We start from the raw sequence: 57,671 nt of genomic DNA on the forward strand, positions 1-57,671 counted from the left end.
GCGTGACAACGAAGTCAAAAAGCAACTTCTGTCGCGCTCCCTTTTACTTGCTTAAATTTTTAGCCTTCGAATGTCTGCCAATCGGCAGCCCAAATCATGCCCATCACTTTTTCACCGGTATGAACACCGACAACCGGTCCGATGTGACTGGTTTCGATTCGTACGTTGGGATGTTCGGTTTGAATCGTATCGACCCACGTCTTGCTCTCAATCGGATTGTAACCGTCCACAATCGTTGCTTGAACCGGATAGGACACATTAGCAATGTCGTCGCTGAAATGCGTCTGAATGTATTTAAACGCCCTTTTCATGGTGCGTTCTTTGCCAATGGCAACGATTTTGCCGTCCGCATCGAAAGTCAGCAGCGGTTTAATTCGGAGCAGGTTGCCGACAAAGGCCGCACTATTGGAGATACGGCCCGTCCGCAGCAAATGACGGATATCATCCACCACGAAGTAAACACCGAGTGTCTTCTGAAATTCAGCCAGAATCGGCATGATTTCAGCGGCCGTTTTGCCTGCTTGTACTAACCGAGCGGCCAATAAGGCCAAATCGGCTTCCCCAGCACTCGCCATTTTGGAATCAAACGGATAAACATGGATATTTTTAACGCTCGGCACAAACGCCTGTAAATTTTCGAAGAAAGTCGTAATGCCAGATGATAAATGGATCGAAATGACTTCATCATAGCCTTCAGCGGCCAAACGATCGTAAACATCTTTCATCTGCGTCATTGTAATTTGTGAAGTCGTCGGTAACGTCACTGTATTTTTCAGCTTATCGTAAAATTCGTCCGAAGTGATATCGACACCTTCCAGATAAGTCTTGCTTCCGAAAATAACGGTGATTGGAACAATCGTGATATGGTACTTTTGAGCGAGATCAGGTGCGAGATACGCCGCACTGTCCGTGACAACTGCCGTTTTCATTCTCATAGCTCCCTTGGTATATTCAAATCAATTATGTTAAGTATATTTTTAAACTGAAAAGCGGTCAAATGTTTTCTGGTCAAATGATGTTTATCATCAAAAAAGCCGGAACAAAAATTTTGTTCCGACTTTTGTTTTAAGCAGCTTTGTTGGCGATTGCTTCCGCTTTCTTGCGGGCATCATGGCGCCGCACAAAGTACTTCCGGAGTTCTTCGATGAGAACCAGCGGAATCGGAATGCAGATCAAGAAGAGCCATTCATTCCACTGCAATGGTGCTGTATTGAAGATTCCTTGCAAAAATGGAATGTAAATCAAAGCAATAATCAAGCAGATTTCGAAGATGATTCCTTCCCAGACCCGTTTGTTGCTGAACAAACCAATCTTGAAGACGGAAATCTTCTTAGTCCGGCAGTTGATTGCTGCGGCAATCTGACAGAAAACGATCGCTGCTAATGTCATGGTTGTTGCTTCCCGATAGATTGGGGTACCGGAAGCGGCCAAAGCAACGTTCGGCCAGCCGCCGCGTACATGGTTGACGAAGAAGTAGGCTCCCAGTGAAATCAACGATGCGACTAAACCGTACCAGCCGAATGCCTTCGCAACCAACCCTTTCGAAATCAAATGATCCTTTTGCGAACGGGGCGGCTTCTGCATGGTCCCAGGTTCTGTTTGTTCGGTCCCCAAGCCTAAAGCCGGCAGCATATCGGTCCCTAAATCGACGGACAAAATCTGCATAACCGTCAATGGCAATGGAATCAAACCATTTGAGAACAAGAAGGCAATCGATGGTGCGGCTTCAGGAGCGTTACTATTCAAGATGTACAGCAAGAACTTCTGAATGTTGCTGTAAACTGTCCGACCTTCTTCAATGGCAGACACAATCGAAGCGAAGTTGTCATCGGTCAGAATCATATTGGCAGCTTCCTTCGCCACATCAGTCCCGTTTTTACCCATAGCAATCCCGATATCGGCTTTCTTCAAAGCCGGTGCATCGTTGACCCCATCACCGGTAACGGCAACAATATTGCCCATTTCCTGCAAGGCGTTCACAATGCGATACTTCTGTTCTGGTGCCATCCGGGCAAAGATGATTGGGCCCCGTAAAGCGTCCTTCAATTCTTTGTCGTTCATTTTGGCCAATTGCGGTCCGGTAACAACTTCACAGTCTTCATCTGGTCCGATAATGCCGATTTTTCGTGAAATGCTTTCAGCAGTCAAACCATAATCACCAGTAACCATGATGACTTTGATGCTGGCCTCATGGCATTCTTTGATGGCTTGTGCCACTTCTGGACGGGGCGGATCACTCATGGCAATCAGCCCGACAAAGACCATCTGTTGTTCGACATTGTCAATCGAATAATCATCTAATGAATCCGGCAAATCGGTTTTGCCTTTGACAATATCACGGTAGCCGACCCCAAGGACACGCAGTCCTTCTTTGGCAAAGGAATCATTTTGCGCCATAATCTTGTTCTTCAGCTCGTCCGACAACGGCTGCACTTGCCCATCTTTCAAATAAGCAGTGCTGACGGCCAGCACTTCACTTGGTGCCCCTTTAATATAGGCCACTCGTTCGGTGTCGCTGACCTTCTGAATCGTGGTCATCCGTTTCCGATCGGAATCAAATGGAATTTCTTTGACACGTGGCAATTGTTTGTGCAAATCATCTAAATTGATTCCGGATTTTTGCGCAGCGACGCCTAAGCAAGCTTCGGTTGGATCGCCCAAAACGGTGTACTTCGGGTTTTTCTCCGTTGGGGCAACAACACGGGCATTGCTATCCAATGCGGCACCCGTCAGCAGCGTATTCAAATCCGAATCATTTTTAGCTTCAACCTGCTTGCCATCCGCCTGCACTTGCCCATCCGGTGAATAGCCCAAACCAGTAACAGTCAGACTTTCTTTTGGCAGCCATAATTGCTGCACAGTCATCTGATTTTGCGTCAAAGTCCCGGTCTTATCGGAACAAATGACATTGGTTGACCCTAATGTTTCAACACTCGATAATTGTTTGACTAAAGCGTGTTTCTTAGCCATCCGATTGGTGGCCGCAGCCAATGACAGCGTTACGGTTGGCAGTAGACCTTCTGGAATGAAGGCAACAACCATGCCGAGCGCAAAAATAAAGGCTTGGGCCCATGGATAATGCACAATAAAGATGGCGGCAACAAAGAATAAAACGCCCATCGTGATTGCCAGCAATGAAATCTGCCGTGTCAGCACGTCGAGCTCTTTTTCCAATGGACTTGGTTTCGGTTTGACCGATTGCGTCAATTGCGCAATGTGACCGAATTCGGTGTTCATCCCAGTTGAGAGAACCACACCAGTGCCGCTCCCAGTTGAAATACTGGTCCCCGCATAGAGAATGTTGTTCTCGTCGTAACGGCCCTTTGTATTCGCATCGACTTTCAAACTCTTGGCGATCGGATTGGATTCACCTGTTAAAGCGGCTTGATCAGCCTTTAAATCGGTGGAAGAAATCAGCCGCATATCTGCGGCGACATTGTCACCTTCTTCAAAGGCAATCACATCGCCCGGCACGACGTCTTGGGCTAAGATCTGCTGCTGCTTGCCATCCCGCATTGCACGGACATAAGACGGCAGCATTTTACTCAAGGCATCGGTTGCCTTGGTCGCCTGAAATTCTTGCCAGAAACTAAAGATCCCATTGATAATATTCACTAACCAGATTGCGATCCCCATCGTCATCATGCCGGCAAACATCGCTACGGCACCACCGACCCAGAGTAAGATCGCCATCAGGCTGGTGAAATTTTTCAAAAAGCGAAGAATGAGGGGTTCTTGTTTTTTCTTCTGAATGACATTTTCCCCATATTTTTCTTCACGCTTTTTTGCTTCTGCACTCGTTAAACCTTGTGCACTCGTTCCAAGCTGCTGATAAACCTCTTGAATATCAGCCTGGGAGAAGGCCTTGATTTGCTGCGCCTCATCCCCTGAAGATTTCTGCATATTGATCCGTCCCTTATCTCTAAATTAAAAAAATCCTGAAAACGTTTGCTACGCGTCCTCATAGGCAACGTAATTATAACACATGCCCCGATTTCATGACGCACTCGAAATAATGGGGCCTTGCTGGGTCGTAAAAACCTTGTCTACCAACTCACAACGAGCACTGTAACACAAAAAGACGAATGAGAAAACAGACAATTCTGTCTCATTCGTCCGATTTAAATCGTTTTATGAAAGACGTAGGTCAGGAAAAAGCTGTAGAGCCCGATCGAAAAGGGCTTGAGCAGGATGATCGTCACCAGATATTCCCGAAACGGGAGTTTGCTCAGTCCCGAAACGAGGCAGACGATGTCATCGGGTGCAAAAGGAATCAGCAACGTTCCAATCAGCACTTTTTCCATATTCTGCGATTGATTTTCGGCGATTCGTTCATACTTGGCAAAACTTTTTTCCGAAAACAAGTAAGCCAATAAACGAACGCCGACATGACGGACCAGCAAAAAGCCGACAATTTCACCGGCCACGATTCCTAAGTAACTGTATAAAATGCCGCCCCAGAATCCGAACAACAAGGAACCAAGCAGCACTGACAAGCCGCCGGGCAGAATCGGTACTAACACTTGTACCGCCTGAAACAGCATAAAGCCGATTGGCGCATACGCACCCCAAGTCTGCAAAGTGGCTTGTAATTTAGCGACTGCAGATTGCGAACCGGCCGCATGGAGCCGCCAGATAAAATAAATAAAAACGGCCAGCCCCGCAATTGGAATCAAGGTTACGATGGTGCGCACAATCCGCTTCATCATTATACTTCAGCTAGATGCGGTTCTTTTGCTTCAGCATCCTTGACCCGCTGATTGATTTGATCGACCATGGTAATCAGCTGATGAATCTCATCATACGAATACCCCATATTGTCCAAGCAAGAAGATACTTCCGCCATGATTTGTGGTTTCAGCTTTTTGGCCTTGGGCGTTAATGAAACGATCACCTTGCGCTCATCGACACGTGACCGCTCCCGTGTCAGCCAGCCCCGTTTTTCCAGCAATTTCAGTAATGGTGTCAATGTCCCGCTATCGAGCTCCAAAACCTTTCCCAAGTCATTGACGGTCGAATGGTCATGTTCCCATAGCGCCAATAATGTAATGTACTGTACGTAGGTCAAGTAATACTTTTTGAGCGGTACCGCATAAAACCGATTGTACTCTTTTGCCGTTTTATAAATGGCAAAACACAGCTGATCTTTTAATAACAGATCTTCATCTGCCATGAAAGTCCCCTCCAATAAATGGCATACCGCTCATTACAGAAAATCCATTTGCAATTAGACTTGTGCCAATGCCCTCAACTTAGGCGTTTCGCGATTGATTATGATAAAATTTATATTCCGATCAACTTTATTATACAAAATTTACTTTTAGCAAGCAAAGCCCGTCGCTTCAAAAACAGCCTATTGCAACTGCCGCCATTCTTTTTCTGAGGACCAGCTTTGCTTTCGGCCGGCTTAAAAAAAGTGTCACAAAATCTGTGCAAACCTGCATCAATCTATTTTAACATGACCAATAAAAAAGGAGCTGCGCATTGATTTACATGTGCAGCTCCTGTTCATAAAATTTAATTGATTAACGTCGGCGGCCCATCAAAGAAAAGAGCCACAAGACCAATCCGACGACAAGGGCAATGGCCCCGCCGAGCATGTAAGTCTGACTGACGCCAGTTATGAGCTGCTGGGCAATATTGGCAACATCGGTATTTTCAATCGTACCGACAACAATATTCTGAGCTACAGCAGTCGTGCCCATAAACCCTAAGAGGACCCAGAGTAATCCAGCCCAGAAAGCAGCTCCACCGAAGTAACGGCAGAAACTGCTCAAATGGGCCATGATAAAGAGCCATAACCCAAGTGCCAGCGAAACGACTAGCCCGCCCCAGAATAAGGCGGCTGTATAAAATTCAGCATCATGCAAAACGGCAACGACTTTCTTCAAGGAATACTGGTCACTGATTTTCGTCTGCACTTTTTGAGCAGCGGAATTGATAAACGGCTGAATCAGCGCTTGAACTGTACTGCTTAGGGTCAGGCTGTTTTCAGCGGCAACATTATTCAGATTCGTTGTCAACTGCGTTGAAATTGTGCTCGTCGATAACGGTGTCGTATCGCCATGATAAAGATTGGTTACAGTTGTCGTCAGATCCGTCTTGATGTCAGCCTTGGTCACTAAATCTTTCGTCAGTTCAGATGGCAGCCCATTTTCTGTGGCCACTGTCTGAATTTGTTTATCCGTGGCTTTGGTAATTGCAGATAAATTTTGGGACGAAGTTAACGTATTCGTCACATAATTGACGTTTAAAACGGTTTGCCGTGTTAAGAATGCACCGACCGTCACAAATAAGGAGATCGTCAGGAGAAAACCAAGAAACCGGCTCAAACCACGATGAGTAGGCTTGGCCGTCTTTTGTTGATGATGAGCTGCTTCACGCATATTCCCATTCCCTTCTATTTTGTTCCATAGAATTGCTTTGGTCTAATTCTAGCATATTTCAAAAGATTCTAGAAATTGAGCCGCCCTAACTAAAGAAGTGTGATACATTAAAACCAATGCTATAAAGGTTGGTGAAAAAATGACAGCTCCTATTTATATTTTATATATTTCCATCTCCGGCAACACCCATGCCTTCATCGAAGAACTCAGCGATTATGCACAGCAGCAGCATGCTTTGAACGATAATCAGCCGGTCATCCATGCCAAAGAAATTTCAGATGCGGATGCACCTGAACGTGAATCACATGCCTATTTTGCCTTTGTGCCCACTTACTTAGATGGCGGCAACGGAATCGATAATGGCGTCAAAGAGTTGATGACCAACTCACTGGGCGAATACATTGCCTATGATGACAATCGGACGCGCTGTCTTGGGATTGTCGGCAGCGGCAATAAAAACTTCAATTTGCAGTACTGTCTGACTGCCAAACGATATGCCCATGATTACGGCTTCCCATTTTTGGATGATTACGAATTACGGGGCACCCAAAGCGATGTCGAACGAATCTATGCCACGCTCGTCAACACCCAAAATGCACATCAGGAAGCTTAACTAAAAGGGAGCGGGACAGAAGTCGCTTTTTGACTTCGTTGTCACGCCCCCGCGAGGACAGCTAGGTATTTACTTAGCTGGTTACTGCGCAATGTAAATACCAGATGGCTACCGCGTTTCGCAAATTTATACAATTAAAACAAAAATGACTCTTTAAATGCAAAAATTGCATTTTAAAGAGTCATTTTTCGTGAAAGAGACACTTAGGTCACAGCCTCTTTTTTGCACCTATTATTTCTTGTAATCGACTGGGAAGTCCTTCGCATCCGGCCACTGATCGACTTCATCGTGATAAGCATTCTGCTTATGCGGGGTGTGCCAGTCAAAGTCCTGATACCATAAACTGCGCTTGTTCTGATTGAGCAGCGAAATGGCGCCCATATCATCATCGCTCAATTCAAAGTCGTAAATATCTGCATTCTGTTCAATCCGCTGTGCATGAACGGACTTAGGAATGGTGATGATGTTGCTCTGCAGGTCCCAACGTAAAATGACCTGCGCAACCGACTTGCCGTATTGATCGGCAATCTTCTTCAGCTTAGGATCATTCAAGGCTTGGCCGCCACCTAATGGCGACCATGCTTCAATCTTCATGTCGATTTTCTTGGCATAATCGCGCATCTCTTCTTGCTGCAGCAATGGGTTGAATTCGATCTGATCGACAGCTGGTGTTACCGTTGCATCCTGCAAAAGGTCGTCCATATGTTCCTGATCGAAATTAGAAACACCAATCGACTTCACTTTGCCTTCTGAATACAGTTTTTCCAGTGCCTGCCAGGTTTCCTTGTACAACCCATCAACAGGCCAATGAATCAGATACAGGTCCAAGTAGTCCAGCCCTAATCGATCCAAACTGCCCTGGAAATTATCCAATGTCTTCTGGTAGCCTTGGTCGCCATTGAACACTTTAGTAGTAATAAAGAGATCTTCCCGTTTCTTGCCAGTGGCGGCTAATCCTTTGCGAATCCCGTCGCCGACACCGGCTTCATTCCCGTACTGCTTTGCTGTATCAATCAGCAGGTACCCGTCTTTGATCGCCGTTTCAACGGCAAAAGATGCTTCATGCAAAGTTGCTTTCCAGACGCCTAAACCTTCAACCGGCATTTTTTGACCGTTATTCAAGGTAACTTTGGACGACAAACTTAATTCATCACTCATATCTGGACCTCCCTTTTTTAATCGCTTCCACCGTACAACACTTTGAAGCCAACTGTCAAAATAAAACGTACGTGAATTTAAAAGGGCGGCCGTGACTTGTGCCACGACCGCTTGCTTCTTACTGATCCATTTTAGCAACAATGCCAGGAATGTCCTTTGGCAGCGCCGCTAATGCCTGCGCACCGGATTCCAAAAGCTCGGTTTTGGTCCCGAACCCATATAAGACACCGATCCGCCGCATTTGTTTCTGCTGCGCCCCCAGCATGTCTGTCTGCCGATCGCCGATCATAATGCTTTCCTGCGGAACAATTTTTGTTTGTTCAAACGCATTGCCCAGCACATCAAAACTGCGATCCCAGATGGCGCCCCGTTCGGAACCATAAACGCCTTTCAAATACTGAAGCATGTCAAAGTGATCCAGCATTTGTTCGGCAATTTTTTCCGGCTTCGAAGTGGCGACATAGATCGGATACTTGTCATGCAGCTCGTTCAGAACTTGCGTAATGCCGTTATAAACATGTGCCTCATACATGCCATGTTTATAATAGTACGAATTAAAGATCTGAATGGCCTCGTTGATCGTCTCCTGATCCGAAATTTGATAAAATCTTTGAATCGACTCTCCTAGCGGCGGTCCGATCCAAAAGTGGTAGTCCGCATCGCTCAGCGGTGCCCATCCCATTTCATCAACTGTGTGCCGCAGCGCCTGCATGATCCCATGGTTGGAGTCAACAATGGTCCCATCCAAATCAAAAAATAGCGCAGTTACTTTCATAAAATTACCCCCCATAGATGATTGCTTACGAAAGCCACACCTGATTTTTAACAAAACACAAACAAAATGTCACATTTTCTTCACATTTAGCCTGTATCCTGTTCATTGTAGTCAAGGAGTTGACTACAACTCAAACAACCCAATAAGAACCCAACTTTTTTCATTTTACTCCTCCAAAGTAAATAGAAAATTCGTTGCTATGTCTCTCCCAAGCATAGCAACACCCTTACTCCTTTTAGCCACCGGCCCTCCCAAGCCGGTGGTTTTTGTTTTAGGCGTGTTTATTTGATTGCGGCCGCCGGTACAAGGACAGTCCCCAGATTAGGATGCCCAATGCAGCGAGTTCGCTGAGGAAAATGAACCCATCCATCGGCACTTGGCTGTGATCGCCAGCGATTCCGATCAGCGGCGACAGACAGCCGCCGATGCCGTTCATGACGACTCCTAAGATGGCCGAAGCACTGCCGGCCCGGTCGCCGACTGATTGCATGGCCAGCGAGGTAGCGGTGGTATTGACCATCCCGACCAAGCTGATCACGATAAATAATCCGATGACGAGCGGCCAAAAATTATTCGGCAGCGCCAAGCTGATCAAAATCAGGAAGCTGACGAACGTGCCGACCCACAAGCTGCGGACCAGGATGGTCTGGTCAGAATGAAAATGAACTAATTCACCCGTCAGACGAGTCGCCACCACAATGCCGAGCCCATTGATCGCATAGAGAACGGAGAACATCTGGGCCGACATATGGAAAATGTCTTGGAAGACGAAGCTTGCCCCCGAAATGTAGCTGAACAAGGCTGCATAGACAAAACCTTGGGTCAGCACATATGTCATAAAATTGCGATCATGCAGCAACGCATGGATATCGGCGAGAATATTCCGCCAGGAGGCCACACGTTTGTCTTTGGGCAGCGTTTCCGGCAGACCGAACCAAACGGCCACAATCAGGATGACCCCCACAACTGTCAGCAGCCAGAAAATACCTTTCCAAGTCGTAAAACTGAGAATAAAGCCGCCTAGGATTGGGGCCAAGATTGGAAAAATGCCATTGATTGCCATCAGAATCGCAAAGAACTGCGTCAGCTGGGGGCCGACAAACAAATCACGTGTGATCGAACGTGATAACACTTGACCGGCCGATCCAGCAATGCCCTGCAAAAAACGCAACCCAATCAGAACAAATACATTGGTGGTCAGTGCGGCGCCAAACGCCGTCACAGTAAACAGGGCCAGTCCAAATAGCAACGGCCCTCTGCGGCCCCAGCGGTCGCTCATCGGACCGATGATCAGTTGCCCAGCAGCAAGGCCGAAAATGCAGGCCGTGATCGTCAGCTGTGCTAATGAGGTGGTTGTGTGCAGCTGCCGTTCCAATTCTGGCAGTGCCGGCAGATACATATCCATCGACAAAGGTCCAAAGGCACTCAAAGTTCCCAATAAAAAAATAACAAAAATGCGGTGTGTCTTGGTCATTTCCAGCCTCCTTTCGTTTTCTTTCAGTGTAACGGAAATTACGCAAACTGCGCAAATTAAATTACTAATATTAAAAAGCAAAAGACTGGAACAACAACCATGTCCCAGCCTCCCAACGCTTTATGGATTTAAACACTCAATCTTTTTTCGAATCGATGCGTAACGTATCGACCACATGTTTCTGATAATAATTCTTCACATCGAGCGCCAATTGAATCAAGCTCTGATCGTCGCCCACTTGGAAGAAGAAGCAGTTGCCTTGCGCCGCATTTTTGCGATAGAACACCGCCGACGTAGTAATCAGCATGTCATATTGCTGACCAAGCGTATACGGTTCGACCTCCAATTCCGGCATCGCATTGAATAAGAAGGAATACGCTTGAAATGACGACACATTCGTCTGCATCATCAAACCAACTGTCTGCCGATACTGCGGTGCTTTGATCGTATAAGTCGGCAGCAGCAAGTTATAATACTGTTCCAAGAGTGCCCCGCGCACCGGCACAAAGTCGGCATATTTCGCCGGCAAATGATCTAAGTAGAATTTCAGACGTTCGTATAACGACGTCTTCCCAAACTCAAAAATACCCCCAACGGCCACATTCGACGACAACAACGGCAGATCGATCTGCAGGAAGTAATAGCCGACCGTCATGATCAGCGCATTGCCGACCAGCACCGGATCTGAATGCAGATTCAATTCCTTGTTATCGGCTTTGCGTTCGACATAATGGAACATATCCATCACAAAATGCCAAATAATATTTTGCGAAGACTTGTAGTACGCTAAGATTTTCTGCAGATGCGTATCGTTTTGATTGCGATAAGTGATTGGAAAATTCATCAAAAAGAAACCGAAATGCATTTCCGCCTGCTGGACATCTTCCGGCAAAACGCTGACAAATTCTTCCAATTCATTCATCTTATAGCTCGGATTGCTTTCAATCAGCAAATCATAACGGGGGTCATCCTTTACAAAATGACCGCTTTGAATGCGTAGAAATTCAATTGTCAGCACAATATTGAAATAATGCGCATCTTCGATCTTTTCAAAATCCTCAGAGTTGTCCAAGACCACTTTGCGAACGGCCTGCACTTGTTTTTCGATCTGCGGCGAAACCGGCCAATCGATGTTATGCGTTGACAGCGAAAAAATCTGGCACAGCAGCAGCCGAATATAACGTTCATCGCCGACAATCTGCAGGTGCTTATACTGCAGCCGCAGATTGCAGCGGCTCAAAACTGAATTCAGATGGTTCATACGCCGGAAAATCGTCGAACGGCTCTTGCCGCTGTAATCGCAAAATTCCGTTAAAGAGGATTGCGGGTGTTTCAGCATAAAGAAAAGCAGCTGATACGGAATATTCCGACGAATCAATTCATACCGGAATCGATCCAGCGAAACCCGCAAATGATGTGTATCCACGCCCCCATACGGCACAAGGATCGATTCCTGTTGTGGATCGATTTTTTGGATCATCATGTTGATCTCTTGCAGCGTATTGTATGTTTTTTGGTAAGTCTGGTCAGCACGCTGCGCAAAGTAATGAATCGTGTACCTGTCAGGGCGTGAGGTTTCTACCAACTTATAAAACTGATAATAACTATAGCTCGTGTTATCGAGCATGATCCGTTCAAAATCCATCTATCCTACTCCAGTTCTTCATTTTTCATCTTTATCATATCATTTTATAATCTTAAAAATACCGTTTTTCCCATTTTTGTTACAAAAAAACACGCAAAAAACGCCCTTATAGCAACAATCAATCCTATTTTTTGACAAATCTTAAGGAATGCGCTCCAAAGACTGATAAATCGCACTTTGGAGCTGCTTTTTCACTGAAGCTCATTTCTGATTCGTGATACACTTGGTTTAAAAAGGAGGCCAGGAAATGACCACAGCACATTTGACCGATCTGAATACTGGCCTATCCGCACCGGAAGTCAGCCAGCGGATCGCAAACGGACAGAAAAATACTGCCCAGAAACCGTTAACGCGCAGTGTCCGGCAGATTTGGCGGGACAACTTGCTGACATGGTTTAATTTGATCAACCTGATTATCGCTGCTTTCATTATTTACACCGGCAGTTATAAAAATCTATTGTTCCTTGGCGTCGCAATCGCCAATACCGCAATCGGTATCTTTCAAGAGGTCCGTTCGAAACGGCAGATCGACAAGATGGCGTTACTCGCAAATACGCCATCAACTGTTCTCCGGGACGGCACCCTCCAAAAAATCGATCAAGGCGAATTAGTGCAGGATGACCTTCTGCTTTTAAAACGAGGCGACCAAATCCCCACTGATGGCTTGGTCCGCCAAACACAGGGACTCGAAGTCGATGAATCGCAATTAACCGGTGAAGCACTGCCGATTGTCAAGGTTGCTGGCGACAGCTTATTTTCCGGCAGTTTTCTGACCAGCGGCCAAGCGTATGTCCAAGTTACTGCAGTCGGATCCGCCAATACGACTTCACGGCTGGCCGATGCAGCTAAACAGGAAAAACCAAGTACCAGTGTGCTGCTAACAATCATCAACCGCATCATCAAAGTACTGACCATCATCATCCTGCCGTTAGGTGCTTTGCTGATGGCCGCCCGTCTGCTGCACCATGCGTCGCTTGACCGGGCCATTCTAGGCACAGCGGCCGCCATGGTCGGCATGATTCCAGAAGGACTGGTTCTGCTGACTTCAGTTGCACTGGCTGTTGGTGCGCTTAACTTGGCTCGCCAGCGGGTCTTGGTCCGCACCTTGCCGTCCATTGAAACACTGGCTCGTGTCGATGTCCTCTGCTTAGACAAAACCGGCACTTTGACTAGCGGCAAACTAAAACTGGAACGATTCATTCCGATCGGCCAGCAGGCAGCCGGCAAATTGCAGGCTGCTGCCAGTGCTGTCGTTTTCACCTTGAACGACGACAACGAAACTGCTCTGGCCATCAAAGCGGCCTATCCTGAGCATCCTGATTGGGTCCCGACGGCACAAGTCCCCTTCTCATCGGCACGTAAATGGAGCGGAGTTTCCTTCCAAGGGCAAGGCAGCTGGATTATGGGGGCACCAGAATTTGTGCTGGCGCATCTTAGCAACGAACAGCAGCATAAGATTTCTGCCGCCACACAAGAAGGATTACGCGTTTTAGCGTTAGTGCATTCAAATGAAACGCAATTAACGACCACTTTGCCGGCCGACCGGCAATTAAGTGCCATTCTGCTCATCAGTGATGAATTGCGTCCAACCGCTAAACATACGTTGGAATATTTCAAAATGCAGTCGGTTGCCGTCAAAATTATTTCCGGCGATGATCCCGAAACGGTCGGCAAAATTGCTGCTCGAGCCGGTGTCGATCAATGCGATGCAGTTGTCGATATGCGCCAAATCGATGACCATGCTGATTATCAAAAATTAGTTCGGACCCACACCATTTTTGGACGGGTCACCCCGACCCAGAAAAAGAAATTGATTGCTGCTTTCCAAGCAAACGGCCATACCGTTGCAATGACGGGCGATGGGGTCAATGATATCCTCGCCTTGCGGCAGTCTGACTGCGGAATAGCGATGGCATCCGGCAGTGAAGCAACTAAAAGCATCGCCGACTTTGTGCTGCTCGACTCCAACTTCGATGCTATGATTGGCGTCTTGAATGAAGGGCGCCGGGTCATCAACAACATCGAACGAGTTGCTTCCCTATACTTGATTAAAACGGCCTATTCAATCATTCTCAGCCTGATTTACATTTTCATGGCGGGCGATTATCCTTTCCAGCCGATCCAATTAACGCCGATTTCAGCGCTGACTGTTGGCATTCCCTCTTTCTTCCTAGCACTCTATCCGGATTATGATCCGCCACGTGGTAAATTTATGAAGAACATTATGGAAACGGCTCTGCCCGCCGCCTTATGTGTCGTCGGCTACTTGCTTGTTATTCAGTGGCTCGGCAGCGTAATCGGTTTAAACTATGCAACGACCTCAACCTTGAGTGTGCTAGTAACAGGAGCAATCTGTTTCAGCGCCTTAATTGAGGTATCCCGTCCGTTCAACCTGCGCAAAGTCCTGCTAGTCGGTGTTTTGATGTTATGCTTTGTCGCCGTCTTTGCTTGGGGCCAGCAGATTTTTTCACTCGTCAATCTGTTTACTTGGCGGCTGAGCCTGTTTGCAGTCCTATTGCTAATCAGCGCTTACCCTGTCTTCCAGTTTGCCCAGCAAACATTAGGCAAGCATGTCTTCACTAAAATTCATTGGAAAAGCAATTAAAAAAGTTCTGGTCATCACGACCAGAACTTTTTTAATAATCAGCTTTGCTGTAACGGTGTCTTAACGACGATTACATCGCATGGGGCTTGCCGGACGACATAAGCGGCGACGGAACCGGCCCGCCGTCCGCCGATATTATTGGCCCCGACCGCACCCATGACAATTAAATCAGATTGATAATCCTTTGGTGCATCGACACCGACCACTGATTTGGCATTGCCAAAGCGGACGTGGACCCGCACATCGGGACAGCCCAGCCGCTCGACTTCTTTTTTGATATCTTCCAACTGCACTTGGGTGGTCTTGGTCAAATTCACGATCAGATCATCGGTCGGCTGCGGCAAACGCAAGAAACTGACATGATACTGTGTCGATTCAATTACTCGCAGGATATCGAGCCGGCTGTGATTGATCAATGCAATCTGAATGGCCTTGTCGAGCGCCTCATTGGCTTGATGCGAACCGTCGAACGGCACTAAAATATTTTGATAATGTGTGCTCATGAATCTGACCTCCGTTTCTATTGCTGCCGAGCTTTATAGGAACGTGTTTTCTCACGTTCGAGCTTGATTGCCCGCCGTGTCTTTTCACGTTCGATCTGCAATTTTTCATGGTAGATCATGGTCTTGAACAAACCATGAAAAGCAATGGCGGCCGGAATTGCATGGGCCAGTGCAATCGGAATGATCAGCCATTGGTGCTGGTCCAAAACATCCAGCATTTGTTCAAAATCAGATGACACTTCTTCCGTCACCGGTTTAGCGTCCGTTTCAACCGGCTGTTCCTTCGTTTGTTTTTTCCCGAACATGATGATTCCTCCTCAATTTAAAAGACTAAATGAACTTCATTTAAAAAGGATGCTTGAAAATCAGCTGTCGTCCTGACACTTTTTTCGAAGTTATCAATCAGGGCATGGAAATTTTGATAACCGGCTAAGTCCAGCTGCAACTGGGCTTCAGCTTTCTTTTGAAAAGCAGCATAACTATTTGGATACGTTGCACCCAGCTGGGTGAATAACCGCTGCGCATACTTATCCGCCATAAAATGCGGCACATCTAACACATACATCAAAATGTAATCGGCCGTTTCAGGACCGATGCCTCGCAGCGCCAGCAGTTCCGTCCGCAATTGTTTGCCAGACGTCTGTCGCATTTTGGTTAAATCAAAATCGTAACGCTGAGTCCAGCTCGCCACTGCCAATAACGTCGCCGCTTTGCGTGTATAAAAACCACTCGAATGAATCATTTCAGCCACTTTAGCTTCTGACAGCGTTAAAACACGCTGCGGCTCAAACGCCGTCTTGGCTTCTAAATTCTGTAGTGCTGGGATGACATTGCGCCAATTCGTATTCTGAATTAAGATGGCACCCCACATCACTTCCCAAGGGGTCTGCGCAAACGTTGTGCCGGGCTGCAGCCATTCCTGCGGCCCCATGGTTTGATTCATGTGCTGATACAGCTGCTGCAACGAGAGTGCCGTCACTATTTGCCGCCGTTAAAGTCGCCCGTAACGACAACCTTGCCGACCATGCGGTTCGATTCGACTAATTGATGGGCCCGCCGAATGTTTTCCGCATTGATACCAGAATCAATATTTTCCATCAAGGTCGATTGCAGCAAACCTGCATCGAATAATCGTGCTAAGAATTGAAGTGCTTCTCCCTGCGTCGCCATCTGAAAATGATATTTCGACTTAGTAAACATGAATTCCCAATCAAAGCTGGCGGCCTTATCCTTCAGCTTAGTCAATGGCAAGGCGTTGGGCGTGCCGACGATTCCCGCCACGTGCCCGAACGGACGGATCAGATCGGCGGCTAAGTCGAAATAATCAGCCGTCGAATGCAAGATTACAATTGCGTCAACTTGTTTATAACCCAAACCGGCTAATTGCTGTTTGAGGTCCTGATGATAGTCGAGTGTGTAGTCGGCCCCCATCTTCTTGACCCAGCCGTCATTTTTCGGGCTGCAGGTCGCCAGAACAGTCAAACCGGCCCACTTCGCCAACTGGATCAAAATGGAACCAACTCCGCCGGCCCCATTGATGACTAACAAACTTTGTCCTACGTTTTGTTTCCGATCCCGTTGAAAATGCAATTTGTCGAATAATAGTTCATAGGCCGTTAATGACGTCAATGGCATTGCAGCGGCTTGAGCGACACTGAGTTTATCAGGCGCCAAGCTGACTAAACGGGCATCTACTAATTGATACTGTTCGTCACTGCCAGGGCGCTGATTGCTGCCGGCATAATAAACCCGATCACCGACTTCAAACTGTTCGACTGCAGCGCCTTTTTCAGCCACAACCCCAACGGCATCAAAACCGAGAATCTGCGGTGTCGTTGTCTGAGGGGCATCCTGCCGCATTTTGGTATCGACCGGATTGACCGAAACCCCTAACACTTTAATTAACAAATCATGCCCTTCCGCCTTTGGCTTGGGAAGCTCAAGGTCCAACATTGCCTCAGGCTGATCAATGGGCAGTCCTTGATAAAAACCGATTGCTTTCATAAATAACGTTCCTTCTTTCGCACACTTTTCCACCTCTAGTATAGCGCAGTGCGGCTTGGAAAACCCATTCAAAGTTGTTCGAAGCACGCTTTTCCCGCTTGCCGTTCAATTGGGTTTAGAATGAAGCAAAGAGGTGATTTTAATGCAGCAGCAAAGTACGCATGGCTTTTTTTGGTGGGTCTTTACGCTCGTCTGTGCCATCATTGTCGTTGGGGTTATTTTGCGGTTCAGCGGTCTGATCATCGGCAGCCTATTTTCAATCATCATTGGTGTGATTGGAGTCGTTGTATTGATTGCACTCGCCGCCATCATCGGCCCGATTCTACTGGCTTTGCTCGGCGTCGGAGCCGTGATTGCCCTCATTTTTCTGCTTTTTGCACTCTTTTAAAATGGTATAATAGAGCAAATCTGCTTTGGAAAGGAGTCAACCGATGACCCATTCATTACGAAAATGGCCGTTTTGGGGGCGCCTTCTTTTGTTTGGTGTACTCTACCTAATCTTCACACTCCCCAGTGTCGTGCCCAGCTATTTGCTGAATCACCATTTGACGACACCGCTGGATATCGGTATCGGCTATGTTGCCTTCTTCGGACTGGCCGCTGCGATGATTTACGTGCTTGTCCAGATTTTCAAACAAGCCGGCGGTCGCAAACCATGGCGGCTGTCGCAGGCTGAATGGCTGAAAACACTTCTGATCTTTGCACTGGCCCGGATTACCGCCGCCGTTTTATCAGTTGTGAACCAATTGCTATCCCACGAAACGACGACCCAAAATGATGCAGCCTGGACTTCGCTGCTGACCAGCGGCAAAGCCCACCCTAGTATCCTGATCCTGTTGATGGTGTATCTAATCATCATTGCGCCGATTCTAGAAGAGCTGCTCTTTCGCGGCATCCTGATGAATCTTTTTTGGCCCGACTCGTTCTGGGTCCCCATTCTCATCAGTGCAACGGTCTTCGGCTTGGCCCATCAAAGCAATACATTTTCCAGTTTTTTAATTTATTTCTCGATGGGTGCCTTTTTCGCCTACTTGTATCGGTCGACCGGCAATTTGTATACCGACATCATTGCCCATATGACCAACAATCTCCTGGCGGCGGTGACACTCATCATGATGATTTTACATTAGGAGGCTTTTTGGAATGACTGAACCATTAAAAACATTGGCGATTGCTGGTCATGATACCAGTGCCGCTGGTGGCATGGATGCTGATTTGAAAACTTTTGAAGAATTTGGAACGTATGGCATGCTGGCACTAACCTGTGTCGTCACCATGGATCCCGACCATAATTGGGCGCACACTGTCCATCAAGTGCCGCTCGATATCCTTAAGGCCCAGCTCAAGACAGTGTTTGCCGGCCAACCCTTCGCAGCCATGAAAACTGGGATGCTGGGCGATGAACCAACCGTTCAAGTTGCCGCTGAGGCCATCGAACGTCATCAGATGCAGAACGTCGTCATCGACCCTGTGATGATTTGCAAAGGCGAAACGGAAGTCTTGAATCCTGACGCTGCCGATGCCATTCGCAATCTGCTTTTGCCGTTAGCCACGCTGACCACACCGAATTTATTCGAAGCGGCGACACTGGCGCAAACGGACCCGATTAAAACGGTCGACGATATGAAGAACGCCGCCGTCAAAATTCATGAGCTCGGCGCCCAAACTGTCATCGTTAAAGGTGGTAAAGGCTTAACCGGCACCGATGCCATCGATGTCTTCTTCGATGGCCAGCATTTCGAAACGCTGCATTCGCAAAAACGCGCCACGGACAAAAACGCCGGTGCTGGCTGTACCTTTGCAGCTGCCGCTGTCGGTGCCTTGGCACATGGCAAGACGCCGCAAGCGGCCGTTCACATCGCCAAAGACTTCGATACCGAAGCCATCCACGATGGATTCCAGCTCAATCAATATCTGGGACCAGTCTTCCATCCGGCTTACCGGTTGAAGACACAAGGCGGGTTAAAATTTTAGACAGACAAAAAGAGCGATACAATCGCTCTTTTTTATTGCTTCCGATTTTGATGTGTCTGTCGTTGCTGTTTACGTTTGCGGAGCTGCTGTTCACGCCGATACCAGCGCTCAAACACCTGCTGTTCCTGCTCCGGCGTCATGTTTTCCATGCGTTTCTGAATCTTCTGACGGGTACGAGGATCGACCCGCTGGTCCAGCCAGCGATTAAAAAAGCGGGTGTTGAAATGCTCTAGCGTCGTCTTTTTAGAGGGTGTTACCGGTTGGACATTGCCGTTCGGTGTCGGCTGCGCATGGCCCGTTTCATCATCCGTCTGTGCACGCCGATAATTCTGATAGGCTTTACGCTGTTCATCAGTCAAATTCAACCAATTCTTGCGTTCATTGGTATTCAATTGACCGACATCAAACATTTCCTGCCGTGAATCGCCATTTGCTAAGAAAATCCAGACTGGCGATACTAGGTAAAAAATAATCGCCCATGTCGGTTTGAAATACGCTAAAATCAAAACTGCAAAATTCAGCAAGGTAAAATAGCGGTTGCCCTGTCCGTAAATTTTAGTGTAAACCTTCGCCATATCCGATTTGTCGGTGTACTTCATATGAATGATCGCCTTGGCTAGCGAGCGAAAACTGAAGTTGACGAAAAAGGACAGCAGCCCATATGCAATCACTGTGACTCGGGTCGTATTTTCGGCCATCATGTTGGTAAACAGCGGCATCAGCGACAGCAACGCCAAAAAGCCGAAATCCAGCAGTAAAATCCGATAGGTAATCGTATCGATTTCGCTGAAAGCCGTCGCAAACTGGTACCACATATTGGCGACAAAAATGTAACTGATTAGATAGATACCGATACTTTTAGATAATTGCAAATACGCCGGCCATGAATCATGCAGCACCGCTGGCAGGTTCAAGACCATAATGGTGATGATGATGGCAATGACCCCATCGCTAAATGCATCCAACCGTCCCTTGAGTTTTTCCATTCATTCACTTTCTCTCTTGTTTTTCCAAAAACGAGTGTACCATAAATTCGACAAAAAAGGCGCTGTCATCATTGGCAACGCCTTTTCCATGGCATAAATTAAATTTTGAAATACGTTCAAACAAACTGACCGTTTGTCGTCGTACGCCTAGATAAACCGCAGAACTTGCATCAAGATTGGCACAACGATGACGAATAAGACGGTCGAAGTGGTCACCACGTTGGTTGCATAATCGACATCGCCATGGGATTGGCCGGCCAGAATCGGCAGGACGGCTAAACCAGGTGCAGCCGATTGAATAATCAAGGTGCTGGATTCAATCGACGGAACGGTTTGTCCGAAGACGGAAGTCCCCAGCGACAAGAAGAAGATCATCAGCGCTGGTGCAATAACGAAACGACCGATTAACGCCCAAATGGTATCCTTGTCGAAATGAATCGACTTCAAACCAGCGTCAGCCAAGACAATCCCAATGTAAAGCAGGGATAATGGGGTCACCACGCCGCCGACCATGCTCAAGGTATCATTGATCCAAGTCGGAACGGGGATGGCTAACAACAGGAATACCAATGAAACTAAGAAACCAACTAACGGTGCCGGCAATAACTTCTTCCAGTTGAAGGGTTCTTTTGGACCGTCCTTCTTCTTGGTCGGATCATCGGCCTCAATGAAGAAGATTCCGACCGCCCATGTCGAAACTGTGTTGACAACATAGTAAATCAAGAAGTACGGCATGCTCTTCAGGCCGAACAAAGCCGTGTTCAATGGCAGCCCGATAAAAATCGTGTTGGCATTGACGAACATGTTGATAAAGGTCCCCCGCCGTCCCGGACGGACATGCAGTACTTTCGTTAAGAGCCAGGCAATCAAGTACCCAACGGCAAAACTACCGAAGGCATATAACAGACCACCTGAGAGGCTCGCTAATTTGTCACGAGTCAAATATTTTAAGACAGACACAAAGATGGAAGCTGGCAAGGCAATATCCATAATTAAAAATGAAATACTGCTCTTGAATTGTCCATCGAATTTACCACGCCGTTGTAACAGATAACCCAGCGCAATAACCAGTACGATTTCAGCGACACTTTCCACTGAGGTGATAAATGCAGTCAAATTTAACACTCCAATCCAACAATTTTCAATTTACTCTTGCTTGTTTATTTATCTTGCAAACGTGCTTGCAATTCTGAACCTAAATCGGCATATTCAGGCGTCCACTTCATGTCCGCAACCGCCTGTTTGGCATCGGCAATCGGCTGTTCGTTCAGCTTTTCATCCAAAGCTTCCTGAGCCACTGCATTCGCCACTGTCTGTGAGAAGACATCGAGTTTCGAAACGGGCGGCAAAACAGCAGCGCCGGCTTCATCAGGATCGACAATTCCGCCTAAAGAATGGGCCGCAGCGGAAATCATGCCGTCGCTCAGCACTTTAGCTGTTGAAGCGATTGTGCCCAAACCGAGTCCTGGGTAAACCAGCGCATTATTGGCTTGGCCGATGTTATAAGTGACCCCTTTGTATTCAACCGGTGCAGCGGGAATCCCAGTCGCAACCAAAGCCTTGCCGTCGGACCACTGAATCAGGTTTTCAGCGGTTGCTTCGGCTAACTTCGTCGGATTCGACAATGGGAAGATAATCGGTCGTGCTGTGTGGGCCGACATTTCTGCAACAATCGGCTGGGTAAAGGTGCCCGGCTGCGTCGATGTCCCAACCAAAATAGTTGGATGAACGGCTTTTACCGCTGCTTCAAGGGTCGTCAACTCATCGGCATTGGCAAATTCGCTGCGCTTGCGTGTGAACGGCTTCTGTTCTGGTGTCAAACCTGGAGTGTCATCGAATAACAAACCTTGCTTATCAACCATGTAGAAGTGTTTGCGGGCTTCGTCTTCAGACAAACCTTCTTGAACCATTTCGTCAAAGATTCGCTGGGTAATCCCAGCGCCGGCAGTCCCGGCCCCGAAACTCATGTAAACTTGATCCGTTAATTTTTCTTTCGAAATGTTCAACGCCCCTAAGATCCCAGCTAATGTGATAATCCCAGTGCCCTGAATATCATCGTTGAAAGTAGTAATTTTATCTTTGTACTGGTTGAGGATATTGGCGGCATTATCACGGCCGAAATCTTCCCAGTGCAAGTACAGATGCGGGAACAAACTTTCAACGGTATCGACGAATTGATCCACAAAAGCATAATATTGATCGCCCTGAATCCGTTCATGGCGATTGCCAAGGTACATTGGGTCCTTCAACAACTTCTCATTGTTGGTGCCGACATCTAAGACAACTGGCAAGACTTGTTTGGGATCAATGCCAGCAGCGCCGGTGTAAACCATCAGTTTCCCAACGGCAATGTCAACCCCGTTGGTGCCCCAATCGCCAATCCCCAAGATTCCTTCTGCATCGGTGACCACAATCAGACGAATGTCACGGTTGTTGGCAGCATTCTTCAAGGTCATCCGCATTGACTCTGGATCGTCAATCGACAGATAAGCGGCTCCCTGCGGCTGCACAAAGAGTTCGCTGTAGTTTTCAATCGTATCGGCGATTGTCGGATCATAGACAACCGGCATAAATTCAGCGATATGCTGACCGAACAAGTAATAGAACAAAACACGATTTTCATTGAACAGCTGCATCAAGAATAAACGTTTCTCTAAATCATTCGCCTTCGTTTGATACTGCTGATAAGCCTGGTCAGCCTGTTCGCTGATTGTTTGCACAGCCGGCGGTACCAACCCAGCTAAGCCGAACTGTTTCCGTTCGTCCGCAGTAAACGCAGTCCCCTTATTCAAATAAGGATCATTGATAATTTCCATTGCACTTAATGTCATGAGTGAATGACTCCTTTTTTGTGATTATTTAAATGACTTACTTTTTGTTTAATCGATTAACCGAGGGTCATCATACCTGCTAATAAATTATATAGTCAACTCCCCCAGTTATGATAAAATATGCTTATATGAAGGGGGATATGCAGATGAACACCCGTGACTTAGCTTATTTTGCAGCACTGACGCGTCTGAAAAGCTATACCGCCGTCGCTCATGAATTCCACGTCAGCCAGCCGACAATCACCTATGCCGTCCGTCGTCTGGAAGCTGAATTAGACGTTCAGCTCATCCAACGGGACCAATCCCACCGGCAGCTGGAACTGACTGCTGCTGGTGCTCAATTTGCCGTCCACTGCCAACGAATCATCACAGAACTGCAGATTGTCCAGCGTGAAATTGCCGCTTTGAAAACACCGCAAATCAAAATGGGGCTGCCGCCAATTATCGGCAATTATTTTTTCCCGCACTTGGCCCCAAAATTAGTTGCTGAAAATTTATTATCCCGTCTGCAGCTTGACGAAAGCGGCTCTGCCCGTTTACTAAAGTCGCTTGAGGCCGGAGCGCTCGATTTGGCGATGCTGGGGTCACTCGAACCGTTGACGGCGCCCGATTTGGATGCCGCCTTGCTGGCGACTCATCATTATCGGATATTGGTCAGCCATGACCATCCATTGGCTAAGAAAAAAGAAGTTGCGTTTAAAGAGCTGCAGGATGAGCCCTTTCTCCTGCTGAATGAAGGGTTTATGCATCCGCAGGCCTTCCAAACCTTGTGCAATCTGAACCATATCCAGCCGCACATCATGCTCCAGACGAGCGACATTGATTTAATCAAACAACTGGTCAGCCAGAATGCCGGCATCAGTTTTCTGACTGAAACGGCGCTGACGCCGCACGATGATTTAGTTGCCCTGCCGCTCAGCGACCCTGAACAGCCTTTATTCCTGATTTCGATTGCCAAGCGGCACGACCATTTATTAACTCCTGAGCAGAAAAAATTAGCAGCTTTATTTAAAGATAGTTTCTAAGCCGCAAAAAAAGCCTGAAACGAAATTCGTTTCAGGCCTTTTAAACGCATTCCAAAAGTCTGCTTATTCCGGTTAAATTCAATTCGCTGAACGTCCAAGTTCAGACTTGCAGCGAATCTTTTTAATTTCCATGCGCAGACCCGACTTTTGTCACGCACTATTCTTCATGGTGGACTTCATCTTCCAATGAATTGCGACTGGTAGTAATCAAATCCAGAATGGTTTTTGAATCTGGATCGATTACATGCTGGATTCGTTTCAAAGTCTGCAGCTCTTCCACAATGCGGTCACGAGAAATGCCATGCACAGCACTATCGCGATGGGCGACATAATGATACAGCGGCAAGGAACGATAGACCATTGTCTGAATATGGCGCACATACTCAACGTTGAAAAGCTGGTCTTCCATAATCTGCACATCTTCGGCAAACTGAATCTGATACTTGCGGATGACACTCAGACGATAACATTTATTCCACAGAAAACCTTTGATGTCGCCGCTCGTTTTGATAATCGCCTGCAGCGCCGATTCCTGGTCGAGAATTTTGGTTTTCATGCCTGGGAATAACGGCTTTAAATTCAAGTCGCCATAATAACTGCAGCAGGCCATCCCGACATCATAATGGCTCATCAGCAAGGCAAAATTGCCCAAGTAATGGGGCTCGCACCAGTCATCGCTATCGACGAAACAAACTAATTCACCATTGGCAATGGCTAAGCCCCGATTGCGGGCCGCCGAAACACCCTGGTTTGAAGTCTGTTCTACAAATTGAATGCGGTCATCCCGCTGCGCCCAATTACGAGCGATCGCCGCTGACCCATCCAAAGAAGCATCATCGACGAGCAGCAGCTCAAATTGCGCATAATCTTGTGCGATCAGACTCTGAATGCATTTGTCCAAATATTTTTCGGCATTATAAATCGGAACAATGACTGAGATCAGTGCTTGTGCCACCATTACTCACCTCCCCATTCATTCTATCATCTACGACAGATGCTTAAAGCAGGAAAAGTCCAATAATCGTGAAGACCACCAAAAAGGCCATATTCACACCGGAGAACGTCATGACATACTTGAAAATGTCACGACCGTAGCCAGTCTTATACCGTTTATAAGCAATCAGGTTGGCAAGCGAAGCCCACATTGTGCCCAGCCCACCGATATTGATCGCCAGGAAGAGCGCATGGGCGTTCTTGGTGAAGTTCGACAAGAGGATGATGGCCGGCACATTACTGATGACCTGGCAGGTGACGATCCCAGTCAAATAAGTATCGATCGGCGTCCGGCCGAAGGAGCTGATAAAATTAGCGACCGCCGGAATACGGCCTAAATTCCCCACTGCAATGAAGAAGCAGAAAATCGTAATTAACAGTCCATAATCGACTTTTTTAAATAATTTTTTATCGAAAAAGAAAGTTGCAATGATAATCAGTGCAATCGTCACTTCCATCGGGACCACTTCAAAAACAGTTAAAAAAACAATAATCGTCAATGGAATAAAAATATACAACGGTTTAGTATCGACCTTAATCTGTGGCAGCTCGCCGACTTTGATCTGGCGCTTTGGAAACAGAAACGTGACTGCTGCCAGCGCCACGACACTCATCAGCATCAGCGGCAACGAATAGCCGAAGAACTGAAAAATGCCTAAATGATACGTTGAAACGATCGTGATATTATGCGGGCTCCCAAACGGCATCAGCGAACTTCCCAAGTTCGCCGCAATGGTGATCATCGTCACCGGCATGATCGGCGAGAATGAACAGCGCAAGGCGATCAAAATCACCAGCGGGACAAACGTCAATACCGTCATATCATTGGTCATAAACATCGACGTCACAAACGTCAATGCCACCAAAGTTTGAATGAGGGAACGCTCAGTATTGTTTTTCGAGATCAAACGACCGGCTAAAAAATCCAGCACGTGCAGCTTTTCATAGACTTGCACTAAGGTCATGATACAAAAAACATTGACAACAACATGCCAGTTTACATAAGAAAGACGGGGTGTATGTAGTAAGGAGGTGCCGATTGCGGCGATCAATGAGATCAGCAGCAGTTTGTCACTCCAAAAAAAAGTGCCCACATTCACAAAAAACTGGCCCACACGCGAACGTGATGTAGACTCCGAATTATTTATCATGTTTGATTACGCTACCTTATTCCTTTGAATTAAAAAAATGATACTTTCTACTGTTTCCTTTATTGTATCTGTTTTTCCCCCCTGCTGGCAATGATAAAAATTGAATTCACCGGGGTGTCGTTTCCAGAGGCGCATGCCCGTTGGTTTTGCGCACAAAAAAATAACGATGTCGCCATCGTTATTGATTGATTATTTTGCGTTTGAGGAGGACAAAATAACTCTATTCGGTTACTTCTGATTGCGAAGCAGCCGTATTGGTTGTCGTATCAGTTGTATCAGTCGTTGATTCATGATGCAGAATCTTCGAAAGGACATCGCTTGAAATCCCTGGCGTCTTTTCGACAATGAATTGCGCAACCGGTGAAGCCGCATATTGGGTCTTCATATTTTCTGTGGCTGCCAGTGAGAAGAACGACAGCAGAATAAAGATTCCAAGGTAAGCCAGAATGAAACTAACGGCCGCACCTGCGAACGAGTTCAGCTGGTGAATAATCGGCAAAAACGTAATCAAACGGGTACTCCGTGAGATCAATTGGATCAAGAAACTCCCGATCAGCGAGAGACCGAAAAATGACACGGTCCGATAGATCAGCAGATTGCCGCCGCCGAATGCTGTTTGCAGCCAGCTGGCGACCGGCTGATAGAAGAGCCAAGTAGCAATCAGAACGGCCAGATACCCGATCGAATGAATGATCTCAACGAAAAAGCCCTTTTCCCAACCTCGCCAAAGTGCAATCAGCAGCCAAATTAAAATAAGCCCTGTCAGTAACATGCCTGATTTTCCTTTCTGTACCATAATGATATTTTTATTTTAGCATATGCGGCCCTGAAACGAGGCTGCCTTTACCAAAACTTAATCGACAGCGTTTTTAACAAGTCATCGTCTAAACTGTGCTACGATAAAGACAGAATCAAGCGTTATTTTAAAGGAGGAATCATCATGAGTGTTTATAAAAATATTCAGCTGGGTGACTATGTTATCGTCGGCGATACCCAATATCGGATCGTCGGAATTCAGCCGAACGGCACTTTAGTCGGCAAGGAAGCCCTGCATGGTGACGTGGTCCGTGTAATCAATCCAGACGAAATTACCAAGTAACGACATTAAAAAAGCAAGCCCTGTACAAGGCTTGCTTTTTACTAGGGATTGTTTTGATTTAGTTCTTAACCGGAGCCTGTTTTTCGGCACCACGCATGTCCTTGATTTGGACATTGCTGTCAAGGATGCCGCTGTCGCCTGATAAGGCTAATGTGTTAGTTGACTGCTTAATATCAAGTTTCATATTCGTGTCGAGATAGATCTTGGAATAGTCCTTGATCCAGAAATCCTTGCCGATGTTGCTGGATACAGCGACATTGTAGTCAGGTGTAGCGACATCATCGACGACCAGAATATCAAAGGAAGTGTTCAAAGCGCAAGTCCCGACCTTTGAAAATGGGCCGACCCCATCGTCGAAATTCAACAACAATTTATCTTGATCATTCAAGTATGGTTGTAATTTAGCTTGTGCTGCTTCGGTTACTGTTAATTTCATAACAATCACTCCTTTAATGTGAGTTTTCCTTGATTCACCATTCATTATACACAATTGAATTGTGCATTCAATAATATTGCACTTCTTTTTATAAATAATTTGATGAAGGTGATTTTTATGCGCCGTTTCTTAAAAATTCTTGGTGCGTTATTGCTGGGAATCATTGTCATTCTCGGTATTCTCTGGAACGTTTCGTTGCAGCAATTGCAAAATCTGACAGTACAGCACACAGATACGCCGACCCTCTTCATTCCAGGCGACGACAGTAACTGGACTTCATTCGGACCGATGGCAGATCGTTTCGAAAACTATTCGCTGGCGAAAGAACGGATGATCGTCCATGTAGCTGATAATGGGCATCTCGACATTAAGCAGTTGGGACCATTGACAGACAATCCCTTAATCTTAGTGTACTTTGACGACAGCACGCATGCCAAGAAAGAAGCTCCCCAGCTCAAAAAAATTCTGACCTACCTGCATGATAAGCACAACATCAGTGCCGTCAACTTAGTCAGCCATTCCTCCGGCGGCGATGTCTGTTTCAACTATTTAACCGATCAGCCGCTGAAAAATGTGCATGTCGCCAAGTGGATTACGATCGCCGACAATTTTCCCGATTCAGTGACCAATGGCAAAACGCTGCCCAAGGGTCTCAAAATTTTAAATATTGCTGGGAATATTTCTTGGGCCCATGGCGATTTAGTCGTTTCTACCGATGAGGCCAAACAACTCAAAGCCTTTGCGGAAAAACAAGGGATTTTCTATCAGGATCACATTTTCAACGGTACCATTTTTACGGCCTACCACAGTATGCTGCATCAGAATGCCAAGGTTGATCGCTGGATCGCACAATTCTTATTTAACTAGTGTTATCTTTCTGTGAAAACTGTTAGAATAAGGAAACAACTTAGTTAAGGAAGGGATTTAATTGAAGTTATTTTTTGCGATCATTGTCATGGCAATCCCAACGATCTATGATTTCCTCCAATTCCGCGAATTATTAAAAATGCAACGTAAAAATAGCGCTCAGATGATGGACACACAATCTGAAACAGGCCAGCAGATTCAGAAAACATGGCGTCGTGCCCGTTGGTTCTCACTCGGCGGCTGGGTCTTATTGCTCGTCACCGCTTTTTCCAGCAACAGTTATGGTTTCGTCGTCGGCTACCTGCTCTATATGATTTGCGACATCATCGCCAATAAAATGAAACTCGATACAATGGCCAAGGTTGGCTGGACTGATTAAAACAAGAGCGTGAACAAGTACGCTTTGACAATGAGCATGAACATGACTTTGACGTAGTGAACATTGTTGGTTCACTAGGAAAAGTCGGTTCAGCGCAATTGTCAGTACTTTGTGAACGCGTTTCAAACAAGCGCGTGAACAAAATCGATTTGGCGACGAAGGCTTAGCCGAACTGTGACGTGGTGAGCACTGTTGGTTCACTAGGAAAAGTCGGTTCAGCGCAATTGTCAGTCCTTGTAAACGCGTTTCAAAAAAAGCACCCTCAAATGAGGATGCTTTTTTCGTTGCTATTTGTTGTTGTGCACAAAATCGCGCTCTTTACGACGTTCGGACTCTGTAAGATGGTCGCGGCAATCAGCGTTGTTTAGTGCCAGCTTGAAACTAAATAAAACATTGGCTACCAACAACAGGATGCCGAACGTAGCGTGATTTGTCGCAAACAAAGCAACCATGATGATATAGAGCACAATATTGCTCCGTACCAGCAGCTTCGAATAGTTTGCCACTGTTTTCACGCACCTTTCTCCTTCGTCTTGATCCATCAAGATGTGTGTCAAAGATATTAACAACAACTTTTCTCAAACGGAACTACGAAATGATTTCATAGCGTAGCTTTGCACTCGCGTCGATCGACTTTTTCATAGCTCCGACTTTGCCTATAAGAATAGCATAAGATGCCCTATATTTCAAATTATGGGGAACCGAAATCAGGTGCTTTACCAAATTTTAGGAAGTCGTTTTAAGAGTGATTTAAGCAGAATTGTGCTAATCTGAACTTGTAAAGGACGTTAAGGAGGGTGATTTCATGACACCAAGTACGAAAAAGCAAATTAGTTTGATGAGCAATGTTTTGAAGGAATTAAAGGAAAGCGACATTATTCCAGAAGCAACAATCGAAACCGAAATTGCATTGGGGATTGATTATCGCAAACCATTCACAGACGGTATCGAACGGGCCGTTGAAGCCTTACGTGATGACAAAGCCGAAGAAGGCATTTATCAAACAGCTGTGACTGACATGGACCGGCCGCTGATCGACTCTCTATTTAATACAGCACTAGCTAAGAATAATGCGACGGGCACAATCGCTGATTATCCCAATATCGTATTGGACATTAGCCATTCTAAGACTGTTATTACCGTTTCATTCAACTAATCATTTTAAAAGGCCGCCATTTGTGCAGGCCTTTTTTTGTGCCTGCTTTTTGGGAAACATGCTATGCTAGATAGGGAAAAAGGAGGGGCACCGATGTTAACCACTAAAAAGATCAATGCACATTTAACGTGGGTCAGTCTGCAGGATGCCACTGACGATGAACGGAAAAAAGTCGCCCAGCAGGAAAAAATTATGACGACAATGATGGATTTTGCGAAGGATGATTACGAACGGCCTCGTATCGTTTACAATCGTGAGAATCGCAACTGTCTGCTCATTTTTGATATACTCCGTGACGGCAAAATCAGCGATGACGAGCCCACGACTCCACTGGCGATGATTCTGAATGCCAATAACATTATTACCTTCACTCGCAGCGACACCACCTACATTGATCAATGGCTGACACAGTTTATTCAGCGGTCGCCGCATCCGGAAAAGCTGCAGGCTTTCGATCTGATGCTGCATGTGCTCTATTTAGCTGCTTCCCGTTACTTCGATGCGCTCAACGAAATCCGGCAGCGCCGCAAGTCAATCGAAGACCAGCTTGAAAACCGGTCGCCGAAAAAAGGAATTCGGGAACTGATGAACTTGGAAAATAAAATCGTGCATCTGTTGACGGCGCTGAAAGCCGACAACGTGTTGGTCAACGACTTGAAACGTTTCTCCCGCAAGCACCTGCAGCTATCTGAAATTCAGCAGGATAATCTCAACGACGTGCAGGTCAAAACGTCGCAAGGCGCCGAAATGGCTCAATTAGCCAGCACTGTTATCGACCACGTCGCCGCTGCTTATAACAATACTTTGAATAATAATTTGAACAGCACCATGAAATTTCTGACTGTTTATTCGTTGATTCTGGCCATTCCGACCTTAGTCTTCTCATTCTTCAGCCAAGCGCTCCATGTGCCGTTTCGGGGACTCAGCAACGGCTGGCTGGTCAGTGTCAGTATCGCCCTGATTGCCATCGGCTTCATTGTGTGGTTTCTGCGGAAGAATCATTTTATTGGACATTAAAAAAACCACCTTTACAGGTGGCTTTTTTAATTTAATCATGGCTCAACGCTTCAACTGGATCGAGTTTCGCGGCCCGGCCAGCTGGCGCAATCGCCGCAATGATACTAATTAAGATGCTGGCAAGCAATCCGAAGAGAATCTGTCCGCCAGTCAGCTGAATCAGATCGTAATGAATGAAGCCTTGCGAGGCACGGTTGATCAGCACCTGCAACCCGAAAACAACGATGATGCCCAGCACACTGGAGAATAAACCAATCAGGAAGGATTCAGAGAAGAACAAGGAACGAATGTCGCTCTTGCGGACCCCTAACGCCCGTAAAATCCCGATTTCCTGGGTCCGTTCGGCAACGCTGATATAAAGAACGACAATAATCATGATGGCCGAAACCAGCAACGAGATGCCGGCAATCCCAGCCAGCACGTAAAAGGCTAATTGAACATACGTATTCAGTGTATCGACAATTGCACCAGCCCCAGTAATCGTATAGTGGTCGGCCTTAATCTTGCTTTGAACCGACTTGACGTTGCTGAGGTTATTGACGTTGACGGTCGCAAAATTCGGTGCCAGTGTCATGTTTTGGGTTGCAAAAACATTCTGCATCGTCTTAAAACTCGTCGCCATGCTGCTCTTGGAAATGCCGCTGACAGTCAGTGTCTGCTTCAGGATGACCGGCTGTTTCTGGTCGTTGACCGTGTTCATGTAGAACGTAACTTGTTTGCCGACCATCTGTTTGTAATTTTTAGCAAACTTCTTGGCCGCATCTTTGGTCAGTACGATTGTATTTTCAGCCAGCGGTTCTTTACCGGTAATCAGATCTTTCTTCAGCATCGTCTTGTTATATGTTTGGAAAATCTGAGCTTGCGCATTTTTCTTGTCGTATTGGACCTGCGCCCCCTGGGCAAAATAACCTTTTTCGACCGAGCTGACATTTTTGAGCTGCTTCAGCTTGTTGATGTCGGCAGTTTTCATATCGCTCGCATGGGGATTGTCGTTGCCTTGCTTGACTTTCTGGGTGACCTGAATGCTCATCGGATTGACCTGGCTGCCGACTTGTTCGTTGATATAGCCGGTTACCCCAGTTCCCAAAGCTAACATTAAGAGCACACTGATGATTCCAACGGCCGCTCCAATAATGATCAGCACATTGCGGCCCAAATTGTAACGCATGTGTTTGAGGGCCATATTGAAATTGGCGCTGAAACTGAGGTGCTTGGTCGGCGTCACTTGTTTATCAGCCGGCGTCGGATAAGCCGGTTTAATCCGTTCATCCTGACTGACCTTACCGTCATCCATGTGAACAATCCGAGTCCCATAGTCGGCGACTTCTTGTGAATGGGTCACGCAAATGACCAATTTGCCGTCTTTGGCAATGCCATTAAGAATATCCATGATTTCATGGGTATTGCCGCTGTCGAGTGCCCCAGTCGGTTCATCCGCAATGATAATTTCAGGATCGCTGGCTAAGGCACGTGCAATCGCCACTCGCTGCTTCTGACCGCCGGAAAGCTGGTTGGGATGTTTATGCAGATGCTGTTCCAGACCGACCTTCTTTAACAGGTTGGTTGCTGTTTCGACTTGTTCCTTATGCGACATGGTGGTCATTTCGAGCCCGACCATGACATTATCCAAAATGGTCAGATGACTAATCAGATTAAAATTTTGAAAGACGAAGCCAACGGTCTGGCGCCGGTAATTATCGAGCTGCTTTTCAGACATTTTTTTCAGCGACTGGCCGTTCACAACCACATCGCCTTCATAATGATTATCCAATCCGCCGAGAATATTCATCAGCGTCGTTTTCCCGCCGCCGGATTCCCCTAAAATCGATACAAATTCGCCCCGATTAAAATCGAGACTAATCCCCTTTAAGACTGGAAATTCGGTGCCATCGGCTAATTGGTACGACTTGCGAATATCCTTGATTTCCATAAAACTCATCGTTGTGTTCCTCATTTCTTGTGACTTGACCTTTTCATTGTAGCCAAATGGCTTTAAAATACATATTAGACCTTGGACTGATTATAACCTTTTGGGAGGCAGGGAGTATGAGTAAACGATTTTGGATCGCCATCGCCGTCTGTGCCGCAATTTTTCTGGTCGTTGTACCAATGGTTCAGATTCAAAATGGCGTCACGGTAACGAAAGCTTACGGCGTCAATGGGGCGGGCTTTTTGATTCTCGCCATTTATTATTACATGACTGACAAGCGTGATCCACGCCATCGCAAATAAAAAAGCAACTCGAAAAATCGAGTTGCTTTTTTAAACGGTTTATTTCTTTTCACTGTCCAATAAACGTTTGCCATGCGCATAATATTCATCCATATCTGCTTGTGGCACCATACTACCGCCAGTTGCCCACACAATGTGCGTTGCATTTTCCATCGGGTACTGGTCTTTGTAAGCTTCGATCGTCCGATCAATCGCTGTGAACCCAGCTGCTGCAGATGGTTCAACGTAAATCTTTTGCGTATCGGCTAACATCGTCAGATAAGCAAAAATCTGTTCATCATCGAATGTGGCGATCCCATCAAGCAACGTCTTCATAACTGGTAGCGCCAAACGGGATGGCCGGCCGACAGCCAAACCATCGGCGGCCGTTTTACCATCCATGCCAACATCGTAGACAGAAATCTTTTCATTCAAGCCAGTCAGCATCCCGACTAACACAGCCGGAATATGAGTTGGCTCAGCAAAGATTGCATGGACATTCTTGCCCAAAATCGTCTTCAAACCGAATGTGGTCCCGCCAGGACTACCGCCGACACCAGCCGGCAGGTAAACGAAAATCGGATGATCGTCGTCTAACGGAATGTGCTGATCTTTAATCTGCTTCTGAATCCGCAATGAAGAATCGGAGTAGCCCAAGAACAAATCGGATGAACCTTCATCATCGATAAAGTAAGTCATCGGGTCCTTAGCAGCATCCTTACGGCCTTCAGTAATCGCATGCGTAAAGTTGTCTTGGAATTCGACCACTGTGACACCATGCTGACGCAGCAAGTCTTTCTTCCATTGAGTCGCATCGGCCGACATATACACCGTCGTCCGGAAACCGAGTTGTGCAGCGACGATTCCGATGCTCAAGCCGAGGTTCCCAGTTGAGCCGACCGCAATCCCATATTTGGCAAAGATGTCATGGAATTTAGGTTCGGTCAATTGAGCATAGTCATCCAGATAGACGAGGCCGCCTTCTTTAATGGCCACTTGTTCGGCAAATTTCAGGACTTCATAAATGCCGCCCCGTGATTTAATCGAACCGGAAATCGGTAATTCATTATCAGCTTTTAAATACAGCTGACCGGCAATCTGCTTGCCGTTTCTTGTTTCCATTGCCTGTTTCATTTTTGGCAACGGGCGTAACGGCGATTCAATAATGCCGTGTGTTGCAGCCGTTTCTGGAAAAGCCTTGGCAAAGTACGGTGCATAACGCCGCAACCGTGCTTCGACATCAAAAATATTGGCGCTGCCGAACGGAAGGTCCGCCGGTTTGCCAGCATTCGGGTTTTTCCAAAAAACAGGTTGGTAATCTGTAATTTCCTGAAGCAACGGATATTCCTGCTTCAGTTTGTTCACATCAACGCTCATAATTTGCCCCCATGAATGTTCATAAAAAACGTCACTATACTAAAATAGTAAGGCATATTTGCCAAAATGAAAAGTCTAATTTAGAAATCCTTCTTTTTACATTTGATTCAGAATATGGCATGATTGATTTGCACGGCCAAAGGAGGAGGTTCTATGCATCGTTATCGGTTCATTTTCACTATGCTTGTAATCCTTTTGATTGCACTAGTCGGATACGTTGAAGCAAACAAATGGCTCATTATCATTGCCCTTGCTGCGTTCATCATCTGCATCGTGCTCAAAGTGATTGTCAATCAGAGGCAGCGGCAATGAAATCTAATTTATCCGGACGCCGTTTTTTAACCGTTACATTATTGAACTCCGGAATTACCGTCTTCGAATTTTTAGGCGGTCTGTTTGCCGGCAGTTTGTCGCTGCTGTCTGATGCAATCCATAATGCCAGTGATACATTAGCCATTATTCTCAGTTATGTCGCCGATCGCATCAGTCAGCGGCCTCAGAATCAGCAGAAAACGTACGGTTATAAACGCGCTCAAATTTTATCGGCGTTTATCAATGCAGCGTTATTATTACTTGTTTCCATTTTCTTAATTTATGGTGCCATCAAACGATTTGCGCATCCCGTTCCGATTAAAAGCGGCCCGATGTTTTACATCGCCCTCTTCAGTACACTCGCCAATTTCGGCTCAGCCCTGCTGCTCAATGCCGGTGCCAAACATAATCTTAATATGAAGGCGACTTATTTGCACTTGCTGAGCGATACTTTGTCTTCAGTTGGTGTCATTGTGGGTGCCCTCCTAATCGGCTGGTTCCATATTTATTGGGTCGACCCGCTGATCTCGATTCTCGTCTCGCTTTATATTATCAAAGAAGCTTGGGAAGTTTTAGGCACGACGATCGGTATTTTGATGGAAGGCTCGCCAAAACTCGATTATGATGCTATCAAACGTGACATCATGGCTTTGCCGAACGTCCACAACGTCCATCATCTGCATGCCTGGTACATCGACGAAAACACCGTCATCTGCGAAATGCATGTCAATATGAGTGATATGTGTATCAGCCAAGCTGAAATGACCTATCAGCAGATCAACAAACTGCTGAAGGAAAAATATCAGATTCAGCATGTCACCATTCAGCCCGAAGTCGAACATGGAATCGATGAACCCTTATTCGTCAGCACCAAAGTCGAACGGCGCCGCTATGATCCCCATGAAGATGAGGGCAAATAAAAAGAATTGCCGATGCTGTCATTAGTGTGTCGGCAATTCTTTTTAGTTTAGAACAAGACTTTGACCGCCAAAATCATGAAGGCCAATAAAACGGTCGAACTGATGGCTGCGGCGCCGAAAACACTGCCGCCCCGTTTGAAAATGACCCGAAAATTGACAGACATTCCCAAAGCGGCCATCGCCATGCCAAGGAACAGGTAGGCAGCTTGAACCAGCAGATTGAGCACGTCCGCCGATAACGGCAGAACGGTTCCAATCACACTCGTCAGCACAAATCCCAACAAGAACCATGGCAGCGGCAATTTCTTGGCAGTGGCATTGGCAGCCGCTGCTGTTTTCTGCTGCCGTTTTTGGGACCACCAGCCGACGATCAAAGCAACGGGTGCTAACAATAAGACGCGGGATAGTTTCATAATGATCGCACTCTGCAGACCGGCGGCACCGGCTGCTTGTCCAGTTGCCACAGCATGGGCGATTTCATGGAGCGAACCCCCAGCCATGACCCCAAATTGACTCGGTGTTAAATGTAAAAATGGTTTAAGGAAAATCTCGACTAATGTAAAGACGGTTCCCATGACACACACGACCGCTACGGCCAGCACTTCATTTTCACGTTTGCGTTCCTCGTCTTCTGTTTCAATCTGCGGCGAAACCCCCATGACGGCGGCCGCCCCGCAAATGCCGCATCCACAAGCCGTCAGAATCGACAGTTCTGCTTCAGCGCCAAAACGCCGGCTCAAAAAATAAGTCAGTGTAATCGTCCCAGAAACAACAATCGCCGCAATGGCAATCGTTTTAACGCCTGACTGTGCGAGTGTCACTAAATTGAGCTTGAAGCCCAATAAAATAATCCCCAGACGTAAAAACTTATTTGAGATGAAGGCAACCCCTGGCATCGCTTCGGTAACTAAACCGGGCGCACCTTGGCAGGCAATTCCCAGCAGCAATGACAAGACCAAGGCCCCAACCAAGCTCAAATATGGCAGTTTGGCCAGGAAAGTCCCAGCCAGTGAACAAACGAACGTCATTCCGGCTGCCAGCCAGAACGATTTTTCTTTGGTAATTGCTAACATCGTCTCACTCCTCTTCTGCTTCTCTAAGCTTAGCAAATGAATTGTATTCAGAAAAATCATTCATTATAATAAATCCATAAGTTCAGCTTATGAATGGAGGAAGATGATGATCGATCAACGTTTGCGGACCTTTCTGACAATCGCTCAATTAGGATCGTACACCCAGGCCGCTAAGGCTCTATATATCAGTCAACCCGCTGTTTCGCAACAGATCAAATCACTCGAAAACGAACTGCAGGTCAAATTATTTCATTATCAAAAACGGCATTTGTCGCTGACACCGGCCGGACAGCGTTTATTACTGTTTGCCGACGACCTGAGTGCCCAGGCCAACAAAATCCGGCAGGAACTGGTCCACCCGAATGCCGCACCGACTTTGAATTTTGCGGCCACCTTGTCGATCAGCGAAGCACTGGTGCCTAAGATTATGGCGTCCTTTTATCGCCAGCACCCCAAGGCCCAGATTACCTGTACAACTTTGAACACACAAGGCTGCCTGGATAAACTGCGGGCCGGCGAAGTCGAATTTGCATTGATCGAAGGCAATTTTGATTCCAAACCATACGCAACGGCCATTATCGGCCATGATCCGTTTATCGGCGTCGCTTCGCCGCAGCTCGGCCTGCCAACGACACCGCTCCAGCTGACGGCGCTCTTAAAACTGCCGTTAGTCTATCGAGAAGCTGGTTCAGGCTCCTATGCGATTCTGAATCATCTATTGGATACGCAGAACCTGACCCCAGCCGATTTTCAGGCGCAAATTCAAGTCAGCAGTCCTGATACTATCAAGCGGATTCTGGCCGAAGGAGTCGGCATCAGTTTTCTGTACCAATCGGTCGTGCAGGAACAGCTCGCCAATGGTACCTTGCAGGCGTTGCAGCTGGCAAACGTTCAAATTACCCATCCAATTTATTACGCCGCCCTGCCGAATCACCTCCTGAAGGCAGAACAATTGCATTTTCTCAGGCAGACGTTTCAGAATGAACTTTAAACCAGCCGCTACCATCAAAAAAGGACTGTCTCAGCATCTAGCTTGATGCTGGAACAGTCCTTTGTGGTTGTTATTCTTTATTTTCAAAATGAACGAAGGTCTGTGCTGGGATGCGAATCAGCGTATATTGGGTCGCATGCCGGCCTGCATGCAGGCCTAAGCCATTTTGCCAATTATCTTTATAAGTAGCTGTCATGACCGCTGTGAAAGCATGTTCAGTCCGTTTATCCTCACGCTGCAGGGCTTTGCGGTCCCATGGATAGGCATCTGCTTCGACGTCAGTGATTCGTTTGCCATATGAGATCGACGCATTGCGATTGGTGGTCTGATATTCAGCCCCATCCACTAAGTAAGTAAAGGTCTGTAACGGATTCTTGCCGCCGCCCGTCTTGACACTGACAAAATAAGACGGCTGCTGATTCGTATTTAAAACCAGCGCATCATAGCGATAATGGATGCGGACCGTTTGTTTGCTAGTCAGGTCGATACTCTTGAAAAAGGTCTGATAGCTCATCGTACAGAAGCCGACCACGAAAACAGCCACTTCGATGAGTGAAATGATTAAATTACGCGTGCTAAATTTTTTGTGGGTCTGAACGAGCTGTTTTAAACGCCGTTTGCGGATGTCGTAGATCATCCAAATGAAAAAAGCAATCACGATCAGCCAGGCACCAACGCCCAATAAATTCCATGCAGATTTCATGACTTTACTCCCTCTGTCGTTTGATTACTTCGATTATAACTTATTCATCACAATTTTGATAGACGGGCCCCTTCCGGCCGTCAAAAAGCACCCTGCCGATTGACCAGCAGGATGCTTGTGTTGAGAAACTTTAACCTTCCATCGTGTAATCTTTCGGCAGCTTGAATAAGTCGTCGACAGAACGGTTGGAATGAATGCGTTCAATGGCGGCAGCAAATAACTGCGCAACACTCAATTGAACTAAATTATCTAATTGCTTGTCTTCCGGAATCTGAATCGAATCGGTCACAATGATCTTTTTCAATGGCTCTGCCTTCAAACGATCCGTCGCTCCGGCTGAGAAGATGGCATGCGTCGCACAGGCGTAAATATCTTTGGCGCCAGCGTCTTTCAGCGCTTCCGTCGTATAAACAACTCGATTGCCGGTATCGATCATATCGTCGAGAATGACGCAAGTCTTGCCTTCGACATCCCCAATCACATAAGTCTTGCCAGACGCACGCTTGTCAACGATAGCGATCGGCGAATCCAAAAATTCAGCCAGCTTGCGGGCGTCTTTGACGTTGCTGTGCTGCGGTGCAACGACAACAACATCATGACCTTTGATGTTATGGTCCATTAAATATTTGGCCTGGATCGGCATTGCCCGCAAATGATCAACGGGAATATCGAAGAAACCTTGCAACTGGTCGGCATGGAGATCCAATGCGATCAGCCGATCGATTCCATCCATGCTCAATAAATTGGCCACTAATTTAGCCGTAATCGGTTCACGTGAACGTGCCTTCCGATCAGCACGTGAATAACCGTAGTACGGCATCACAACGTTGATCGACTTGGCGCTCGCACGCCGCAATGCATCGACCATGATCATCAGTTCCATGAAATTTTCATTGACGGGATCGCTGGTCGGCTGAATCACATAAGCTTCAGCGCCACGAACACTTTCGACAATGTTGACTTGAATTTCGCCATCCGCAAAATGCTGGATAGTCGTCTTGCTTAACGGAATACCCATATGCTGTGCGATTTTTTCAGCTAAGGGACGATTGCCGTTTAATGCAAACAGCTGCATCGGTGCATCTTGAGTTAATTGAGCCATATTTTTGCTTCGATCACCTTTCATTGAATGAATCACTGTCTTTTAACTTGCTTACCGGACTTATTATAACCAATTCCGGAACATTTGACTATCACCTCTGCCACAAAATTCACCTTTCTCATTTGAAACGCTGATATGATGAAAGTAGAATTCGAGGCGATCGTTATGACAAATAAAAAATTAGCTGTTGGAACATTTGGCGCCGGCTTCCTCAGCGGTTATCTCCTGCATCACCTGCTGCATCCGCCCGTTGCACCGTTGCCATTCCGCAAATTACCAGCCGAATATCATTATTCGCAAGTGCCGACATTGTTCTTCCATGGCAGCGGCGGCGGCCGGCGGTCTTTGCGGCCCATGCTGACCACAATGCAGGACGATGGTGCCGCTGAGCATACGCTCACCATTGCCGTCGACCCGTTCGGCGGTTTGCATTTCAAAGGAAAGTGGCCGGCAGAAGCTGTCAATCCGACGATTCAGGTCCTTTTTCAGCTGACCTTTCCTTTTTCGCTTCACCAGGAAGCTCACTGGATTGCAGCCATTCTCCGGGCTTTACAGCAGCGTTATGACGTTACAACCTATAATGCCGTCGGACACTCATTAGGCGCTGAGGCGCTCTTATACGTCCTGCTCGACCCCAATGAGCACCGCATGCCGCACGCACAAAAAACTGTCTTCATTGCTGGCCCCTTCGATGACGCCCTGCACTCAGAGGATCAGTTGACGGCTGATGGCATGCCTTTGAAACAGGATGCTCATTTCAAATGGTTCGACGCCCATAAAGCCAATTTTTCCAAACAAACCGACGTCCTGAATATTTATGGCAACGTCCAGCAGCTGCATTCCGACAAAACGGTTCCGAATGGCTCGTCACAAGCACTGGCTTACTTAGTCGCCGGTCAAGCGCATACGTATCAGGAACGGGAGTTTACAATGAACGCACTACACACCCAACTCTTGAGCAATCCAGCCGTCATTCAAACTATCAGTGATTATTTATGGAAGTAACTAAAAGACGTTCGAAACGATTTGTTTCGAACGTCTTTTGACTATGCAAATTGAATGACGATTTTTCCATCGGCATGTCCAGATTCGCTCAAGGTTTGTGCCGCAACGACACCTGCCTGTGAAAATTCGAAAATCTTGCTGATGGTCACGCGCACACGACCTTTAACAACTTGATCGCCAATTTCACCGAGCAGCTTGCCATCGGTATGACTCGAAAAATGGCTGGCGTTAATCTCATACTTTTTCGCTAAATTGGCATCCGGTTTGCCGACTAAGGACACCAGCCGACCGCCGGGTTTTAAAATCTGATAACTCGTGACCAGGCTGACACCGCCGATTAAATCAAGGACAGCATCATAATCGAATAAACGGTTCCGGAAGTCATCGGTATGATAATCGATCACCTCATCGGCCCCTAAAGATTCGAGCAGGGCCGCATTGGTCTTGCTGGCCGTGGTAGCAACATACGCACCGGCATTGTGGGCAAATTGAATCGCCATTTGACCGACACCGCCAGCACCGCCGTTGATGAATAACTTTTCACCCGGACGAATCTGAATCGTATCGATTACGGCCTGCCAAGCTGTCAGACTCGCCATCGGTAAAGCTGCCGCTTCGTTGAAAGTAATTTCATTCGGCTTCTTAGCCAGGTCTTTGACATTGACGGCCACTTCTTCGGCATATGTGCTTGATTTAGCGGTTTCCGCAAAGACAGCATCACCAACTTGATAATCTGTCACATCGGCCCCCACTGCCGTAATCGTGCCAGCCACATCAAAGCCTAAAATAGCCGGCAATTTGAATTTTTTGAATGCGCCGCTCCGAATTTTGCAATCAATCGGATTGACTGAAACTGATTTTGTATGCACCAGTACTTGGTTCGGTTTCAATTCTGGTGTGGCGACCGTTTGCATTTTCAACTGTTCCGTACCGCCAAATTGATCGATCATTATCGCTTGCATCTGAAGTCCCCCTCATTTCAAAAACCGCTTCGTGTTTTACCATTTACCCTAGCACGCTTGCCAAAAAAAGTGAACTAAAAAGATTAGAGCGTGACAAGAAGCGAATGATCATGAGGATTAAAGAAACTTTGGTCAAAATCTGTTCTGGAGATTTAGACCAAAGTGATTTAGCCGCAATGATCAGCTTCTTGGAACGCGTTTTAGTCAGAGCGTGATGAAGTACGGTTTGATCATGAGCATGCAAGCCCTTAAAACAAGTCAAAAAGAGGCGGTGACATCAGTGTCTCTTTCACGAAAAATGACTCTTTAAGTGCAAAAATTGCATCTAAAGAGTCATTTTTGTTTGAACAGTATCAATTTGCGAAACGCGGTAGCAATCAGGTTATTCAGCTTCGTTATTTTGCTTGACGGCAGCTTGTGCCAAAATATTTAAGTAATTCCATGGATGATCGAAGTTCGGCTGGAAGAAGAAGTCCTGCATCGCCAATTGATCAATTGTCATGTGGGTTGAAATGGCAACCGAGATGACATTGATCGACATGGTGATATCATGCTTGGACATCAACTGAGCCCCAAGGATGCGGCCAGTACCGACTTCATAAGTCATCTTCATATAAACATCGGCATTGCCGGCTGTTTCACTGATAAAACGTGGCCGCAATGTTTCCCGAACGAAAATCGAACGCGTCTTTAAAGATGATTTAGCAGCATCGGCTTCTTTCATGCCCGACGTAGCGTACTTGTATTCAAACATGGCTAAAGCAGATGTCCCTGAAACAGAAGGCATCTTGACGGTTTCCTTTACCAGGTTTTTAGCCGCTGTCACCCCTTGACGACGTGAGTTTGAAGCCAGCGCAATGTAAATCGGTTCATCCGTTGGTGCATAGGTAACCATTGTGGCATCCCCAGCTGCAAAAACATCCGGATTGCTGGTCCGTTGATAAGCATCCACGTTGATGACACCTTTCTTGCCCATTGCTAAACCACTGTCATCGAGCCACTTTGTATTCGGTTTGACCCCAACGGCTTGAACAACGACATCAGCTGGATAGCTGCCCTTGTTAGAAACCACTTCACTGACGTTACCGTCTTCATCACCGATAAACTTCTGAACGTCTTCGCCGAGACGCAGCTTGATTCCATGTGTCATCATGGTGTCTTCGAGAATGTCGGTAAATTCTTCATCCAAATAAGTAGGAATGATTCGGGGCAGAACATCAATGATTGTCACATTCTTGCCGGCCTTGTTGTAAGCTTCGGCGACTTCAATCCCGATGTAGCCGCCGCCGACGATCACAACGTTCTTAACCTTCGGATCAACCATTTTCTCTTTATTCTTAATCGCCCAATCACGTCCCCGCAAAACGCCGACGTTCTTCAAATCATGCCCAGGAATCGGCAATGTGCTTGCCAAAGCCCCTGGTGCGAGAATCAATTTGTCATAGCTTTCATTGCGATCTTGCTGATGCTTCAAATCAACGACATGAATTGTCTTATTCTTTACATCCAGCCCATCGACCTGGGTCTGAACATAAACGTCGACCCCCTTCTTCGATAAACTATCCTTGGAAGCATAATGAAGTTTGTTGACGTTGTCTGTGATGCCTTCTAAGTAAGATTGAATCCCGCAGGATAAGAAGGAAACCTTATCGCCCTCTTCAAACATAGCAACTGTTGCATCCGGATACTGCTGGCGAGCTGTTTTGACCGCTTCATAACCAGCATGTGATGAACCAACGACTAAAATACGCATGAAAATAACCTCCTCGATTGCTACCCTGCGGCGATTGCTTGCAACCAGTTGTGCAGGATAGAGTTGTGATTGTCTAATTCGCTTTCATTTTAGCAGGCGTCCCCGAAAAAAGCAATTAAAAAGCCCCAGCAATCCGAAAATTGTTGGAACTGGTCTGAGTCTACAAGACTGGCGATAGCAGCCGTGAAAAACGCTGCTTGAACCGCAGCCATTCTGACTGATTATCAATATCTTCCTGCGTCAGTTCACGGGAATAAAACATATCTTTTTCAAAAATATGCGTCTGTTTACGGGCAATCTTGCGATCATACATGAACGTGTTGATCTCAAAATTCAATTTATAACTGCGGATATCCTGATTGGCCGAACCGATCGAAACAATCTGATCATCCATCACGACGGTTTTGGCATGGATAAACCCGTTTTGGTAGATGTAGATGTGCACGCCACGGCCGAATAAAATCTGCGCATAATACTGGGTTGCACGGTAGATAAACGGATGGTCCGGCATGTCAGGAATCATAATGCGGACATCGACGCCTGCCGAAGCGGCGATACATAACGCCGACAGCACACTTTCATCCGGCACTAAATACGGCGACTGAATCCAAATCGAGCGTTTCGCCATCGAAATCATTCGAATGTAACCATCCCGAATCGGCAGAACACCAGCAACGGGACCGCTAGTTACCACTTGCAAGTTGGTCGTCGCATCCTTGATTTTCGGCGGATGCGGGAAATACTGCGCTTGGTAATGAACTTCCTCCTGCGGCCGTACGGAAGCATTCCAATCCATCATAAAATGCATCTGCAAAGCCAAAACCCCAGTTCCGACCATCCGCAAGTGCGTGTCCCGCCAATAACCGAACTTCTTTTTGCGGCCGACGTATTGATCGCCGATATTGAAACCGCCGGTGTAGCCGATTTTGCCGTCGATAACGACATTTTTACGGTGGTCATGGTAATTCAGCCGTGATTTGGTCAGTGAATTATGCGACGTCACAAAAGTGGCATCCTGGCCGCCGTAACTTTCAAATTTTTTGAACCATTTTTTGGTCGTCCCATGCGAACCGAATGCGTCATACAGGACTCGTACTTGAACGCCTTGCTGTGCCTTTTTTTCAATCAAATGCAGAAACTGAGTGCCCAGCTCATCTGGATAAATCGTATAAAATTCGACATGGACACTTTCAGTTGCCTGATCGATTTCAGCAAACATTTTTTTAAAAAGCGTTTCGCCGTCTGTAAACAAATCAATATGATTCCGTCGTGTCAAAGGTGCCTTATCCAAGGTCCGAAACAACTGAATCAGCTGGTTCGCACTATCCGTGATCGAATCAGAATCCTGCCGTTTCATCCCGACATTATCATGCTGCTGCATCTCGAATAGTTGTTCCAGCCCGACGCGATCTTGTCCCTGAATATGGTAAATTTTCTGACGACCCATCCCCCGTCCGGTAAAGGAATACAGCAAGAATCCGAAAATCGGAAGCAGAATCAGCACCAGCAGCCAGGCCCAAGTCGCCGCAATATCACGTGGCTTGCGGAAGACCGTAATGACAGCGGCGAGTGTGTTGAAAAAGATGATTGCTAATAAAATCCAATTAAAGATACTCATCAAAAACTCCCCTATGTATATGCTTTCTTCATTATACGCGTCTCGCAATCGAAACGAAACGGATACCCCCCTTTTTGGCGACCGGCAAATTGTAACTAGAATTTATTGCACTTGCGATGCAAAACAGGCTACAATGAATGCATAAAAATAGGATTGGAGTATCTAAATTTGTCTGCACAAGAAGATCAAAATCGAATTCTCGCCTTGCAAAAGGGGATCAATTTCCGTGAACTGGGCGGCTATCCGACCCAAGACGGACGCCATCTTAAATGGCATAAATTATTACGTTCGGGCACGATGAATCGGCTCACTCAGGAAGACATCGACTATTTGATCGATTACGGTCTTCGTTACGACATCGACCTCCGTTCCGAAGACGAAGCCCAAGTCTCGCCGGACAAGCTGCGCAATACCGTCGTTTACCAATTAACACCAGTTTATCCGTTTGTAGATCAAACGACCGGACGGCGCTTCAAACACCGCCTGAAGCATCTGCTGGGCCATGCGAAAAATCAGCCGCTGATGGGCGACACCTACACCCAGATGATTACCGATTCGCATCCGCAGGAAACCTACCGCAATTTATTTGAAACCCTGCTGATGAACGATGAGGACAACTCAAGCGTTGTCTTTCATTGTGCAGCCGGCAAAGACCGGACCGGCGTCGGTGCAATGCTGGTCCTCAGCGCATTGGGAGTTGATAAAGAATTGATTCGCAAAGATTACCTGCTGACCAACGTCGTTTTAGGCGGCGGCGATAAGCACGCCATCAAAGCCATGCTGACATCAACTGGGAATGCGCAGGTCGATCAGATGAACGCTGGGATGGGTGTCGAAAGCAGCAACTTCGACGCTGTCTTTGCGGCGATTGAGGCCGAATCCGGCACAGTCGAACAATATTTACATGATAAAATGAAGCTTTCCGATGAAGACCTTGAACAGCTCAAAAACCTTTATCTGGAATAAGCACCGTTTTAATGGGAGGAATCAGAATGTATCAAGGCATTGTTTTTTTCGATCTCGATGGAACCTTATTGAATGATGAAAAACAAGTTCCGCAGGAAAATCTGGCTGCACTCGCACAGTTGCAGAAAAACAATATTCTGCCAGCGTTGTCGACGGGACGCAATTTATTCGAATTGAAGGATTTATTGGCCGCAACACACATCGACACCGTTAATGGCGCTAATGGCGCTTATGTCATGTACCATAATGAAAAATTAAGCGCCGCTCCAATTTCGCCGAAAACAATTGAAGCCCTCAATGAAAAGGCTCGTTCCGAAGACCTGCAAATTGCTTATTACAACGACCAGCACTTTGCAGTTACGGGGAAGAATCAGCTTGTCGAAGATAACTATCACATGCTGCGTTTCAACCAGGTCCCGGTTGACCCCGACTTCTACAAACAAGAGCCCGTCTACATGATGCTGCTGTTCACGCCGCATCAGCCCAAGCTCGACCGTCAGATCGAATACGAGGACGAATTTGCTGACCAGCTGCACTTCTTCCGAAATGGCCCTTACGCTCTTGACGTCGTGCGTAACGGCATCGACAAAGGGGTCGGCATCAAAACTCTGCTGAAAGATGCCAAATTGGAAGGCGTGCCAACCTATGCATTCGGCGACGGTTACAACGACTTGGAAATGTTCCAAGCGGTCGATCATCCGATTTCCATGGCGAACGGCGTCACACAGGCTCAAGAAATGGCCGATTTTGTGACCACCACCAATTTAGATGGCGGCATCGTCAAAGGCTTGCAGCATTTCGATTTAATTTAAACAATCACAAAAGGGCGAGCCAATATGGTTCGCCCTTTTCAAATGCTAAAGTCGTTTCACAATTTGATAACGCCGCAATGGCGCCAGCTGTTCTTTAATGTGAGCCGCATCGGCAATCCGAAAGACGGCGTAGCAAGCGTCTTCCGGTGCCTGTACGAGCACAAATTGCTGCGGATGCTGCTGATAATGAAAGATTTCGGCGCTGCGCATAACGGCGTTATAATCGTAGTTCTGTGCGATCGCATCGCCAGGATTGAACAAAATGTCTTCTGCCATTGCTCCCACTCCCTTTCATTGGGTACTGCCAGTATGACAGGCAGCGGTGTTAAAATGCAACCTTTATGCCAGGCTAGTAATCATCTGCAGAATCATCTTCGGCTGCGAAGCGGCTAATGTATAGACAGCTTTATCCTTCTGCCAAACAACATGATTGGCTAATTCTGATGGATGGGCTTCAAAAGTAAAGGCACCTTTTTTAATATTCTTCGGCAGTTTGGTCGTCGCTAAACTCGTAACAATTTTCTTTCCTAAACCAACAGGATTGTCCTTTTCTTGGTTCACTGCATGAATCGTAAAGGAACAATGGTCCTCCGTCCAATGCAAATAACTGGACCCGGCGGCACGATCCATCGTCGCTGTGATTCCATGACCTAATTTGACTTTATCGCCGCCCTGGTCCGCTTTAAAATAGTTGATCTGCTGGGCAGCATCGGCCGCTTTGGCGTAACTCTTTTTTGAATACATCGCTGCCGGAGTGCCGTTTTTCACTTTGGCGTCATTTAAAGCTAGCTGATGGGCTGCTGAATAATACGTGACCCGAAAGGCATGCGTTGTTTTAGTGAGGGTCGCATTCAGTCCAGTCGGTAATTTGGGAAAAGATTCAGCATTCATTTTTTGTTTTAACTGTTTCTGGATTGACGGGCTAGTGGTCGCAGTGGCAGTTTTCGCAGCGGCCGCTGCCATCCGCATATCGAGCTGCCGATAGTGGGCAATTCCGGCCGCTTGCGGCGATGTATAACCGCTAAACAGCCCCGCACAGGCAATGATCAAAACAAGTGACTTTTTCATCATCATTCCCCCCTTACGTTTAAAAAAAGATTAGCACCCCTTTCGAACCAATTCTAATAATCGTGCTCGTCATTTGTGAAAAAACAAACAAGTTGAAAATTCAGCCGTCTTTGCTTGTTTTAAACGGCTTAGGTCGTTAGAATGAACGTGAAATCAATTTGGAAAGGGATGGATGAGAATGGCAAACGACTTGTCTTTAGATCATTTGAATCATTTAGCACGGCGTGTTTTTGGTGATAATTTACCAACGGATTGGTTACAAGGGACTGGCACGATGAAAACAGATATTGTAGAAAATGATGACAACTATGTGGTCACAATTGATCTTCCTGGTTTAAATAAAAATGATATTCGGCTGAATTACAGTGACGGTTTGCTGGTTGTTCGTGCCACAGCAAAGCAAAAGCATGACGAAACTAACGATCAAAACCAATTAATCCGCAGCGAACGTCATTACGGCACCGTTGAACGGCAATATGCATTGCCAGATGTCGATGAAGCAAAAGTAACAGCAGCTTATCAGGATGGCGTTTTGACAATCACCCTTCCTAAGACGGCTGATGCCCAGAAACATCACATCGAAATTAACTAAATAACTGCACAAAAAAAGGATTTCCGACATTATTGCCGGAAATCCTTTTTTAACGCTTCTGCAGCGGTTTGTGTCCAACGCAGGTCCAACCCCTGCCATAATTTTTCAGTCTGCAATTTTTGTGCCTGCTGGACAGTCAAATCGGTCGTTTTGGCGGCCGCAAACTGGCGCTGCACAAATTTGCCATGTTCAAAAGTATCCCGCACGTGTAATAAATGAAACGGATAATGGCGATCTAACGGCACCGTACGGATCCAATAAACTGGATTGACGACGACCAGATAATAAAACTGGTCGCCTGAAAAATCATGCTTCATTTGCCTAGATCAGTGCCGGCCGGTACAAACTGACAACGACTCCTAAAATCGTGACACTGTCGAAATACATATCGTCCATGTCATCATTTTCAGGATGGAGCCGAATACGATCGTCTTCTTTATAGAACCGCTTGACAGTTGCTTCGATTTCTTCCGTCTGGGCAACGACAATCTGACCATTTTCAGCATCGTGCTGACGTTTGACGATAATTTCGTCGCCATTTAAGATACCGATATTGATCATCGAATTCCCCTGAACATGCAGCATAAACAGATCGGACGGATCAAAGTTAAGATCATCCGGGACTGGGAAGTAATCTTCGACGTTTTCGATGGCCGTAATCGGCACACCAGCAGCAACTGTCCCGATGATTGGAATCTGTTTCTTTTCAATGCCGATCAATTTGGCCCCTTTTTCGGTAATTTCAAGGGCTCGTGGTTTAGTCGGGTCCTTAGTGATATAGCCTTCCTTGAGCATTCGTGACAAATAGCCGGCAACTGTACTGGAGGAACTAATGTTGATGGCCTTGCCGATTTCCCGGACCGTTGGCGGATAACCGTTGTGTTCAATGGAATCGTGGATTACATGCAATACCTGTTCCCACCGTTTTGTATTGACTCGTGCCATAATTTTGCACCTCATTTTCTAATTATGTAGTTGATGTCTATTCTTAAGTCTTATCCTAGCACATTCGAACGAGTGTTTGCAATCAAAAACCGAACCTATTTTCGGAGAACAGCCTAAATTGTGCCGAAAACACAAAAAAACAGACTCAACGTGAATTGAGTCTGTTTTAAATGTGTTTCAAAGAACTGACCATTTCGTTTAACTCACTTTGGATGTGGATTTAAAAACCAAATCCGCATCCAAAGTTTTGTTAAGCCTCATTGTCACCCGTTCTTTTCCACACTCTGTTTTTAAATGTGTTCCAAGGAACTGACCATTCGTTTCACTTATGCTAGTCAGTGACTTTCCCGACATTATTGACCGGACGCCACTTCCAGTTTTCGACTGCAGGCATATCGGTGCCGTATTCGTCGATGTACTGCTTATGCTTAACCAAGGTGTTGCGCATCTTCTGGATGAATTCGCCGCCGATTTTAGCATACTGCGGCATATCAGAAACGGCTTCGATCGACAAATGATAACGATCAAGGTTGTTCATGACACGCATATCGAATGGTGTCGTGATATCCCCATTTTCTTCGTAACCATGAACATGAACGTTCGTATTCGGACGGCCGAAGAAGATACTCTTAATCAAATCTTCATAACCATGGAAGGCAAAAATAATCGGTTTGTCTTTGGTGAAGTATTGGACAAATTGTTCATCGGTCAAACCACGTGGATTGACGTCTGGACTTTGCAGCTTCAGCAAATCAATGACGTTGATAAACCGAATCTTCATATCTGGGAAGTTTTCATGGAGAATGTCGATTGCAGCCAAACTTTCCATATTCGGCTCTGTCCCAGCAGCAGCAAACACGATATCAGGCTCTTGACCTTGATCGGTGCTGGCCCAATCGATAATGCCTAACCCATCTTGCGCCAAACGAGTGGCTTCATCAATCGTGTAGAATTGCGGCCGTGGCTGTTTCGAAGTAATCAGCAAGTTGATCTTCTCATGACCTTGGAAGACCAACGGACTAACAGCTAACAAGGAGTTCGCATCAGCGGGCAGATATTCACGAATATATTCCGGCTTCTTTTCAGCCAAATGGGTCAAGATACCTGGGTCCTGATGGGTGTAACCATTATGATCCTGCTGGAAGCTGGTTGAAGTCGACACTACATTGAGTGATGGAATCGGTTTACGCCAGGATAATTCACTAGCTTTGCGCAGCCACTTGAAGTGCTGGGTCAGCATCGAATCGACGACCCGTAAGAAAGCTTCGTAACTCGTAAACAGACCATGCCGGCCAGTTAAGGTATACCCTTCCAAGAATCCTTCGTCCTGATGTTCAGACAATTGCGAATCAATCAAACGGCCTTGCGGAGCCATATCTTCATCGAATGGATCGTGGATCGGTAATTCCCACTGGCGTTTTGTCGTTTCGAAAATGCCGTACAAACGGTTCGAAGCCGTTTCATCGGGACCGAAGACACGGAAATTATTCGGATTCAATTTGATCAGATCACGTAAATAATTGGACCAGACGATCATGTCTTGTTTCGTCAGCTTGCCATGTTCGGAATTATCCAAAGCATAGTCGCGATAATCAGGTAAAATCAAATCACGCTGAGCGTCGCCGCCCGCATTTGTGACGGGGTTGACGGACATCCGTGCATCGCCTTTAGGAGCTAAGGCACGCAGTTCTGGGCGTAAAGTCCCGTTTTCGTCGAATAATTCTTCCGGCTGGTAAGACTTCATCCAGTTGACCAGATGATCGGCATTCTGCATATCGTTCTGATCGACAGGAATTGGAATCTGATGGGCACGGAATGAGCCTTCGATCGGCTTGCCGTCCCATTCTTTTGGACCCGTCCAGCCTTTTGGTGAACGGAAGACGATCATTGGCCAGGTGGCAATATGACTATCGTTGTTATCACGAGCATTCTTTTGAATGGCCTGAATTTCTTCGATAGCTGAATCCATCGCTTTTGCTAATTCCGGATTCATCTTGTCAGGATCGTTACCTTCGACGAAGTATGGATGCCAGCCCATGCCTTCGAAGAATTTCTGGAGATGTTCATCATCTTCACGGCCTAAAATGGTTGGATTACTGATCTTGTAGCCATTCAAATGGAGAATCGGCAAAACAGCCCCATCTTTGACTGGGTTGATGAATTTATTCGATTGCCAAGAAGTAGCTAATGGGCCGGTTTCGGCTTCGCCATCGCCAATGACAACAGCGGCAATTAAATCTGGATTGTCTAAAATAGCACCTGTGCCATGTGATAAGGAATAACCGAGTTCCCCACCTTCATGAATGGAACCTGGTGTGGTTGGTGCCGCATGTGATGAAATCCCGCCTGGGAATGAGAATTGCTTGAATAATTTCGCCATTCCGGTGGCATCCTGTGAAATAGTCGGATAAATATCACTGTAACTGCCATCAAGGTAGGAATTAGAAACCATGACCTGGCCGCCATGACCTGGTCCTTCAACGTAAAACATGTTCAAACCGTATTTATTGATGACACGGTTTAAATGGGTATAAATAAAGTTCTGTCCGGCAATAGTCCCCCAATGGCCTAATGGATGCACTTTAACATCCTCTGGCTTCAATGGCTCCCGTAACAAGGGGTCGCCCTTTAAGTAAAGCTGGCCGACAGAAAGATAGTTTGCAGCTGACCAATACTTTTTCATCAGATCAAAATATTCTTGTGAAGAATAATCAACATCTGCCATAATCAACTTGCCTCCCGTTTCGTTTAAGTTGTTCCTATTATAATCTCTTTAACACGCTTAGCATAACTAGATGCACTCGCAAAGTCAACCATTGTTGCCACTGGAACGGACCAATTTCAGATGGTTAAAAAAAGCGGCGCCTTAATCATCCAGCGCCACAAAAGTATTGTATTTCAAATATTGATAATGCAGGTGCATTTTTGAAAATTCAAACGGCGTCCCGTCCGCCAAAAAGAAGATGCCTTCCATCACTTCAACGGGCTCGGTCGGCTTCAGCTTCAATTCTGCTTGATCGTGTTCATTCGACGGCGCCGCATACAAACTCAAAAAGGCCTTTGTCACACGCTGCTGGCGTTCTTTTTCCATATAGTTGAAAATCGAATGTGCGACGATATCTTCCGACAATTCCGGCATAATCTTGATTGGAATGTAACTTTTTTCAATCATAAACGGTTGTTGCTTCAAAGCCCGCAGCCGAATAATCTCGTACACAAAATCGTCTGGTTTCAAAAACAAATCCTGCTGCAAATCAGCAGACGGACGAGTCACCTCAAACCGAAGCACTTTAATATCAGGATGCTCCCCGTTTTGTTGAAAACTATCGGTCACACCTAAATTCGAACCAGTGTACGAAAAAATGGTGGCATTCTTCAGGTACAACGGATTGATAAATGTGCCTGAACCACGTTTTTTAAAGATAATGCCTTTGTCGGCCAATTCGTTCAAAGCCCGTTTGATTGAGCTGCGGCTGACCTGATATTTAGTGCTCAAGGTCCGTTCATCCGGCAGTTTCATATTTTGAAACTCATCGTGATCGATCCGTTTGCGTAAATCGGTCGCTATTTCTTGATAGATCAGTGTCACGCTTTTCCCTCCCAAAGTGATTTCTCATTCATGGTACTCTCTGAACGCCACTTTGGCAAAGTGCACATGCGTTTTTAAAGGCAGAAACGGCTCCCCCGAACCATTCCCTCTAGGTCACTATCATGATGGAAAGACAGCGTTGCTTCGTTTCTACCCTCAATTTACAAAAGGTCGGGATTGGCTGTAAAGTTTTTTAACCGCCAATTAGCGTCTGAAGTGCGTTCTGGTGCTTTTTGCGTTATGCTGGTAGTGCTAATTGAAACATTGGAGGGAATAATGATGTCGTCACGTTCCGATCGTGAGAAACAAGTTGAAAAATTAAGTGCGTTTACCATTTCGGCTGGCATGTCCAAGCTGGCTCAGGAAAGCAGTGCTCATTCGTTTTTGAATGCGAGCCGTGGCAATCCGAATTGGATCAACACAAAAGCCCGCTTGGCATTTGCTCGTTTAGTCCAATTTGGGGCCCAAGAATCGCAGCGCACCCTGCATCGTGGCGATTTGGCCGGTTATGTTCAGCAGGAAGGCATTGCACAGCGCTTTTTAGACTTTCTGCAGCCAAACGATGCCACTGATCAATTTCTGCAGCAGAGCTATACCTATTTAACCGACACTTTATCCATGGATGGCGACACAGCCATTAAAGGGTTGATCGATGGCGTTATCGGCAATAATTATCCAGCGCCAAGCCGCAGTTTGTCCGTTGTCGAACCCATTTTGAATCACTATCTCGAAAAGAACTTATATCATGGGGTGCCGTTAGCCGATACGACTGAAGTGTTCCCAACCGAAGGCGGTACAGCAGCGATTGTCTACCTTTTTCATGCCCTGCGTGAAAACCACCTCATCAATCCCGGCGACAAAATTGCAATCAATGCGCCGATTTTTACACCCTATCTTGAAATTCCGACCTTGAATGATTACGAACTGGTTGAACTCGATTTAACCTCGACCGCTGAAAATCATTGGGAAATCGACAGTCGCCAGATCGCCAAGCTGGCTGACCCGTCAATCAAACTTTTCATTACCGTTAATCCGTCGAATCCCGGTTCGATGGCGATGACGCCGCAAGCCCTATCTGAATTGCAAGCGGCTGTTGCGAAAAATCCCAATCTGATGATTGTTACCGATGACGTTTATGCCACCTTTGCCGATCATTTCCAGTCGATTTATGCGGTGCTGCCATATAATACCCTGCTGGTTTATTCCTTCTCGAAATTATATGGTGCAACCGGTTGGCGGGTCGGTTTAGTCGCTGCCCATGACAAAAACGTCTACGACCAGCTGATTCATGAAAAATCGGCCGCTATCCATGAACGAATGGGCAAACGTTACGGTCGGATTGCTTTGCATCCTGAAGAAATGAAATTCATCGACAGAATGGTCGCTGATAGTCGCAGCATCGGCCTTTATCACACTTCAGGTCTGTCAACGCCGCAACAAGTCATGATGGCTCTCTTCAGTTTAACCAACCTCGTCTGCGGCGACCAGCCTGACCCGTACATCACGGCTTCTAAGAAGCTGATTAACGATCGTTACCGGGATTTCTTTGATGCACTCGAAATTCCAGCCAACGAAAGTCCGCATAATACCAAATATTATGCCCTGATCAACATTTATAAACTGGCGGCCATTCGTTACGATCAGGCCTTTGCCGATTATCTCAAAGAAAATTATGAGGAGATCGACTTCGGCATGCGGCTCGCCGAAATGCATGGCACCGTATTGATGGATGGCACCGGATTCGGTGCTCAAGCTGGTACGCTGCGGGTTTCACAGGCTAACTTGGCCAATCCCGATTATCGGGTCATCGCCAAGAATATTCTGAAATTATTGGATGCCTATCATGCCCATTATTTGGCGGCACAAAAAGACGGGAACCACTAATTTTAAACATTTTTTACAATACATTTATCCGTTAAAATGTTATGATGAAAGCGAATTAGTAAATAGATGGAGGGTTATGCCATGTTTAAGAAAAACAAACAAATTGTCAAAGTCGATAAAAAGCATCCGATCCGGTTTGCCTTTGCAACCTTATTAGGAATCGGGATTGGTTACAGTGCTTCAGCTTATATGAAGATGAAGCAGAATCAGCAGGAAGAAGACGATGCCTTCGACGATGATTTTGACTTCGATACCGATGAAGATAATTTCGACGATGACTCCGAACCAGCAACAACTTCATGGACTGAATCCGTTGCTGTGCGTGCGCCACGCGGCACAATGCCAACCCAATACAGCGGCACAGCACCACGCAAGCATAAGAATGTTTTAAGCCATCCTGGCCGCAACGCTGACAAGCCGCATGCAAGCCGCCCAAAGAAGGCTGCTGCAAGCAGTGTTGTTCATGAACAAAAGAACGATAACAAAGCTAAAAAAGCAACAAAATAATTTCATTTTTAAAAGGACTGCGACTAAATTGCCGCAGTCCTTTTTTGAATGCCATAAAGCGTTTTTTACCTGCTATGATTGCTTTCGGCATAGAATGAAGATAGAATGAAGGTGAAAAAATAATAGAAAGAAGCGATTCTGATGGCAAACGATCCATTTGGTTTTGATGATTTCGATGATTTATTTAATCAGCTGGGCGGCTTTAATGACAATCCCAATATCCGCCGCAGCATCAACGGTGTCCCAATTGATTCGGCCCGCCAGGCACAGGCAGCTCAAGCAGCTCAGCAACAGCAGCAAGCTCAGAATGGCCAGCAGCAGAGCATTCTCCAGCAATTCGGTGTCGATGTGACCAAAGAAGCTGAAGATGGCAAGCTCGACCCGGTGATTGGCCGTGACGATGAAATCAAACAAGCAATTGAGGTTTTGAATCGCCGGACAAAGAACAATCCCGTTTTAATTGGGGAAGCCGGTGTCGGCAAAACGGCCGTCGTTGAAGGTCTGGCTCAAAAAATCGTCAACTCCGACGTACCGCAAAAATTGATTGGCAAACGAATTATCCGGCTAGATGTCGTATCACTCGTCCAAGATACCGGGATTCGGGGGCAGTTTGAAAAGCGGCTCCAAGACTTGCTGAAGGAGTTAAAAGACAATCCTGACATTATCCTCTTCATCGATGAAATCCATGAAATCATGGGTGCTGGCGATGCTGAAGGCGGCATGGATGCCGGTAATGTTTTGAAACCAGCCTTAGCACGTGGCGATATTCAATTGATTGGTGCAACCACTTTGAATGAATACCGGCAAATCGAAAAAGATCCAGCCTTAGCCCGCCGCTTCCAGCCCGTCATGGTCAACGAACCAAGTGCCAAGGATACTTTGAAGATTTTGAAAGGCTTGCAGCCGAAATATGAAGAATATCACCATGTTCATTACACAGATGGCGCTTTAAAAGCATGCGTTACCCTTTCGCAGCGTTACATTCAAGACAGATTTTTGCCGGATAAGGCGATCGATTTGATGGATGAATCTGGGGCCAAGAAGAATCTGACCATCCAGCCGATCAGCCCTGAAAATATCGACAAACAAATCACAGAATTGTCCGCTAAAAAAGATCAGGCTTCTGCTGAGGAAGACTTCGAAAAAGCGGCTCAATACCGTGACCAGATTGACAAATTAAATCAGCAGCGTCAGAACAAGATTGACGCCAGCCAAAAGCCGGAAGTCACTGCACGTGATATTGCCAATATCATTGAACAAAAGACGGGTATTCCCGTTGGCGATCTCCAAGAAAAAGAAAGCCATCAGCTCGAAGACCTTGAACCAGACCTGGAAAAAGAAGTCATTGGCCAGAATCAGGCCATTCAGGAAGTTTCTGACGCCTTGATTCGTAATCGAGCCGGCTTCAATCAGTCTGGGCGTCCCATCGGTTCGTTCTTATTCGTCGGCCCGACTGGGGTTGGGAAAACTGAATTGGCCAAACAGCTCGCCAAAGAATTGTTCGGCACCGAAGATTCGATGATTCGAATCGATATGTCTGAATATCAGGATAAGTCCAGCATTTCCAAGCTGATTGGTTCGGCTCCTGGCTATATCGGTTACGAAGAAGCCGGTCAGTTGACTGAACAAGTCCGTCGGCATCCATACAGCCTCGTCCTGCTCGATGAAGTTGAGAAAGCACATCCAGATGTCATGCACCTCTTCCTGCAGATTCTCGATGACGGACGTCTGACCGATTCGCAGGGTCGTGTTGTCAGTTTCAAAGATACAATCATTATCATGACTTCAAACGCTGGGGTTGGCCCAGACGGCAAGATGCCGGATCAGCCGCTGATTGATACCTTGAAGAACTACTTCAAGCCGGAATTTCTGAACCGGTTCGATGGCATCGTTGAATTCAATCCGCTGACAAAAGATGACCTGATTCAGATTGTCAATTTGATGCTCGACAACGTCAACAAAATGGTCCAGAACAAGGGCATTCGAATCGATGTCACCAAACCCGCCAAAGACAAACTGGTCGAAATGGGCTATGAGCCAACGCTAGGGGCTCGTCCATTGCGCCGGGTCATTCAAAACCAGATTGAAACGCCAGTAGCTCGCTACATCTTGAAACATCCAGATGTAAAGACAATCCAGATGGGCGTCAAGGGCGATAAAATCGTTGTCGAAGACAAAGCAGCAAAAGACGATTCAAAGTCTGA

At 46.5% G+C, this 57,671-nt stretch carries 56 protein-coding genes and 1 pseudogene (1 of these 57 running past the window's edge); 22 read left to right on the top strand and 35 right to left on the bottom strand.

The features are described from left to right. Positions 1-59: 59 nt before the first annotated feature. The 5 genes from IV40_RS02575 to IV40_RS02595 form a co-directional block, all read right to left on the bottom strand. Positions 60-929, bottom strand: a complete 870-nt coding sequence (locus IV40_RS02575) for a DegV family protein (RefSeq protein WP_057768825.1) — start codon at positions 927-929, stop codon at positions 60-62. A 136-nt stretch (positions 930-1,065) separates the two neighbouring features. Continuing rightward, positions 1,066-3,903: a cation-translocating P-type ATPase gene (locus IV40_RS02580; RefSeq protein ID WP_057768826.1), complete on the bottom strand. Its 2,838-nt coding sequence runs from the start codon at positions 3,901-3,903 to the stop codon at positions 1,066-1,068. Positions 3,904-4,121: 218 nt separating this feature from the next. Continuing rightward, on the bottom strand, positions 4,122-4,709 hold the full coding sequence (locus tag IV40_RS02585) for a TVP38/TMEM64 family protein (protein ID WP_082617906.1): 588 nt from the start codon (positions 4,707-4,709) through the stop codon (positions 4,122-4,124). Next, positions 4,709-5,173 carry a MarR family winged helix-turn-helix transcriptional regulator gene (locus IV40_RS02590; protein WP_057768828.1) on the bottom strand — a complete coding sequence of 155 codons (465 nt, stop codon included), beginning with the start codon at positions 5,171-5,173 and terminating at the stop codon, positions 4,709-4,711. Before IV40_RS02590 ends, IV40_RS02585 begins: the two co-directional genes overlap by 1 nt. Positions 5,174-5,525: 352 nt before the next feature. Then, positions 5,526-6,386, bottom strand: coding sequence for a hypothetical protein (locus IV40_RS02595; protein WP_057768829.1), 861 nt, complete (start codon positions 6,384-6,386; stop codon positions 5,526-5,528). 139 nt (positions 6,387-6,525) lie between these two features. On the opposite strand from IV40_RS02595, the gene nrdI reads away from it, so the two are divergent. Beyond that, positions 6,526-6,999 (top strand): class Ib ribonucleoside-diphosphate reductase assembly flavoprotein NrdI, encoded by a 474-nt coding sequence (gene nrdI, locus IV40_RS02600; RefSeq protein WP_057768830.1) that lies wholly within the window; start codon positions 6,526-6,528, stop codon positions 6,997-6,999. A gap of 231 nt (positions 7,000-7,230) precedes the next feature. Here nrdI and IV40_RS02605 read toward each other — a convergent pair whose 3' ends face one another. The 4 genes from IV40_RS02605 to IV40_RS02620 form a co-directional block, all read right to left on the bottom strand. Continuing rightward, the gene (locus tag IV40_RS02605; RefSeq protein ID WP_057768831.1) at positions 7,231-8,157 is read right to left on the bottom strand and encodes an aldo/keto reductase; all 927 of its coding nucleotides are present in this window, start codon (positions 8,155-8,157) and stop codon (positions 7,231-7,233) included. A gap of 118 nt (positions 8,158-8,275) precedes the next feature. Continuing rightward, positions 8,276-8,932 (bottom strand): HAD hydrolase-like protein, encoded by a 657-nt coding sequence (locus tag IV40_RS02610; protein ID WP_057768832.1) that lies wholly within the window; start codon positions 8,930-8,932, stop codon positions 8,276-8,278. A 271-nt stretch (positions 8,933-9,203) separates the two neighbouring features. After that, a complete protein-coding gene (locus tag IV40_RS02615) occupies positions 9,204-10,406 on the bottom strand; it encodes a multidrug effflux MFS transporter (RefSeq protein ID WP_057768833.1) in 1,203 nt (400 codons plus the stop codon). Positions 10,407-10,542: 136 nt separating this feature from the next. After that, a complete protein-coding gene (locus tag IV40_RS02620; protein ID WP_057768834.1) occupies positions 10,543-12,051 on the bottom strand; it encodes a helix-turn-helix domain-containing protein in 1,509 nt (502 codons plus the stop codon). A 247-nt stretch (positions 12,052-12,298) separates the two neighbouring features. Here IV40_RS02620 and IV40_RS02625 point away from each other — a divergent pair, with 247 nt between their 5' ends. Next, a complete protein-coding gene (locus IV40_RS02625) occupies positions 12,299-14,656 on the top strand; it encodes a cation-translocating P-type ATPase (RefSeq protein ID WP_057768835.1) in 2,358 nt (785 codons plus the stop codon). A gap of 38 nt (positions 14,657-14,694) precedes the next feature. Here the strand turns inward: IV40_RS02625 and IV40_RS02630 are convergent, their stop codons facing one another. From IV40_RS02630 to IV40_RS02645, 4 genes are read right to left on the bottom strand one after another with little or no spacing between them, the layout of a single operon-like run. After that, positions 14,695-15,159: a universal stress protein gene (locus IV40_RS02630; protein ID WP_057768836.1), complete on the bottom strand. Its 465-nt coding sequence runs from the start codon at positions 15,157-15,159 to the stop codon at positions 14,695-14,697. Positions 15,160-15,176: 17 nt separating this feature from the next. Next, the gene (locus tag IV40_RS02635; protein WP_057768837.1) at positions 15,177-15,464 is read right to left on the bottom strand and encodes a hypothetical protein; all 288 of its coding nucleotides are present in this window, start codon (positions 15,462-15,464) and stop codon (positions 15,177-15,179) included. 17 nt (positions 15,465-15,481) lie between these two features. After that, a complete protein-coding gene (locus IV40_RS02640) occupies positions 15,482-16,138 on the bottom strand; it encodes an endonuclease III domain-containing protein (RefSeq protein ID WP_236698021.1) in 657 nt (218 codons plus the stop codon). Beyond that, positions 16,138-17,163: a zinc-binding alcohol dehydrogenase family protein gene (locus IV40_RS02645; protein ID WP_057768838.1), complete on the bottom strand. Its 1,026-nt coding sequence runs from the start codon at positions 17,161-17,163 to the stop codon at positions 16,138-16,140. Before IV40_RS02645 ends, IV40_RS02640 begins: the two co-directional genes overlap by 1 nt. A gap of 142 nt (positions 17,164-17,305) precedes the next feature. Here IV40_RS02645 and IV40_RS02650 point away from each other — a divergent pair, with 142 nt between their 5' ends. The 3 genes from IV40_RS02650 to thiD are packed head-to-tail and all read left to right on the top strand — an operon-like array spanning position 17,306 to position 19,137. After that, complete coding sequence (locus IV40_RS02650) at positions 17,306-17,551, top strand: hypothetical protein (protein WP_057768839.1); 246 nt, start codon at positions 17,306-17,308, stop codon at positions 17,549-17,551. 43 nt (positions 17,552-17,594) lie between these two features. Then, positions 17,595-18,293 carry a CPBP family intramembrane glutamic endopeptidase gene (locus tag IV40_RS02655; RefSeq protein WP_057776408.1) on the top strand — a complete coding sequence of 233 codons (699 nt, stop codon included), beginning with the start codon at positions 17,595-17,597 and terminating at the stop codon, positions 18,291-18,293. Between the two features lie 13 nt (positions 18,294-18,306). Further along, positions 18,307-19,137 (top strand): bifunctional hydroxymethylpyrimidine kinase/phosphomethylpyrimidine kinase, encoded by an 831-nt coding sequence (gene thiD, locus IV40_RS02660; RefSeq protein ID WP_057768841.1) that lies wholly within the window; start codon positions 18,307-18,309, stop codon positions 19,135-19,137. A gap of 32 nt (positions 19,138-19,169) precedes the next feature. On the opposite strand, the gene IV40_RS02665 is transcribed toward thiD, so the two are convergent. The 3 genes and pseudogenes from IV40_RS02665 to IV40_RS02675 all read right to left on the bottom strand — a co-directional run. Then, positions 19,170-20,123 (bottom strand): TMEM175 family protein, encoded by a 954-nt coding sequence (locus IV40_RS02665; protein ID WP_057768842.1) that lies wholly within the window; start codon positions 20,121-20,123, stop codon positions 19,170-19,172. Between the two features lie 147 nt (positions 20,124-20,270). After that, positions 20,271-21,239 carry an AEC family transporter gene (locus IV40_RS02670; protein ID WP_057768843.1) on the bottom strand — a complete coding sequence of 323 codons (969 nt, stop codon included), beginning with the start codon at positions 21,237-21,239 and terminating at the stop codon, positions 20,271-20,273. Positions 21,240-21,283: 44 nt separating this feature from the next. Continuing rightward, positions 21,284-22,957, bottom strand: a pseudogene (locus IV40_RS02675) (malolactic enzyme); the annotation flags it as partial. Between the two features lie 143 nt (positions 22,958-23,100). Between IV40_RS02675 and IV40_RS02680 the strand changes: the two are divergent. Then, a complete protein-coding gene (locus IV40_RS02680) occupies positions 23,101-23,979 on the top strand; it encodes a LysR family transcriptional regulator (RefSeq protein WP_057768845.1) in 879 nt (292 codons plus the stop codon). Between the two features lie 157 nt (positions 23,980-24,136). Here the strand turns inward: IV40_RS02680 and IV40_RS02685 are convergent, their stop codons facing one another. The 3 genes from IV40_RS02685 to IV40_RS02695 all read right to left on the bottom strand — a co-directional run bounded on the left by IV40_RS02685 (position 24,137) and on the right by IV40_RS02695 (position 26,895). After that, a complete protein-coding gene (locus tag IV40_RS02685) occupies positions 24,137-24,937 on the bottom strand; it encodes a glycosyltransferase family 2 protein (protein WP_057768846.1) in 801 nt (266 codons plus the stop codon). 40 nt (positions 24,938-24,977) lie between these two features. Next, positions 24,978-26,072 (bottom strand): SLC13 family permease, encoded by a 1,095-nt coding sequence (locus IV40_RS02690; protein ID WP_236698020.1) that lies wholly within the window; start codon positions 26,070-26,072, stop codon positions 24,978-24,980. A gap of 271 nt (positions 26,073-26,343) precedes the next feature. Next, entirely contained in the window at positions 26,344-26,895 is a 552-nt protein-coding gene (locus IV40_RS02695; RefSeq protein ID WP_057768848.1) for a CvpA family protein, read from the bottom strand. Between the two features lie 168 nt (positions 26,896-27,063). Here IV40_RS02695 and IV40_RS10695 point away from each other — a divergent pair, with 168 nt between their 5' ends. Then, positions 27,064-27,222, top strand: a complete 159-nt coding sequence (locus tag IV40_RS10695; RefSeq protein WP_156404210.1) for a hypothetical protein — start codon at positions 27,064-27,066, stop codon at positions 27,220-27,222. A 58-nt stretch (positions 27,223-27,280) separates the two neighbouring features. Here the strand turns inward: IV40_RS10695 and IV40_RS02700 are convergent, their stop codons facing one another. After that, complete coding sequence (locus tag IV40_RS02700) at positions 27,281-27,658, bottom strand: iron-sulfur cluster biosynthesis family protein (RefSeq protein ID WP_057768849.1); 378 nt, start codon at positions 27,656-27,658, stop codon at positions 27,281-27,283. A 117-nt stretch (positions 27,659-27,775) separates the two neighbouring features. Here IV40_RS02700 and IV40_RS02705 point away from each other — a divergent pair, with 117 nt between their 5' ends. Together IV40_RS02705 and IV40_RS02710 are read left to right on the top strand one after the other, a co-directional pair. Beyond that, the gene (locus tag IV40_RS02705; RefSeq protein ID WP_057768850.1) at positions 27,776-28,525 is read left to right on the top strand and encodes an alpha/beta hydrolase; all 750 of its coding nucleotides are present in this window, start codon (positions 27,776-27,778) and stop codon (positions 28,523-28,525) included. Positions 28,526-28,586: 61 nt separating this feature from the next. After that, a complete protein-coding gene (locus IV40_RS02710) occupies positions 28,587-28,904 on the top strand; it encodes a hypothetical protein (protein WP_057768851.1) in 318 nt (105 codons plus the stop codon). A gap of 287 nt (positions 28,905-29,191) precedes the next feature. Here IV40_RS02710 and IV40_RS02715 read toward each other — a convergent pair whose 3' ends face one another. Then, positions 29,192-29,419 carry a hypothetical protein gene (locus IV40_RS02715; protein WP_057768852.1) on the bottom strand — a complete coding sequence of 76 codons (228 nt, stop codon included), beginning with the start codon at positions 29,417-29,419 and terminating at the stop codon, positions 29,192-29,194. Between the two features lie 290 nt (positions 29,420-29,709). Here IV40_RS02715 and IV40_RS02720 point away from each other — a divergent pair, with 290 nt between their 5' ends. Beyond that, positions 29,710-30,060, top strand: a complete 351-nt coding sequence (locus IV40_RS02720; protein ID WP_057768853.1) for a hypothetical protein — start codon at positions 29,710-29,712, stop codon at positions 30,058-30,060. A gap of 93 nt (positions 30,061-30,153) precedes the next feature. Then, the gene (locus IV40_RS02725) at positions 30,154-31,077 is read left to right on the top strand and encodes a magnesium transporter CorA family protein (protein WP_057768854.1); all 924 of its coding nucleotides are present in this window, start codon (positions 30,154-30,156) and stop codon (positions 31,075-31,077) included. Between the two features lie 31 nt (positions 31,078-31,108). Here the strand turns inward: IV40_RS02725 and IV40_RS02730 are convergent, their stop codons facing one another. Beyond that, positions 31,109-33,016 (bottom strand): ABC transporter ATP-binding protein/permease, encoded by a 1,908-nt coding sequence (locus IV40_RS02730; protein WP_057768855.1) that lies wholly within the window; start codon positions 33,014-33,016, stop codon positions 31,109-31,111. A gap of 107 nt (positions 33,017-33,123) precedes the next feature. On the opposite strand from IV40_RS02730, the gene IV40_RS02735 reads away from it, so the two are divergent. Then, the gene (locus tag IV40_RS02735) at positions 33,124-33,309 is read left to right on the top strand and encodes a hypothetical protein (protein WP_057768856.1); all 186 of its coding nucleotides are present in this window, start codon (positions 33,124-33,126) and stop codon (positions 33,307-33,309) included. A gap of 39 nt (positions 33,310-33,348) precedes the next feature. On the opposite strand, the gene IV40_RS02740 is transcribed toward IV40_RS02735, so the two are convergent. Beyond that, entirely contained in the window at positions 33,349-34,665 is a 1,317-nt protein-coding gene (locus IV40_RS02740; RefSeq protein WP_057768857.1) for a D-serine ammonia-lyase, read from the bottom strand. Positions 34,666-34,818: 153 nt separating this feature from the next. Here IV40_RS02740 and IV40_RS10700 point away from each other — a divergent pair, with 153 nt between their 5' ends. After that, positions 34,819-34,977, top strand: coding sequence for a hypothetical protein (locus IV40_RS10700; protein ID WP_156404211.1), 159 nt, complete (start codon positions 34,819-34,821; stop codon positions 34,975-34,977). Next, positions 34,974-35,897 carry a cation diffusion facilitator family transporter gene (locus IV40_RS02745; protein WP_057768858.1) on the top strand — a complete coding sequence of 308 codons (924 nt, stop codon included), beginning with the start codon at positions 34,974-34,976 and terminating at the stop codon, positions 35,895-35,897. The genes IV40_RS10700 and IV40_RS02745 overlap by 4 nt, the downstream gene beginning before the upstream one ends. Before the next feature lie 47 nt (positions 35,898-35,944). Here the strand turns inward: IV40_RS02745 and IV40_RS02750 are convergent, their stop codons facing one another. After that, positions 35,945-36,970: a YeiH family protein gene (locus tag IV40_RS02750; protein ID WP_057768859.1), complete on the bottom strand. Its 1,026-nt coding sequence runs from the start codon at positions 36,968-36,970 to the stop codon at positions 35,945-35,947. A 106-nt stretch (positions 36,971-37,076) separates the two neighbouring features. Between IV40_RS02750 and IV40_RS02755 the strand changes: the two genes are divergently transcribed. After that, the gene (locus IV40_RS02755; RefSeq protein WP_057768860.1) at positions 37,077-37,961 is read left to right on the top strand and encodes a LysR family transcriptional regulator; all 885 of its coding nucleotides are present in this window, start codon (positions 37,077-37,079) and stop codon (positions 37,959-37,961) included. Between the two features lie 70 nt (positions 37,962-38,031). On the opposite strand, the gene IV40_RS02760 is transcribed toward IV40_RS02755, so the two are convergent. Beyond that, entirely contained in the window at positions 38,032-38,664 is a 633-nt protein-coding gene (locus IV40_RS02760) for an LVIS_2131 family protein (RefSeq protein WP_057768861.1), read from the bottom strand. Positions 38,665-38,794: 130 nt separating this feature from the next. After that, positions 38,795-39,766, bottom strand: a complete 972-nt coding sequence (locus tag IV40_RS02765; RefSeq protein ID WP_057769243.1) for a ribose-phosphate diphosphokinase — start codon at positions 39,764-39,766, stop codon at positions 38,795-38,797. 165 nt (positions 39,767-39,931) lie between these two features. Here IV40_RS02765 and IV40_RS02770 point away from each other — a divergent pair, with 165 nt between their 5' ends. Beyond that, a complete protein-coding gene (locus IV40_RS02770) occupies positions 39,932-40,771 on the top strand; it encodes an alpha/beta hydrolase (protein WP_057768862.1) in 840 nt (279 codons plus the stop codon). A 41-nt stretch (positions 40,772-40,812) separates the two neighbouring features. Here the strand turns inward: IV40_RS02770 and IV40_RS02775 are convergent, their stop codons facing one another. The 3 genes from IV40_RS02775 to cls all read right to left on the bottom strand — a co-directional run bounded on the left by IV40_RS02775 (position 40,813) and on the right by cls (position 45,104). Next, entirely contained in the window at positions 40,813-41,733 is a 921-nt protein-coding gene (locus IV40_RS02775; protein WP_057768863.1) for an NADP-dependent oxidoreductase, read from the bottom strand. 382 nt (positions 41,734-42,115) lie between these two features. Then, positions 42,116-43,486 (bottom strand): FAD-dependent oxidoreductase, encoded by a 1,371-nt coding sequence (locus IV40_RS02780; RefSeq protein ID WP_057768864.1) that lies wholly within the window; start codon positions 43,484-43,486, stop codon positions 42,116-42,118. Positions 43,487-43,646: 160 nt separating this feature from the next. After that, a complete protein-coding gene (gene cls / locus IV40_RS02785; RefSeq protein ID WP_057768865.1) occupies positions 43,647-45,104 on the bottom strand; it encodes a cardiolipin synthase in 1,458 nt (485 codons plus the stop codon). A 168-nt stretch (positions 45,105-45,272) separates the two neighbouring features. On the opposite strand from cls, the gene IV40_RS02790 reads away from it, so the two are divergent. Next, positions 45,273-46,070 carry a tyrosine-protein phosphatase gene (locus IV40_RS02790; protein ID WP_057768866.1) on the top strand — a complete coding sequence of 266 codons (798 nt, stop codon included), beginning with the start codon at positions 45,273-45,275 and terminating at the stop codon, positions 46,068-46,070. Positions 46,071-46,096: 26 nt separating this feature from the next. Next, positions 46,097-46,882: a Cof-type HAD-IIB family hydrolase gene (locus IV40_RS02795; RefSeq protein ID WP_057768867.1), complete on the top strand. Its 786-nt coding sequence runs from the start codon at positions 46,097-46,099 to the stop codon at positions 46,880-46,882. 45 nt (positions 46,883-46,927) lie between these two features. Here the strand turns inward: IV40_RS02795 and IV40_RS02800 are convergent, their stop codons facing one another. Beyond that, positions 46,928-47,158, bottom strand: coding sequence for a hypothetical protein (locus IV40_RS02800; protein WP_057768868.1), 231 nt, complete (start codon positions 47,156-47,158; stop codon positions 46,928-46,930). 63 nt (positions 47,159-47,221) lie between these two features. Beyond that, a complete protein-coding gene (locus IV40_RS02805) occupies positions 47,222-47,950 on the bottom strand; it encodes a hypothetical protein (protein ID WP_057768869.1) in 729 nt (242 codons plus the stop codon). Between the two features lie 178 nt (positions 47,951-48,128). On the opposite strand from IV40_RS02805, the gene IV40_RS02810 reads away from it, so the two are divergent. Next, positions 48,129-48,542 carry an Hsp20/alpha crystallin family protein gene (locus IV40_RS02810; RefSeq protein ID WP_057768870.1) on the top strand — a complete coding sequence of 138 codons (414 nt, stop codon included), beginning with the start codon at positions 48,129-48,131 and terminating at the stop codon, positions 48,540-48,542. 29 nt (positions 48,543-48,571) lie between these two features. Here the strand turns inward: IV40_RS02810 and IV40_RS02815 are convergent, their stop codons facing one another. From IV40_RS02815 to IV40_RS02830, 4 genes are all read right to left on the bottom strand, one after another. Beyond that, positions 48,572-48,859: a hypothetical protein gene (locus IV40_RS02815; RefSeq protein ID WP_057768871.1), complete on the bottom strand. Its 288-nt coding sequence runs from the start codon at positions 48,857-48,859 to the stop codon at positions 48,572-48,574. A gap of 4 nt (positions 48,860-48,863) precedes the next feature. Then, on the bottom strand, positions 48,864-49,490 hold the full coding sequence (lexA, locus tag IV40_RS02820; RefSeq protein WP_162258848.1) for a transcriptional repressor LexA: 627 nt from the start codon (positions 49,488-49,490) through the stop codon (positions 48,864-48,866). A 328-nt stretch (positions 49,491-49,818) separates the two neighbouring features. Beyond that, entirely contained in the window at positions 49,819-52,212 is a 2,394-nt protein-coding gene (locus IV40_RS02825) for a phosphoketolase family protein (RefSeq protein ID WP_057768873.1), read from the bottom strand. Between the two features lie 141 nt (positions 52,213-52,353). Continuing rightward, entirely contained in the window at positions 52,354-53,076 is a 723-nt protein-coding gene (locus tag IV40_RS02830; RefSeq protein ID WP_057768874.1) for a GntR family transcriptional regulator, read from the bottom strand. Between the two features lie 279 nt (positions 53,077-53,355). Between IV40_RS02830 and IV40_RS02835 the strand changes: the two genes are divergently transcribed. The 3 genes from IV40_RS02835 to IV40_RS02845 form a co-directional block, all read left to right on the top strand. Next, positions 53,356-54,960 (top strand): bifunctional aspartate transaminase/aspartate 4-decarboxylase, encoded by a 1,605-nt coding sequence (locus IV40_RS02835; RefSeq protein WP_057768875.1) that lies wholly within the window; start codon positions 53,356-53,358, stop codon positions 54,958-54,960. An 81-nt stretch (positions 54,961-55,041) separates the two neighbouring features. Further along, the gene (locus IV40_RS02840; protein WP_057768876.1) at positions 55,042-55,467 is read left to right on the top strand and encodes a hypothetical protein; all 426 of its coding nucleotides are present in this window, start codon (positions 55,042-55,044) and stop codon (positions 55,465-55,467) included. A gap of 141 nt (positions 55,468-55,608) precedes the next feature. Continuing rightward, a protein-coding gene (locus IV40_RS02845) for an ATP-dependent Clp protease ATP-binding subunit (RefSeq protein ID WP_057768877.1) crosses the window boundary here: on the top strand, positions 55,609-57,671 show its 5' portion. The gene runs 61 nt beyond the window's last position; 2,063 of the gene's 2,124 nt are visible here — the first part of the coding sequence; it begins with the start codon at positions 55,609-55,611; its stop codon lies off the right edge, out of view.

It is taken from the genome of Lactobacillus selangorensis (assembly GCF_001437205.1).
In the GTDB taxonomy this organism is placed as follows: domain Bacteria; phylum Bacillota; class Bacilli; order Lactobacillales; family Lactobacillaceae; genus Paralactobacillus; species Paralactobacillus selangorensis.

What these genes read in the sequence shown, in the direction of transcription:
- IV40_RS02575 (WP_057768825.1), bottom strand. Translation starts at nt 929, where the DNA reads ATGAAAACGGCAGTTGTCACGGACAGTGCGGCGTATCTCGCACCTGAT.
- IV40_RS02580 (WP_057768826.1), bottom strand. Translation starts at nt 3,903, where the DNA reads ATGCAGAAATCTTCAGGGGATGAGGCGCAGCAAATCAAGGCCTTCTCC.
- IV40_RS02585 (WP_082617906.1), bottom strand. Translation starts at nt 4,709, where the DNA reads ATGATGAAGCGGATTGTGCGCACCATCGTAACCTTGATTCCAATTGCG.
- IV40_RS02590 (WP_057768828.1), bottom strand. Translation starts at nt 5,173, where the DNA reads ATGGCAGATGAAGATCTGTTATTAAAAGATCAGCTGTGTTTTGCCATT.
- IV40_RS02595 (WP_057768829.1), bottom strand. Translation starts at nt 6,386, where the DNA reads ATGCGTGAAGCAGCTCATCATCAACAAAAGACGGCCAAGCCTACTCAT.
- nrdI (WP_057768830.1), top strand. Translation starts at nt 6,526, where the DNA reads ATGACAGCTCCTATTTATATTTTATATATTTCCATCTCCGGCAACACC.
- IV40_RS02605 (WP_057768831.1), bottom strand. Translation starts at nt 8,157, where the DNA reads ATGAGTGATGAATTAAGTTTGTCGTCCAAAGTTACCTTGAATAACGGT.
- IV40_RS02610 (WP_057768832.1), bottom strand. Translation starts at nt 8,932, where the DNA reads ATGAAAGTAACTGCGCTATTTTTTGATTTGGATGGGACCATTGTTGAC.
- IV40_RS02615 (WP_057768833.1), bottom strand. Translation starts at nt 10,406, where the DNA reads ATGACCAAGACACACCGCATTTTTGTTATTTTTTTATTGGGAACTTTG.
- IV40_RS02620 (WP_057768834.1), bottom strand. Translation starts at nt 12,051, where the DNA reads ATGGATTTTGAACGGATCATGCTCGATAACACGAGCTATAGTTATTAT.
- IV40_RS02625 (WP_057768835.1), top strand. Translation starts at nt 12,299, where the DNA reads ATGACCACAGCACATTTGACCGATCTGAATACTGGCCTATCCGCACCG.
- IV40_RS02630 (WP_057768836.1), bottom strand. Translation starts at nt 15,159, where the DNA reads ATGAGCACACATTATCAAAATATTTTAGTGCCGTTCGACGGTTCGCAT.
- IV40_RS02635 (WP_057768837.1), bottom strand. Translation starts at nt 15,464, where the DNA reads ATGTTCGGGAAAAAACAAACGAAGGAACAGCCGGTTGAAACGGACGCT.
- IV40_RS02645 (WP_057768838.1), bottom strand. Translation starts at nt 17,163, where the DNA reads ATGAAAGCAATCGGTTTTTATCAAGGACTGCCCATTGATCAGCCTGAG.
- IV40_RS02650 (WP_057768839.1), top strand. Translation starts at nt 17,306, where the DNA reads ATGCAGCAGCAAAGTACGCATGGCTTTTTTTGGTGGGTCTTTACGCTC.
- IV40_RS02655 (WP_057776408.1), top strand. Translation starts at nt 17,595, where the DNA reads ATGACCCATTCATTACGAAAATGGCCGTTTTGGGGGCGCCTTCTTTTG.
- thiD (WP_057768841.1), top strand. Translation starts at nt 18,307, where the DNA reads ATGACTGAACCATTAAAAACATTGGCGATTGCTGGTCATGATACCAGT.
- IV40_RS02665 (WP_057768842.1), bottom strand. Translation starts at nt 20,123, where the DNA reads ATGGAAAAACTCAAGGGACGGTTGGATGCATTTAGCGATGGGGTCATT.
- IV40_RS02680 (WP_057768845.1), top strand. Translation starts at nt 23,101, where the DNA reads ATGAACACCCGTGACTTAGCTTATTTTGCAGCACTGACGCGTCTGAAA.
- IV40_RS02685 (WP_057768846.1), bottom strand. Translation starts at nt 24,937, where the DNA reads ATGGTGGCACAAGCACTGATCTCAGTCATTGTTCCGATTTATAATGCC.
- IV40_RS02695 (WP_057768848.1), bottom strand. Translation starts at nt 26,895, where the DNA reads ATGTTACTGACAGGGCTTATTTTAATTTGGCTGCTGATTGCACTTTGG.
- IV40_RS10695 (WP_156404210.1), top strand. Translation starts at nt 27,064, where the DNA reads ATGAGTGTTTATAAAAATATTCAGCTGGGTGACTATGTTATCGTCGGC.
- IV40_RS02700 (WP_057768849.1), bottom strand. Translation starts at nt 27,658, where the DNA reads ATGAAATTAACAGTAACCGAAGCAGCACAAGCTAAATTACAACCATAC.
- IV40_RS02705 (WP_057768850.1), top strand. Translation starts at nt 27,776, where the DNA reads ATGCGCCGTTTCTTAAAAATTCTTGGTGCGTTATTGCTGGGAATCATT.
- IV40_RS02720 (WP_057768853.1), top strand. Translation starts at nt 29,710, where the DNA reads ATGACACCAAGTACGAAAAAGCAAATTAGTTTGATGAGCAATGTTTTG.
- IV40_RS02725 (WP_057768854.1), top strand. Translation starts at nt 30,154, where the DNA reads ATGTTAACCACTAAAAAGATCAATGCACATTTAACGTGGGTCAGTCTG.
- IV40_RS02730 (WP_057768855.1), bottom strand. Translation starts at nt 33,016, where the DNA reads ATGAGTTTTATGGAAATCAAGGATATTCGCAAGTCGTACCAATTAGCC.
- IV40_RS02735 (WP_057768856.1), top strand. Translation starts at nt 33,124, where the DNA reads ATGAGTAAACGATTTTGGATCGCCATCGCCGTCTGTGCCGCAATTTTT.
- IV40_RS02740 (WP_057768857.1), bottom strand. Translation starts at nt 34,665, where the DNA reads ATGAGCGTTGATGTGAACAAACTGAAGCAGGAATATCCGTTGCTTCAG.
- IV40_RS10700 (WP_156404211.1), top strand. Translation starts at nt 34,819, where the DNA reads ATGCATCGTTATCGGTTCATTTTCACTATGCTTGTAATCCTTTTGATT.
- IV40_RS02745 (WP_057768858.1), top strand. Translation starts at nt 34,974, where the DNA reads ATGAAATCTAATTTATCCGGACGCCGTTTTTTAACCGTTACATTATTG.
- IV40_RS02750 (WP_057768859.1), bottom strand. Translation starts at nt 36,970, where the DNA reads ATGTTAGCAATTACCAAAGAAAAATCGTTCTGGCTGGCAGCCGGAATG.
- IV40_RS02755 (WP_057768860.1), top strand. Translation starts at nt 37,077, where the DNA reads ATGATCGATCAACGTTTGCGGACCTTTCTGACAATCGCTCAATTAGGA.
- IV40_RS02760 (WP_057768861.1), bottom strand. Translation starts at nt 38,664, where the DNA reads ATGAAATCTGCATGGAATTTATTGGGCGTTGGTGCCTGGCTGATCGTG.
- IV40_RS02765 (WP_057769243.1), bottom strand. Translation starts at nt 39,766, where the DNA reads ATGGCTCAATTAACTCAAGATGCACCGATGCAGCTGTTTGCATTAAAC.
- IV40_RS02770 (WP_057768862.1), top strand. Translation starts at nt 39,932, where the DNA reads ATGACAAATAAAAAATTAGCTGTTGGAACATTTGGCGCCGGCTTCCTC.
- IV40_RS02775 (WP_057768863.1), bottom strand. Translation starts at nt 41,733, where the DNA reads ATGCAAGCGATAATGATCGATCAATTTGGCGGTACGGAACAGTTGAAA.
- IV40_RS02780 (WP_057768864.1), bottom strand. Translation starts at nt 43,486, where the DNA reads ATGCGTATTTTAGTCGTTGGTTCATCACATGCTGGTTATGAAGCGGTC.
- cls (WP_057768865.1), bottom strand. Translation starts at nt 45,104, where the DNA reads ATGAGTATCTTTAATTGGATTTTATTAGCAATCATCTTTTTCAACACA.
- IV40_RS02795 (WP_057768867.1), top strand. Translation starts at nt 46,097, where the DNA reads ATGTATCAAGGCATTGTTTTTTTCGATCTCGATGGAACCTTATTGAAT.
- IV40_RS02800 (WP_057768868.1), bottom strand. Translation starts at nt 47,158, where the DNA reads ATGGCAGAAGACATTTTGTTCAATCCTGGCGATGCGATCGCACAGAAC.
- IV40_RS02805 (WP_057768869.1), bottom strand. Translation starts at nt 47,950, where the DNA reads ATGAAAAAGTCACTTGTTTTGATCATTGCCTGTGCGGGGCTGTTTAGC.
- IV40_RS02810 (WP_057768870.1), top strand. Translation starts at nt 48,129, where the DNA reads ATGGCAAACGACTTGTCTTTAGATCATTTGAATCATTTAGCACGGCGT.
- IV40_RS02815 (WP_057768871.1), bottom strand. Translation starts at nt 48,859, where the DNA reads ATGAAGCATGATTTTTCAGGCGACCAGTTTTATTATCTGGTCGTCGTC.
- IV40_RS02825 (WP_057768873.1), bottom strand. Translation starts at nt 52,212, where the DNA reads ATGGCAGATGTTGATTATTCTTCACAAGAATATTTTGATCTGATGAAA.
- IV40_RS02835 (WP_057768875.1), top strand. Translation starts at nt 53,356, where the DNA reads ATGTCGTCACGTTCCGATCGTGAGAAACAAGTTGAAAAATTAAGTGCG.
- IV40_RS02840 (WP_057768876.1), top strand. Translation starts at nt 55,042, where the DNA reads ATGTTTAAGAAAAACAAACAAATTGTCAAAGTCGATAAAAAGCATCCG.